The sequence below is a fragment of the Enterobacter sp. 22466 genome (assembly GCF_052044775.1).
Taxonomy (GTDB): Bacteria; Pseudomonadota; Gammaproteobacteria; order Enterobacterales; family Enterobacteriaceae; genus Enterobacter; species Enterobacter dissolvens.
Genome location: NZ_JBQENX010000013.1, coordinates 57,672 through 101,203, shown reverse-complemented (window position 1 = coordinate 101,203; position 43,532 = coordinate 57,672). Strand labels below are relative to the sequence as shown.

The following is a 43,532-nucleotide window of genomic DNA, read 5'->3' as shown; positions in this document are numbered from 1 at the left end:
GCCTGGCGGCTTTAGCGCGGTGGTCCCACCTGACCCCATGCCGAACTCAGAAGTGAAACGCCGTAGCGCCGATGGTAGTGTGGGGTCTCCCCATGTGAGAGTAGGGAACTGCCAGGCATTAATTAAGAAGAACCCCGTACCGTAAGGTGCGGGGTTTTTTGCATTTGTTTTCTCCCTCACTCTGCGGGAGAGGGCATCAGACCGCACACCATCCCACAATAAACTCAGCAATCCTATCCTCATCATTTAAATCCAGCACCGGAACCTCAACATCGAGAGCGACATCGCTGGCCACCGCAATCACATGCGCATCCAGCGTTAACTCACTAACATCGTGCCCGGCATCACTTCTGAACAGCAGGATCTTTGCAACTGCTTCATGCTTAAACCCCTCAACCAGCACCAGATCCAGCGTGGAATGATCCATCCGACTGACCAGATACGCGAGATCCAGCGGTGCTTCATCAGGCGTTTCCGTCATCAATGCCCAGCGCTGATCACTTGCCACCATGGTTTGCGCGGCACCTGCCTTACGCAGTTCATAGCTGTCTTTTCCCGGTTTATCGACATCCATATTGTGGTGGGTATGTTTGATCAGTCCGGGGCGAATGCCTCTGGCACAAAGTGCGGGTATCAGCTTTTTAAGCAGCGTCGTTTTCCCGGTACCACTCCAGGCTGCAATAGCTAAAACAGGCGTCATTTTTTCTCCTGCATGGTCTGTAAATCTTCCGTCGTATTCACGTTCACAAATGCAGATTTCCAGTCGCTAAAATCAACGGAATGGCCGCCTGACTGACGCATAAACACCATCACTCTTCGCTCTCCAGCCGTCAGATAATCCTGCAGCGCTGGAATTAATGATCGATGAATCAACGTAATAGCAGGATGGTCACGCTCACCGTCATGTACCCACACAACCGGCGCTACGCCACGAAACGTCATCAGACGCTCGACAAGACAAGAGGGAATAAACGGCGTATCGCACGGGCAGAAAACAAACCACTCTGCCAGAGACTGCTGCATAACCGAGAGCATGCCGGCCAATGGTCCGGAGTAATTCCCAAGAGTATCCTGATATACGGGGTATCCGCTGCGTTGATAAATATCGATATGGCGGTTGGCACTGATAGCCATTGCCGTAACCTGATCTGCAAGCGTATCAGCAACATGTTGCCATAATGGCTTACCGTTAAGGTGCAGAAGCCCCTTATCTTGTCCCCCCATGCGCGTTGCTCTGCCACCCGCCAGAACCACTCCGATGATTTCATGACCCGGATTCACAAATATCGCCTCTTTTATTGTGGGATTGACCCTGCTAACGTGTCACTCTAAATGAAAGGAGCACCACCATGAAATGTAAACGTCTGAATGAAGTCATTGAACTCCTCCAGCCAGCCTGGCAAAAAGAGCCAGAGCTGAATCTGATGCAATTTTTACAGAAACTGGCGAAAGAGTCAGGTTTTGAAGGTGAACTGACGGACCTTTCTGACGACATCCTGATCTATCACCTCAAAATGCGTGACTCTGCCAAAGATGCTGTTATTCCTGGTATTCAGAAAGATTATGAGGAAGATTTTAAAACCGCATTGCTGCGCGCCCGAGGCGTAATTAAAGAGTAAAAGCTTGTAAGCGGCGGCACCGAAATCGCCACAAGATGATATCCTGAATCATTCGTATAATTTCCGGATGATCGGATGAACGACCAGGCTTTCACTTTCCAGACATTACACCCGGATACCATTATGGATGCGCTGTTTGAGCAGGGTATTCGGGTGGATTCCGGGCTAACCCCATTAAATAGCTACGAAAACCGCGTCTATCAATTCCAGGACGAGGATCGTCAGCGCTTCGTTGTGAAGTTCTATCGTCCCAAGCGCTGGTCCGCTGAACAAATTCAGGAAGAGCATCAGTTTGCTCACGATCTGCTGAATGATGAAGTTCCTGTTGCCGCACCGATAAAATTCAATAACCAAACGCTGCTTATGCACGAAGGGTTTTACTACGCCGTATTTCCCAGTCTGGGGGGCCGCCAGTTTGAAGCGGACAATATCGACCAAATGGAGTGGGTTGCCCGCTATCTTGGGCGCATGCATCAGACGGGACGCAAAACGCCGTTTATTGCCCGCCCGACTATAGGTACTCAGGAATACCTTATTGAACCCCGTCAGGTCTTCGAAACCTCAGCGCTTATCCCCTCTGCGTTGAAGGACGCGTTTCTCAGCGCGACGGATAAACTTATTGGGGCGGTAAAAGCCTGCTGGCGCGATGATATTTCCGTTCTGCGTCTGCATGGTGATTGTCATGCCGGGAATATTCTCTGGCGCGATGGCCCACTGTTTGTTGACCTCGATGATGCGCGGATGGGGCCGGCCGTGCAGGATTTGTGGATGCTGCTCAACGGCGACAAAGCCGAGCAACGTATGCAGCTTGAAACGATTATTGAAGCCTATGAAGAGTTTAGCCCTTTTAATTCAGACGAAATTGCCCTGATAGAGCCTTTACGCGCGATGCGTTTTGTTTATTATCTCGCATGGTTAATCAGGCGTTGGGATGACCCCGCATTTCCTCGTAATTTCCCGTGGCTTACCGGAGAGGATTACTGGCGTAGCCAGATATCCACATTTACTGAGCAGGTTAAGGTTCTTCAGGAGCCCCCTCTGCAATTAACGCCGATGTATTAATTGGACACACCCAGGAGAGAGTTAATCATGAAAAAAATTTGGCTGGCGCTGGCAGGTATGATTCTGGCATTTAGCGCTTCTGCTGCGCAGTTTACCGACGGCAAACAGTACATCACACTGGAAAAGCCCGTTGCTGGCGAGCCACAGGTTCTGGAGTTCTTCTCGTTCTATTGCCCACATTGCTACCAGTTCGAGCAGGTGCTGCATGTTTCTGACAACGTGAAGAAAAAGCTGCCGGAAGGCACCAAAATGACCAAATACCACGTAGAATTCCTGGGTCCATTGGGTAAAGACCTGACTCAGGCGTGGGCTGTTGCCATTGCACTGGGTGTGGAAGATAAGATCACTTCTCCAATGTTTGAAGCCGTTCAGAAAACCCAGACCGTTCAGACCACGGCTGATATCCGTAAAGTGTTCGTTGACGCTGGTGTGAAAGGTGAAGACTATGACGCTGCGTGGAACAGCTTTGTCGTGAAATCTCTGGTGGCTCAACAGGAAAAAGCTGCTGCCGATCTGCAACTGCAGGGCGTTCCGGCGATGTATGTTAACGGCAAATATCAGCTGAACATGCAGGGCATGGACACCAGCAGCATGGATATCTTCGTACAGCAGTACGCAGACACCGTGAAATACCTGGTCGAGAAGAAGTAAACCCAATGATATAAAAACGCCGGTCATTGACCGGCGTTTTTGTTTGAAGCTTTGATGTTCTCTATCTGCTCATCTTTCTCTTTCCAGAGCGTATTAAGCCAAAGCTGGAAACGACGTTTGAAGTTCTTATCGTTAACGTAATCCCCATGCAGTTCGGTATCAATTGGCACCAGATCGACACGAACAACAATACGCGTCAGCTTGCCGCTGAGCATATCGAAGAAAGGCGTCTTATCGTTTTCCGGATAGCAGAGCGTCACGTTCAGTAATTTATCGAACTGCGCCCCCAGCACGTTAAGCGCCATTGCAATTCCCGCCGCCTTGGGCGGCAGCAGGTTCTGGTATGGAGAGCGAGTCTGGAGACGCTTCTCGTCTGTAAACCGTGAGCCTTCGACAAAGTTCACAATTGTCGTTGGATGAGCGCGAAATTTCTCGCACGAACGTCGCGTCGTTTCCACATCTTTACCACGACGCTCCGGGTGACGAATCAAATAGCTGCGCGAATAGCGTTTCATAAATGGCATATCCAGCGCCCAGCAGGCCAGGCCGATAAAAGGTACCCAGGCCAGCTGTTGCTTCAGGAAGTATTTATTCATCGGGATATGCTTACGGAACAACACGCATAACACCACGATGTCGGCCCAGCTGTGGTGATTGCAAATCAGCAGATACCAGTTCTTTTTATTGAGTCTTTCGAGACCCTCAACGTCCCACTTAAGATGGGGGTTCAGGTACAGCAGGATGGCCAACCCTTCGCACCAGCAGTACATCATGAAATTACAAAACGCCGACACGGCTCGCCAAACCGTAGGCAAAGGTAACAGCAATTTAATTATCCCGGCGATGATGATCGGTACAGAACAGGCGATCGTCACCAGAATAGTTAAAATGATGCTTAACAGTAATGTTATTGCAGCGAGCAATCTCGACATGATGAGCTTTTTCAAATAGTTAGCTGTAATTAAGCGACCGATTATTCGGTGCAGGGCGCTGATTTTATCAGAAATCAGACAAAATAATGGCGCTTTCATACTGTGACATGATGGCTTATCTCCCGCCGCAGAAGATTTCACTACAATTACGCCGCAAACGGGGTATATATCCACATATGCTATATTTTCATCATCAGGCAATGTAAATCAGGGTTTGCAGATAACATTATGATAATTAAGTGTAAATTATATAACTCTGTGAGATTGTAGCGTTTGTTATTCATATGAAGTGAAAGTATTCACAAAGTTATCCACAGATTTTTTTTGCGAGCGATCCTCACGATCGCAAAATCTTTTCCTGTATCAGGCGCTAATAACTGATGTTTTCATCCTTCTGTGGCATCCTTTACCCATAAATTGATTAAAGGCACGGACATTATGGTTCAGATCCCAGAAAACCCTCTTATTCTCGTCGACGGCTCTTCTTACCTGTATCGGGCGTATCATGCGTTTCCTCCTCTGACCAATAGCGCAGGGGAACCTACCGGCGCGATGTACGGTGTGCTTAACATGCTGCGCAGCCTGATCCTTCAGTATCAGCCAACCCACGCGGCAGTCGTATTTGATGCGAAAGGCAAAACCTTCCGCGATGAGCTGTTTGAGCATTACAAATCCCACCGTCCGCCAATGCCTGACGATCTGCGTGCGCAGATTGAGCCGCTGCATGCGATGGTGAAAGCGATGGGTCTGCCACTGCTGGCGGTTTCAGGTGTGGAAGCGGATGACGTCATTGGCACTCTGGCCCGTGAAGCCGAAAAAATGGGCCGTCCGGTTCTCATCAGCACCGGTGATAAAGATATGGCGCAGCTGGTGACGCCAGGGATCACCCTGATTAACACCATGACCAACACCATCCTCGGCCCTGAAGAGGTGGTCGCAAAATATGGCGTGCCGCCAGAGCTGATTATCGACTTCCTCGCATTGATGGGCGACTCATCAGATAACATCCCGGGCGTGCCGGGCGTTGGCGAAAAAACGGCACAGGCGCTCCTTCAGGGACTGGGTGGGCTGGATACGCTGTATGCGGAGTCTGACAAAATCGCCGGGCTCTCCTTCCGTGGCGCAAAAACTATGGCCGGGAAGCTGGAAGAGAATAAAGAGGTGGCTTATCTCTCCTATAAGCTGGCGACGATTAAAACCGATGTTGAGCTGGAACTGGGATGTGAACAGCTAGAAGTGCAACAGCCATCAGCAGACGATCTGCTGGGTTTGTTTAAAAAATATGAATTTAAGCGCTGGACCACCGACGTGGAAGCCGGTAAATGGCTGCAGGCAAAAGGCGCCAAACCTGCAGCGAAGCCAAAAGAGACGATTGTCATCGATGCCGACGATCAGGCAGAAGAGGAAGCCGCTGCGCTCTCTTTTGAGCACTACGAAACCGTTCTTGAAGAGTCACAGCTGGTTGCCTGGATCGAGAAACTGAAAAAAGCGCCGGTGTTTGCTTTCGACACGGAAACCGACAGTCTGGATAACATTAGCGCCAATATGGTGGGCCTGTCCTTTGCGACAGAGCCGGGTATCGCTGCTTATGTTCCCGTTGCACATGATTACCTGGACGCTCCGGAGCAACTCTCTCGCGAACGCGTGCTTGAGCTGCTTAAGCCGATTCTGGAAGACGACAAGGCGTTGAAGGTAGGGCAAAACCTCAAATACGACCGCGGTATTCTGCAAAACTATGGTATTGAGCTGCGCGGTATCGCGTTTGATACCATGCTGGAATCCTACATTCTGGACAGCGTAGCGGGTCGTCATGATATGGACTCCCTGTCTGACCGCTGGCTGAAGCACAAAACCATCACCTTCGAAGAGATTGCCGGAAAAGGCAAAAATCAGCTCACCTTTAACCAGATTGCGCTGGAAGAGGCAGGACGCTACGCGGCAGAAGATGCCGACGTCACGCTGCAGTTGCATCTGAAAATGTGGCCAAAACTGCAGAAGCACGAAGGGCCGCTGAATGTGTTTCAGAACATCGAGATGCCGCTGGTACCTGTCCTTTCACGCATCGAGCGTAACGGCGTAAAAATCGACCCGACGGTACTGCATAACCACTCGGGTGAACTTGCCCAGCGTCTGACCGAACTTGAGCAAAAGGCGCATGAGCTTGCCGGTGAGCCGTTTAACCTCTCATCGCCAAAACAGCTGCAAACCATCCTGTTTGAAAAGCAGGGGATCAAACCGCTGAAGAAAACGCCAGGCGGTGCACCATCCACCTCGGAAGAGGTGCTGGAGGAGCTGGCGCTGGATTATCCACTGCCAAAAGTCATTCTGGAGTACCGTGGTCTGGCAAAGCTGAAATCGACTTACACCGATAAGCTGCCGCTGATGATCAATCCGAAAACGGGTCGTGTGCATACCTCATACCATCAGGCGGTGGCGGCTACTGGTCGACTATCCTCGACCGATCCAAACCTGCAGAACATCCCGGTACGAAATGAAGAAGGGCGACGCATTCGTCAGGCGTTTATTGCGCCTGATGACTATCTGATTGTCTCTGCTGACTACTCGCAAATCGAGCTGCGCATTATGGCGCACCTCTCGCGTGATAAGGGTCTGCTGACAGCATTTGCCGAAGGGAAGGATATCCACCGGGCAACCGCCGCTGAAGTCTTCGGTCTGCCGCTGGACAGCGTGACAAACGAACAACGCCGCAGCGCGAAAGCAATCAACTTCGGCCTGATTTACGGCATGAGCGCCTTCGGTCTTTCACGCCAGCTCAATATTCCGCGTAAAGAGTCGCAGAAGTATATGGATCTCTACTTCGAGCGTTATCCGGGTGTACTGGAGTATATGGAACGCACCCGCGCTCAGGCGAAGGAGAAAGGCTACGTTGAAACCCTGGACGGTCGTCGTCTCTACCTACCTGACATCAAATCCAGCAATGCGGCGCGCCGTGCGGGCGCAGAACGTGCCGCAATCAACGCCCCGATGCAAGGAACCGCTGCTGACATTATCAAACGCGCAATGATTGCCGTGGATGCCTGGCTGGAAAAAGAGAAACCGCGTGTGAAAATGATCATGCAGGTACACGATGAACTGGTGTTCGAAGTGCACAAAGACGATCTCGATAGCGTGTCGAAGAAGATCCACGAACTGATGGAAAGCAGCATGAAACTTGATGTGCCGTTGCTGGTGGAAGTGGGGAGTGGTGAAAACTGGGATCAGGCTCACTAACGGTTCGGCGAATAACGCGCTTTTTATGTAAGTTAGCAACATAACGACGTGCGTTTTGTGACGATCATTAGAATTCCCTATGTAAAGAATGAAAAAAAACTACAAAAAGTGCTTTTTCTACAGCAAAAAAAGGGGTAGAGTTAGCGGCGTAGGGTACAGAGGTAAGATGTTCTATCTTTCAGACCTTTTACTTCACGTAATCGGATTTGGCTGAATATTTTAGCCGCCCCAGTCAGTAATGACTGGGGCGTTTTTTATTGCGGCAAAGAAAATGACAGACAAAAAAAAGCGCGGACATTTCCGCGCCGGGTATTACTCTTCTTCCGCTTCTGTCGCGGGTTCCAGCTCGTTGAACCAGCTATCGAGCTTCTGACGCAGCTTATCCACCCCCTGCTTTTTCAGCGAGGAGAACGGCTCAACCTGCACGTCACCATTGAAGGCCAGTACTGCTTCGCGAACCATATTCACCTGCGCTTTACGCGCGCCGCTCGCCAGCTTATCCGCTTTTGTCAGCAGCACCAGAACAGCAATATCACTTGCGACAGCCCAGTCGATCATCTGCTGATCAAGGTCTTTCAGCGGGTGACGGATATCCATCAGCACGACCAGACCTTTCAGGCACATGCGTTTTTCCAGGTATTCACCCAGCGCACGCTGCCACTTGATCTTCATCTCTTCCGGTACCTGCGCGTAACCGTACCCCGGTAAGTCGACCAGGCGTTTGCCTTCAGCCACTTCAAACAGGTTAATGAGCTGAGTTCGGCCAGGTGTTTTTGAGGTACGCGCCAGGCTCTTCTGATTGGTCAGCGTATTCAGCGCGCTGGATTTACCCGCATTCGAGCGGCCAGCAAAGGCCACTTCGATGCCGGTATCAGAAGGCAGGTGGCGAATATCGGGCGCACTGGTGACAAAATGCGTCTGTTGGTAGTTCCAGGTAGTCACGTGGTCGTCTCCAAAAATCGTAATCTGCGGGGGATTATACCTGAATGCGGGCAAAAGGCTTTTTTCATTGTACCTGGCCTGTAGGCTTAAGCCCTGGCCGATGTGAGAGATCGGCTATTAATACTATGGGAGATTTCAGAGAAATCGCAGGTGTAAAAAAATACAAACTGTTTTAAATCATAGGATTAATATTGAGTCATTATCTGAAAATCCGTTTTTGTACTCTTTCGTTGCTTGTTAGTTTAACTGAACAAGGTAAAGTGTGCGTCAAGGCGGGGGTGCCAACAGGATAAGGACTTAGGGATAAGGGTCAGGAGCGCCAGGAGGCGAAGACGCAGGATTGTCAGGATGACCAGCGCCTGGAGGCGTTTTAACAGGAAAGGGAACCGTACACGGACGGTATCAGCCAAAGGATAAACAGGGTTTGTTGTAGGCAAACACGGAATGTCTGACCCGTTAAGGGTTGTGAGTCAGGAAAAAAGGCGACAGATTGCTCTGTCGCCTTTTTTCTTTGCTTGCTTTCTGCTAGATTTCGCCGCAATTCTATACTGAAGAAAACGACTTAAAGATAAAACATCATGAAAAAACCGACCTCCGCAGCGGGCGCTAAACGCCCTGCCAAAGCACGCCGCAAAACGCGCGAAGAACTGAACCAGGAAGCGCGCGATCGCAAACGCGATAAAAAACATCGCGGTCATGCTGCGGGTAGCCGTGCAAACGGTGGCGGTGCATCTGGCGCTTCTGCGAAAAATAAGCCGCAGAAAGATCCGCGTATCGGCAGTAAAACTCCCATTCCACTGGGCGTGACAGACACCCCGGTCACTAAGCAGCACAAACCAAAGAGCGAGAAACCTATGCTTTCACCGCAGGCTGAGCTGGATTTGCTGGAGAACGATGAGCGCCTGGACGCGCTGCTGGAACGTCTTGAAGAGGGTGAAACCCTGACCGCCGACGAGCAGTCATGGGTGGATGCCAAACTGGATCGCATCGATGAACTGATGCAGAAGCTGGGCCTGTCATACGACGATGACGAAGAAGAAGACGAAAAGCAGGAAGATATGATGCGTCTTCTGAAGGGTGGAAACTAACATTTGCACCCGGCAGGAACGATAGTCCTGCTTATAACCCTTCCGGTTATATGTTATCTGGTGTGGTTATTCGTTAAACTACGGCGGTTGTCGCGGCGACAGAAGTGGCTGCGCACCCGAATGATGGTCCGCAATGGAGCCAGAACGGGCCGCCGTATACGAACGCGACACCAACGGAAGGAGTGAGCATGTCTGTACCATCTATCGACTGGGATTTGGCCCTGATCCAGAAGTATAACTATTCCGGGCCGCGTTATACGTCATACCCTACCGCGCTGGAATTCTCTGATGCCTTCGGCGAGGATGAGTTTCAGCAGGCTATCGCGCGCTATCCAGAGCGCCCGCTGTCGCTCTACGTCCATATTCCGTTCTGCCATAAACTCTGCTACTTCTGTGGCTGCAATAAAATCGTCACCCGTCAGCAGCATAAAGCCGATCAGTATCTGGATGCACTGGAGCAGGAAATTTTGCACCGCGCGCCGTTGTTTACTGGTCGTCACGTCAGCCAGCTTCACTGGGGCGGCGGTACGCCAACCTATCTGAATAAAGCACAGATCAGCCGCTTGATGGCGCTTTTACGCGGCCACTTCAATTTTAAGGAAGATGCAGAAATCTCGATCGAGGTCGATCCGCGAGAAATCGAGCTGGATGTGCTGGATCATTTACGTGCCGAAGGCTTCAATCGCCTGAGTATGGGCGTGCAGGACTTCAATAAAGAGGTCCAGCGTCTGGTGAACCGCGAGCAGGACGAAGAATTTATCTTTGCCTTACTCAACCATGCGCGTGAAATTGGTTTCACCTCAACCAATATCGACCTGATATACGGCCTGCCAAAGCAGACGCCGGACAGCTTTGCTTTCACGCTTAAACGCGTAGCCGAACTCAACCCGGACCGCCTGAGCGTATTTAATTATGCGCATCTGCCGACGCTCTTTGCCGCGCAGCGCAAAATCAAAGATGCCGATCTGCCTTCTGCTCAACAGAAGCTGGATATTCTGCAGGAAACCATTACCTCGCTGACCGAAACCGGCTATCAGTTTATTGGCATGGATCACTTTGCCCGTCCGGATGACGAGCTGGCCATTGCTCAGCGCGAAGGGGTACTGCATCGTAACTTCCAGGGTTACACCACCCAGGGCGATACCGATTTGCTGGGGATGGGCGTTTCCGCCATCAGCATGATTGGTGACTGCTACGCGCAGAACCAGAAAGAGTTGAAGCTGTACTATCAGCAGGTGGATGAAAAGGGCAACGCGCTGTGGCGCGGCATCGCGTTAACACGTGACGACTGCATTCGTCGTGATGTGATTAAGGCGCTTATCTGCAACTTCCGTCTCGATTTCAGCGACGTTGAGTCGCTGTGGGATCTGCACTTCAGCGATTATTTTGCAGAAGACCTGAAGCTCCTGGCGCCGCTGGCGAAAGACGGGCTGGTGGATGTGTCGGAGAGTGCGATTGAGGTCACGCCGAAAGGGCGTTTGTTGATTCGTAATATCTGCATGTGCTTTGACGCTTACCTTCGCCAGAAAGCGCGTCTGCAGCAGTTCTCGCGGGTGATTTAAGCCGCAAAAGCGCGAAACGTAGGCCGGGTAAGGCGAAGCCGCCACCCGGCTTTTACATTTTTACCCGCTAGCTAAACAGCCCAACCAGCGCCGCACACAACACAGCAGCAACTGCGGTTTGCGGCGTGTGGCTTTCAGCTGCTCCGCTAGAGAGCATATTGACTAATGTTTCCAGCATGATGTTCACCCCCAATTTCCGGGCACGATCATACAAAACTCATCGACACAGTAAAGCGCAAAATAACGGCAATTTGCGCTCAATTAATAATCTTTACACAGAAGTGAAAATCACTCCATTCCCAGCTCTTTAAGCTTGCGTGTCAGGGTATTACGTCCCCATCCCAGCAGGCGGGCTGCTTCCTGTTTATGGCCCTGCGTATGACGGAGCGCGGTGGTTAACAACGTGCGTTCCATCTCCGGCTGCGCCTCAGAAAGCAAATTTTGATGACCGGAACGCAGCGCGCGGTCGGCCCACTGTGCCAGCAGCGTCGCCCAGCTGTCCGGCAGCGCATGGCCTGTGCTGCTTTCGGGCGCGGTCGCTTCAAAAAGCTCAGCCGGTAAATCCTGAATCAATACCTCCTGTCCGGCGGCCATGACGGTGAGCCAACGACAGGTGTTTTCCAGCTGACGCACGTTCCCCGGCCAGGCCAGGCGGGTGAGGGCGGCATCGGTTTCCGGGTGAAGCTGTTTAGCTTCTACACCCAGTTCACGCGCGGCAACCTGCAGGAAGTGACGTGCCAGGCGAGGAATATCTTCACGGCGTTCACGTAACGGCGGCAGATGGACGCGAATAACGTTCAGGCGATGGAATAAATCCTCACGGAATTTACCCTCCTGCACGCGTTGCTCCAGGTTCTGGTGCGTCGCGGCAATAATGCGCACATCCACTTTCACTGGCGCATAACCGCCTACGCGATAAAACTGTCCGTCGGCCAGCACACGCAGAAGGCGGGTCTGAACATCCAGCGGCATATCGCCAATTTCATCCAGGAATAATGTCCCCCCATCTGCCTGTTCGAAGCGGCCCTGACGAATGGTATTCGCACCGGTAAATGCCCCTTTCTCGTGGCCGAACAGTTCGGATTCAATCAAATCCTTCGGGATCGCCGCCATATTGAGGGCGATAAACGGCGCTTTTGCCCGCGGGCTGTGGCGATGTAAGGCGTGCGCGACCAACTCTTTCCCGGTTCCCGATTCACCGTTAATCAGTACGCTGATGGACGAACGCGACAGACGGCCAATAATGCGAAACACATCCTGCATGGCCGGTGCTTCGCCAATGATGTCCGTGGTAGGGCCGAAATCGGGCGCATTACGGGGCTGTTGCTGCTCCTGGTAATGGCTAATGGCACGCTCAACCAGCGCGACCGCTTCGTCGATATCAAACGGTTTGGGCAGGTAATCGAATGCCCCTTGCTGATAGGCGCTCACGGCGGCATCCAGATCGGAGTGTGCCGTCATTATGATGACCGGAAGCATCGGGTGGCGTTGTTTGATCTGCTTTAAAAGCGCCAGCCCGTCCATACCCGGCATACGAATATCCGACAGCAGAACATCCGGCGTTTTGGTGGTGAGTGCGTCGAGCACTTCGCTGCCGCTCTCAAACGTCGTGCAGCTTAATCCCGCTCCTGTGAGCGCGCGTTCAAGCACCCAACGGATGGAGCTATCGTCATCGACTACCCAGACTATCCCTCGTTGCATAAACGTCACCTTTATTTTTTAATCGGCAGGAAAACCGAAAACTCGGTATGTCCCGGCCAACTGGTAAATTCAATTTTTCCAGAGTGTTGATCGATCAAACTGCGGGCAATGGATAACCCCAGCCCGGTACCGCCTTCGCGACCGCTGACCATCGGGTAGAACAGGGTGTCCTGCAGATGAGACGGGATCCCCGGCCCGTTATCCTCAACGTCGATGCGTGCCGCCAGCCGATAGCGCACGCCATGCAAGGTGAGCTGGAATGCGGTACGGGTACGCAAAATGATTTCGCCGCCTTCCGGTCCCAGAGCCTGCAGCGCATTACGCACAATATTCAACAGGACCTGCTCAATCTGGTCCGGATCGTGCGCCAGTTCCGGCAGGCTGGGGTCATAATCCCGCACCAGGGTGACGTTCTCCGGCAGCTCCATCGAAACGAGTTTCACCACCCGCTCAGCGACTTTATGAATGCTTTCTGAAACGTGCATGCCTGGCTGTTGCGGCCCGAGGAGGCGGTCAACCAGGTTGCGCAGACGGTCGGCCTGCTCAATGATGACGTTGGTATACTCCGCCAGCGCAGGGTCCGGCAGCGCTTTGGTTAACAGCTGCGCCGCCCCGCGTAATCCGCCCAGCGGATTTTTGATTTCATGCGCCAGGCCCCGCACCAGATCGCGGGCGGCAATTTGCTGCGCATGTTGAAGTTGCTCCTGGCTCAGTCGGCGCTGATTGTCCATCGGCGCCATTTCGAGCAGGATCAACCCTTCAGGAAGACGTTGCGCGGTGAGCGACAAAATATGCGAGCGCCCGTCGATGACCAGCGTCACTTCGTTATCGGTGAACCCCTGACCGGCCTGCAGACTTTCCTGCATCAGGCCAATGTTCAGCGAAAAATAGCTCAATAATTCTGGCAGCGGAGTGCCAAACAGTTTGCGTGCGCTTTGGGCGAGCAGTTGCTGCGCCGCCGGGTTGGCGTAATGAACAGCCAGCTCGTCATCGACCAGCAAAATGCTGTTAATTAAAGAATTGAGGATCTGCCCAGCATCGGGCAGCGTGCCAGTTGCCATTCAGCAGTCTCCTGGAGTTGGTTGCACTAATTTAGTGCAGTATAGCTTTTTCGTCGTAAAAAGCGCGTGAGATCAGGTTGTTGGTGGAGAAAAAAGCCCATCCGGAGATGGGCTGAAAGTTTCCACGGCAACAAAAAAAAGCTTTCGGGGCCGCGCCTGAAGAGTGGCGCGAAACCCGTTGTAACTTAAACGCTGTAGTACAGTTCGAATTCAACCGGATGCGGAGTCATGCGCACGCGGTCGTTCTCTTCAGTACGCAGGGCGATGTAGGCATCGATAGCGTCATCAGTGAATACGCCACCCGCAGTCAGGAACTCGCGGTCTGCGTCCAGCGCCTGCAGGGCTTCTTCCAGAGAGCCAGCAACCTGTGGGATCTCTTTCGCTTCTTCTGGTGGCAGGTCGTACAGGTTTTTGTCCATCGCTTCGCCTGGGTGGATCTTGTTCTTGATACCGTCCAGACCGGCCATCAGCAGTGCTGCGAAGCACAGGTATGGGTTAGCCGCTGGATCCGGGAAGCGCACTTCGATACGACGCGCTTTAGGAGAAGCCACCACCGGGATACGGATAGAAGCAGAACGGTTACGTGCAGAGTAAGCCAGCATAACAGGTGCTTCGTAGCCTGGGACCAGACGCTTGTAAGAGTTGGTGGTTGGGTTCGCCAGGGCGTTGATCGCTTTAGCGTGTTTGATTACGCCGCCAATGTAGTACAGCGCCTGCTCAGACAGACCTGCATATTTGTCACCAGAGAACAGGTTGGTACCGTTCTTGGACAGGGACATGTGGCAGTGCATACCGGAACCGTTGTCGCCAAACATTGGTTTTGGCATGAAGGTCGCGGTTTTACCGAAACGGTGCGCAACGTTGTGCACAACGTATTTGTAGATCTGAATTTCGTCCGCTTTTTTGGTCATGGTGTTGAAGCGGGTTGCCACTTCGTTCTGACCCGCAGTCGCCACTTCGTGGTGGTGAGCTTCTACCACCAGGCCCATCTCTTCCATCACCAGACACATGGTGGAACGGATGTCCTGTGCGGAATCGACCGGAGGAACCGGGAAGTAACCGCCTTTCACGCCAGGACGGTGACCTTTGTTACCACCTTCGTATTTGGTGGAGGAGTTCCATGCACCTTCGATGTCGTCGATAGCCACGTGGGAGCCAGAGATAGAGGCACCGAAACGAATGTCATCGAACAGGAAGAATTCTGGTTCTGGCCCGAACAGAACGGTGTCTGCGATGCCAGTAGAACGCAGGTACTCTTCAGCGCGTTTAGCGATGGAGCGTGGGTCGCGGTCGTAGCCCTGCAGCGTGCCTGGCTCGAGGATATCGCAACGGATGATCAGGGTTGGCTCTTCGAAGAATGGATCAATGACCGCCGTGGTCGCGTCTGGCATCAGAACCATGTCAGATTCGTTAATGCCTTTCCAGCCACCAATGGAGGAGCCGTCAAACATTTTGCCTTCTTCAAAGAATTCGGCGTTTACCTGATGAGCAGGAATTGTGACGTGTTGTTCTTTACCTTTGGTATCAGTGAAGCGCAGATCAACAAACTTCACTTCATGTTCGTTCAGCATCGTCAAAACGTGTTCAGCGGACATACTTAACTCTCCAGATTGGTCATTGTCGTCGTGGTAACGAGGTCTTCAACTTCTATCAAGGTGGCTATGAGGCCATCTTTTTGCCGTATTTTTATAAAGCGAAATCTGTGCCAACTTTTAAAACACCCCAAAAAGGCGTTATCATGCGCACCATAGTGCAAAAGTGCTGCACCACAATGGTTATGTTGCACCAGTATAGTGCTTCAGTGTGAACACTGAGCACCATATTGGTGCAATTTTCGTTAAAGTGCCCTTTTTACGCTCCGTGAAAGCGATCACAAAGCATCTCTGCAATACTTGTTTGCGGGGGATGTTTGTGATCCTGTTTTGTAGTGCGATTAATCCGTGTACAATAACGCGCTATTTCTAATGCCTGAGGCAAAGTTGTGATCGAAAATTTGCGTAACATCGCCATCATCGCGCACGTTGACCATGGTAAAACTACCCTGGTTGATAAGCTGCTGCAGCAATCCGGTACGTTTGATGCTCGTGCCGAAACTCAAGAGCGTGTGATGGACTCCAACGATTTGGAGAAAGAGCGTGGGATTACCATCCTCGCGAAAAACACCGCTATCAAATGGAATGACTACCGTATCAACATCGTTGATACCCCAGGGCACGCCGACTTCGGTGGTGAAGTTGAGCGCGTGATGTCCATGGTGGATTCCGTGCTGCTGGTGGTTGACGCCTTTGACGGCCCAATGCCGCAAACGCGTTTCGTGACCAAAAAAGCATTTGCCCATGGCCTGAAGCCTATTGTTGTTATCAACAAGGTTGACCGTCCTGGCGCACGTCCTGACTGGGTTGTTGATCAGGTGTTCGACCTGTTCGTTAACCTTGATGCGACCGACGAGCAGCTGGACTTCCCTATCATCTACGCTTCGGCGCTGAATGGTATTGCGGGTCTGGATCACGAAAATATGGCGGAAGACATGACCCCGCTGTATCAGGCGATTGTCGATCACGTACCGGCTCCGGATGTTGATCTCGATGGTCCACTGCAGATGCAGATCTCCCAGCTGGACTACAACAACTACGTTGGCGTTATCGGTATCGGCCGCATCAAGCGCGGTAAAGTGAAGCCGAACCAGCAGGTTACTATCATCGATAGCGAAGGCAAAACCCGTAACGGTAAAGTGGGCAAAGTGCTGACTCACCTGGGTCTGGAGCGTATCGACAGCGATCTGGCTGAAGCGGGCGACATCATCGCGATCACCGGTCTGGGCGAGCTGAACATCTCTGACACCATCTGCGACCCGCAGAACGTGGAAGCGCTGCCAGCCCTGTCTGTTGATGAACCGACGGTAACCATGTTCTTCAACGTCAACACCTCTCCGTTCTGTGGTAAAGAAGGTAAATTCGTTACCTCTCGTCAGATCCTTGACCGCCTGAACAAAGAGCTGGTGCATAACGTTGCACTGCGCGTTGAAGAAACCGAAGACGCTGATGCATTCCGCGTTTCCGGTCGTGGTGAGCTGCACCTGTCTGTTCTGATCGAAAACATGCGTCGTGAAGGTTTCGAAATGGCGGTTTCCCGTCCGAAAGTTATCTTCCGCGAGATCGACGGCCGTAAACAAGAGCCGTTCGAAAACGTAACGCTGGACGTTGAAGAGCAGCACCAGGGTTCTGTGATGCAGGCTCTGGGTGAGCGTAAAGGCGACCTGAAAAACATGAATCCAGATGGCAAAGGCCGCGTACGTCTCGACTACGTGATCCCAAGCCGTGGCCTGATCGGCTTCCGTTCTGAGTTCATGACCATGACTTCCGGTACCGGTCTGCTGTACTCCACCTTCAGCCACTACGACGACGTACGTCCGGGCGAAGTGGGCCAGCGTAACAACGGCGTGCTGATCTCCAACGGTCAGGGTAAAGCGGTTGCGTTTGCGCTGTTCGGTCTGCAGGATCGCGGTAAGCTGTTCCTGGGTCACGGTGCTGAAGTGTATGAAGGCCAGATCATCGGTATTCACAGTCGTTCTAACGACCTGACTGTAAACTGCCTGACCGGTAAGAAACTGACCAACATGCGTGCGTCCGGTACTGACGAAGCAACGGTTCTGGTTCCACCGATCAAGATGACGCTGGAGCAGGCTCTGGAATTCATCGATGACGACGAATTGGTAGAAGTGACTCCACTGTCTATCCGTATCCGTAAACGTCACCTGACCGAGAACGATCGTAAACGTGCAATGCGCGGTGCGAAAGAAGAGTAATACACTCCTCTCTGGTCAACAAAACCCCGTCCTTGTGGCGGGGTTTTTCTTTTTCTACCCTGTGCGTACTTCATAGCCAAAGCTTATCTTTCCCGCTACAGTTACTTTTCCACGGCGAGCAGGAGATAAACATGCTTTATATCTTTGACTTAGGAAATGTAATCGTCGATATCGATTTCAATCGGGTGCTGGGCGCATGGAGCGATTTTAGCCGTGTCCCGCTGGCGACGTTAAAACAGAGTTTCGCCATGGGCGAGACATTCCATCAGCATGAACGGGGTGAGATCAGCGATGAAGTGTTTGCTGAACGTCTGTGCCAGGAAATGGATCTGCCGTTAAGCTACGAACAGTTCTCCCATGGCTGGCAGGCTGTATTTGTCGCTATCCGCCCTGAGGTTATCGACATCATGCATAAACTTCGCGAGCAGGGTCACCGGGTCGTCGTGCTGTCGAATACCAACCGCCTGCACACCACGTTCTGGCCTGAAGAATACCCTGAAGTTAAGGCTGCGGCAGACAAAATCTATCTCTCTCAGGAGATGGGGATGCGTAAACCCGAAGCGCGAATTTATCAGGCTGTTCTGCAAGCGGAAGGATTCTCCGCGTCCGATGCGGTCTTTTTCGATGACAATGCCGATAATATAGAGGGAGCTAACCAGTTGGGTATTACGTCAATTCTGGTGACCGGAAAAGAGACGATACCGAACTACTTTGCGAAGCAGTTATGCTAAAAACCGTTCATCAAAAAGCCACGCATCATACTCGCCCGCTCAGGGCATGGCTAAAACTCCTCTGGCACCGTATTGATGAGGACAACATGACCACGCTGGCGGGTAACCTCGCCTACGTGTCGTTGCTCTCCCTGGTACCGCTGGTGGCGGTTATTTTTGCGCTTTTTTCCGCCTTTCCGATGTTTGCAGACGTCAGCCTGCAACTGCGTCATTTTGTCTTTGCGAATTTTATCCCTGCAACCGGGGATGTTATCCAGAACTACATTGAGCAGTTCGTTGCCAACTCCAGCAAGATGACGGCTGTGGGGGCGTGCGGCCTTATCGTCACCGCGCTGCTGCTGATGTACTCCATCGACAGTGCGCTTAATACTATCTGGCGGAGCAAAAAAATCCGCCCGAAGGTCTACTCCTTTGCTGTTTACTGGATGATTTTAACCCTCGGCCCGTTGCTGGCGGGGGCGAGCCTCGCGATCAGCTCCTATCTGCTTTCGCTGCGTTGGGCCAGCGATCTCAATGGTGCCATTGATAACGTTTTACGTATTTTCCCGCTGATTTTATCGTGGCTCTCTTTCTGGCTGCTCTACAGTGTGGTGCCGACCACGCGCGTGCCGAACCGTGATGCGGTTGTCGGGGCGCTGGTGGCTGCAGTGCTTTTCGAACTGGGTAAGAAGGGGTTTGCCCTTTACATCACCATGTTCCCCTCCTATCAGCTGATTTATGGCGTGCTGGCGGTGATCCCCATTTTGTTTGTCTGGGTTTACTGGACCTGGTGTATCGTCTTGCTTGGTGCGGAAATAACTGTCACTCTCGGCGTATACCGCGAACTTAAAAAAGCAGCAGAAGCTGAAAAACAACAAGAAGCAGACCAACCATGATTGCATTGATACAGCGCGTAACCCGTGCCAGCGTCACCGTGGAGGGAGAGGTGACGGGTGAAATTGGCCCAGGACTTTTGGTGTTGTTAGGTGTCGAAAAGGATGACGACGAACAAAAAGCCAACCGCTTATGTGAACGCGTGCTGGGCTACCGTATCTTTAGCGATGCGGAAGGCAAGATGAACCTTAACGTCCAGCAATCGGGCGGAAGCGTGCTGGTGGTTTCTCAGTTCACGCTGGCCGCCGATACCGAACGCGGCATGCGCCCGAGTTTCTCAAAAGGTGCGGCCCCGGATCGGGCAGAAGCGCTTTACGACTACTTTGTTGAGCGTTGTCGCCAACAGGAAATGAATACGCAAACCGGACGATTTGCTGCAGATATGCAGGTATCGCTGGTGAACGATGGCCCCGTCACATTCTGGCTCCAGGTATGAGCCAACTGGCGGCGTGGCCGCGGGTAACAAGAGAGAGTACAGCTATGTATCACCTTCGAGTACCGCAAACGGAAGAAGAGTTAGAAGCCTATTACCAGTTCCGCTGGGAAATGCTGCGCAAGCCATTACATCAGCCTAAAGGGTCTGAGCGCGACGCCTGGGACGCCATGGCACATCACCAGATGGTGATGGACGAAGAGGGTAACCTCGTTGCCGTCGGGCGTCTGTATATTAACGCCGATAACGAAGCCTCTATTCGTTTTATGGCGGTTCATCCCTCCGTGCAGGATAAAGGGTTAGGCACGCTGATGGCGATGACCCTGGAGTCTGTGGCTCGTCAGGAAGGTGTCAAACGCGTGACCTGTAGCGCCCGCGAAGATGCCGTTGAGTTCTTCGCTAAACTCGGTTTTGTTAACCAGGGCGAAATTACGACCCCGCAAACCACGCCGATTCGTCACTTTCTGATGATCAAACCCATCGCCACGCTGGATGATATTCTCCATCGCGCCGACTGGTGCGGGCAGTTACAGCAAGCCTGGTATCAGCACATCCCTCTGAGTGAAAAGATGGGGGTGCGAATTCAGCAGTACACCGGGCAAAAATTCATTACCACCATGCCGGAAACCGGCAACCAGAACCCGCACCACACGCTGTTTGCTGGCAGCCTGTTTTCGCTGGCCACACTCACCGGCTGGGGGCTTATCTGGCTGATGCTGCGTGAACGTCACCTTGGCGGCACGATCATCCTGGCAGATGCCCATATACGCTACAGCGCACCGATAAGCGGCAAGCCCAGTGCCGTAGCCGATCTCGGTTCCCTGGGCGGCGATCTTGACCGTCTGGCGCGCGGCCGCAAAGCCCGTGTACAGATGCAGGTTGAACTCTTTGGCGATGAAACCCCAGGCGCGGTGTTTGAAGGCACCTATATCGTTCTCCCTGCGAAGCCCTTTGGCGCGTATGAAGAGGGCGGGAACGAGGAGGAATAAGCTCCCCGTTGTTATCGCCGGGCGGTGTTTATCCGCCAGGCGATGTCCCGAAGAACGTCTCGCGCCGATGGACTAACGCCGCCAAGCTGGAAGAAGCCGTGGATCACGCCCAGCCAACGTTGCGTAGTGCACATAACCCCTTGTTCTGTCATATGTTGATAAAGCGTTTCACCCTCGTCGCATAGCGGATCGTACTCGGCGGTAATAATGTGTACCGGCGGCAGGCCGTTAAAATCATCCCGCCAGAGTGGACTGGCTTCAGGATGCAGGCGGTCTGTCTCTGCCAGGTACATCTCATAACCACTCAGCAGCGTATCGCGCGTGATAACGTAGTCCAGGCCATTGAGGGTATAGCTTTCGAAACTCGCCGTGGCATCAAGCATGGGGTAGATAAGAATGAGCTGCGCCGGGTTCCAGAGGCCTTTAGCCTTGAGCCGCAGCGCCGTTACCAGCGCCAGATGGCCTCCTGCACTGTCTCCACACAGCGTCATCCGGTTTTTATCTACACCTAATTTTTCTGAATTTTGCCAGACAAGATCCGCCGCTCTCTCTGCGTCGTCATGCGCGGCGGGGAACGTATGCTCCGGTGCGAGCCTGTACTGAACCGCAATCACCCGACAATGACCGTAGAACGCCTGCTGGCGAAGCTGATTGTCATGGGTTTCAAACCCACCGCTGACAAAACAACCGCCATGGTAGTAGAGGGCACAGGGTAACGTTTCAGGGCTATTGAGAGGTGAAAATACCCGAAAGGTAAGGCCATCAATGACAAGTGTTTCAACCTGCACGCGGGTTTCGGTCTCGCCGGAAAGTACGGTGCTGGCTACATATCCGGCTCTTCGGTCATCAATACTCTGCTTTCGCGCGGAAGGTCGGCCTGCAGCGATAAAATCCTGTACAAGCTTATCTATACCCTTTTCCAGTGCCATGATGATGTCCTTTTATCTGTATGTATATACAGCTTTATAGCCTGATTTACTGCAGATGAAAACAGCGAAATCTGAGGATGTGAACGTTATGGAAAGCGGCTCGCAAAATTGATTATTCCCGAAAAAATGCCCTTTAACCCTAAATTGATAAGGTGTATTTTGCCTGAAAATTAACCGCGGATGATATACTAAGGTGATATATGAGTGTTTTGGCGGAACTTGATATGGGCAGAATACTGATCGATTTATCTGATGATGTGATTCAACGGCTGGATAACCTCAAGCAACTGCGAAATCAACCGCGCGCTGAGCTGCTACGGGAAGCGATAGAACTGTATCTCGACCAGCAGAGTTCGTCTGTTATCCGCGATGCGCTTGGCCTGTGGGGCGACAAGAAAGAGGACGGTCTGGAGTATGAACGTAAGCTGCGTGAGGAATGGTGATCATGACTAATATGGCCGTGTTTGATACCAATATCCTCATTGATCTCTTCAACAACCGTGTCGAAGCTGCGGATGCGATTGATCATGCCGCGGCACATCGAGCCATCAGCTTAATTACCTGGATGGAAGTGATGGTGGGCGCACGCAGGCATGGACATGAAGCGAAAACGGCAGCCGTGATGGGCGCTTTTGAAATTATCGATGTGTCTCGGGATATTGCGGAAAGAAGCGTTTTACTGCGTGAAAAACATGGAATGAAACTGCCTGATGCTATCATTCTGGCCACAGCCCAGAGCAGAAAATGTCCGTTGATTTCTCGAAATACGAAAGATTTTGCGGGTATTGATGAGGTCGTTACGCCTTATCAACTGTAGGCCGGGCAAGCTCGCGCCGCCCGGCACTCTCACAGGAGATTACTCCCCTTCACCCGGGAACAGGAACGGGTTAATCGAGCTACGGGCAAAGCCCTCCTGCTCCATCTTCGCGTCAAGAATCAGCGAGGCGAGATCGTCGGCCACCGCTTCAACTTTCGGGTCTTTTTCCTGATACAGAATCTTCAGGTACGTGCCGCAGTCGCCGCAGCTTTCGGCTTTCACCGCCGCGTCTTCATTTTCCAGCGACCAGTAGTTGAGATCGCGGGTCTGCTCGCAGTTGCTGCACTTCACGCGCACCACGTGCCACTCGGTTTCACACAGGTTGCAATGCAGGTAGCGCAGGCCCTGAGTGGTGCCGATTTGTACCATGCTGGACACCGGCATTGAGCCACACACCGGGCAGAACTGACGTGCTTCACCGTATTCGGCGCGCGCTTTGCCGGGGATCAGGCTGGCCATTTGTGCCCAGTAGAGCGACAGCGCCGCCCAGATAAACGGCGCTTTATCACTGCTGACCTGCGAGAAATCAGAAGCAAACAGCGCACTTGCCATCTCTTCCAGTTCCAGATCGGAGGCTTTTTCGAGATTTTCAATCACCGCCAGCGCGGTGCCGCTCATCTCTGGCTTCAGTTCGGCAATCAGCGAATGCAGCAGTTTGTGCCAGTGCTTATCACGTGGCAGCACATGAATATCCAGCGGCGGTTTGCCCTGCTCACTGGCTTCTTTGATGCGCGCCGTCAGGTCCATTTGCAGCGGGTGGTCGTACAGCACCACTTCCTGCGCATGGGCAACCAGCGCGGCAAAACGCAGAAAATCGCCCAGCGGGTTGTTCTCTGCCAGCTCGCGCAGACGCTCTGCGCGGCGGTTGTAGAGGTTCTTGAGTCTGGGGAATAACAACGGCGGAATATATTCCGCCGTGCGTTTCTCGCTCGACCCCAGCTCATCTTGCGGGATTATGCGAATACTCATTCAGATGACTTTTCCTGTTTCTGGCGGACTTCACGGTACCAGCGCGGGTGATGTTTCTTCGCCCACGTGCTGGTGACCCAGCCTTCCACCATCGCGGTAATGGTGCCTTTCACCCAGAGGGCGGCGTAAATATGCACCATGATAACCACAATTAACGCCACTGCGGCAAATGAATGCAGCATCAGCGCGAATCGGATCACCGGGATTGAGAAAGCAGGCGCAAAATACGGACGCCAGATGATCACGCCGCTGACCAGCAACAGGACCAGGAAGATAATCGCCGCCCAGAATACGCACTTCTGGCCGAAGTTATAACGCCCGGTATCACCCACTTCCTCGTTGACGACGATCTTACGAATATTCTTCGCCCAAAAGATATCATCCCGATTGATTAGGTTATGGTGCCAGTAACGGAAAAACATGATGATGAACGACGCGAACATGATGACGCCAACAAACGGGTGCAGGATACGCGCCAGCTGCGGTGTCCCCAGGATTTGCATCAGCCAGTTAAAGGACGGGAAGAAGAAACCCAGCCCGCTTATCGCCGCCAGCATGAAGCAGAAGGCGGTGACCCAGTGGTTGATGCGTTCCGGCGCGGTGTAGCGCACGATGGTGTCACGTTTTTTCATTTGCGCACCTCGTCTTTCTCTTCATGCAGGTTATCGTCTTCCTCTTCCGCGCGGTTCGGACCGACACCGACGTAATGGAAGATGCTCGCCGCGAAGGTGGCAGCAAAGCCCACCGCCGCCAGCGGTTTCCAGATGCCTTTCCAGAATTTCACGGTGGCGCTGATTTCCGGGTTCTCCGGCAGGCCGTGATACAGATTCGGTTTGTCGGCATGGTGCAATACGTACATGACGTGCGTACCACCCACACCGGCCGGATCGTACAGGCCAGCGTTATCGTAACCACGGGTTTTCAGTTCGCCCACGCGTTCGGCCGCCAGCGTTTTCATATCCTCTTTGGAGCCAAAGTGGATAGCGCCGGTTGGACAGGTCTTCACGCAGGCTGGCTCCTGGCCAACGTTCACGCGGTCAACGCACAGCGTACATTTGTAGACGCGGTTGTCTTCCGGGTTCAGACGCGGTACGTCGAACGGGCAGCCCGCGATGCAGTAGCCGCAGCCAATGCACTGCTCGGACTGGAAGTCGACGATACCGTTGGCATACTGAATGATAGCCCCTTCTGACGGACACGCCTTCAGGCAGCCCGGATCCGCGCAGTGCATACAGCCGTCTTTGCGGATAAGCCATTCCAGTTTGTCGTTCTGCTCCACTTCCGAGAAACGCATCACCGTCCAGGACTTCGCGGTCAGGTCCGCCGGGTTGTCGTACACCCCGACGTTGTGACCCACTTCGTCACGGAGGTCGTTCCACTCGGAACAGGCCACCTGACAGGCTTTACAGCCGATACAGGTAGTCACGTCGATAAGCTTCGCCACTTCCTGCTGGTGGTCCCGCGCCTGAGGCGCGGGGGTGAAACCGTTAGTCGCGGAACGACGAATAATGTCCTGAGATTGATAAGCCATAAGTCGTCTCCGTTACACCTTTTCCACATTCACGAGGAAGGCCTTAAACTCCGGCGTCTGCGTGTTCGCATCACCGACGAATGGCGTCAGGGTGTTAGCGATAAACCCTTTCTTCGCCACGCCCTCATAACCCCAGTGAATCGGAATACCGATGGTATCCACCTGCTGACCGTGAACGTTCAGCGTGCGAATACGCTTGGTCACTACCGCCTTGGCCTTGATATAGCCACGGTTAGAGGAGACCTTCACGGTATCGCCATGGGCAATGCCGAGCTTGTTCGCCAGCTTCTCGCCAATCTCCACAAACTGTTCCGGCTGCGCGATGGCGTTAAGCAGCGCGTGCTTGGTCCAGTAGTGGAAGTGTTCGGTCAGACGGTAAGTGGTGCCCACGTACGGGAACTTGTCCTTTTTACCCAGCGCTTCAAAGTCGCCCTTGAAGATACGGGCAGCCGGGTTAGAGACCACGTTCGGGTGCAGCGGGTTAGTGCCCAGCGGCGTCTCAAACGGCTCATAGTGTTCCGGGAACGGCCCTTCCGCCATCTTGTCGATAGCAAACAGACGTCCCATCCCTTCAGGCTGCATGATAAACGGCCCAACGTCGCTGCCTGGTGCGGCAGTACTGTAGTCCGGAATATCCACGCCGCCCCATTTTGCGCCGTCCCATTTCAGCAGCTGACGCTTCGGATCCCACGGGTTGCCCTGCGGGTCTGCAGACGCACGGTTATAGAGAATGCGACGGTTCAGCGGCCATGCCCATGCCCAGCCCAGCGTATTGCCGAGGCCCGATGGGTCAGCGTTGTCGCGGTTGGCCATCTGGTTGCCTTTCGGCGTCCAGCTACCGGCGAAGATCCAGCAGCCACTTGAGGTGGTGCCGTCATCACGCAGGTGCGCGAAGGTGCTGAGCTGATCGCCTTTCTTCGCCAGCACGGTACCGGTGGCCGGGTCGATAACGTCCGCCAGCGCCTTACCGTTGCTCTCCATCGCCACTTCTTCAGGCGCTGGATTTTCTGGCGTCGAGTAGTTCCAGGTCATGTTCAGAACCGGTTCCGGGTTCGCACCGCCTTCTGCCGCGTACATCTTACGCAGGCGTAAGAAGATACCGGCCAGGATCTCGCCGTCGTTCATGGCGATGCCCGGGGCGTCCGCACCTTTCCAGTGCCACTGCAGCCAGCGTCCGGAGTTGACGATAGAACCGTTCTCTTCCGCGAAGCAGGTGGATGGCAGACGGAACACTTCGGTCTGAATCTTCGACGGATCGACGTCGTTCGATTCGCCATGGTTCTGCCAGAAGGTCGAGGTCTCGGTATTGAGCGGGTCAATCGTCACCAGGAACTTCAGTTTCGACAGCGACTCAACAACCTTGTTCTTGTTCGGGAACGAGGCCACCGGGTTGAAGCCCTGGCACAGATAGCCGTTCACTTTGCCCTGATGCATCATCTCGAAATATTGCAGAACGTCGTAACCTTTGTCCCACTTCGGCAGCCAGTCAAAGCCCCAGCTGTTTTCTGCCGTCGCTTTGTCGCCGAAGAAGGCTTTCATCATCGAGACGAAGAACTTCGGATAGTTGCCCCAGTAGTTCACCTGGCCTTCGAGTAGCGGTTTAGGCGTGCTGGCTGTCAGGTAGGTTTGCAGGTCCGGTTGTTTCTCGCTTGGCAGGTTCATATAACCCGGCAGGCTTTGAGACAGCAGACCAAGGTCGGTCAGACCCTGAATGTTGGAGTGACCGCGCAGGGCGTTCACGCCGCCGCCTGCCATCCCCATGTTGCCGAGCAACAGCTGCACCATCGCCATGGTACGAATGTTCTGCGCACCAATGGAGTGTTGCGTCCAGCCGAGGGCATACAGGAACGACGCGGTTTTGTCTTTGGCGCTGGTTTCGGCGATAAGCTCGCAGACCTTCAGGAAGTCAGCCTTTGGGGTACCACAGATGTTTTCAACAACGTCCGGCGTATAGCGGGAAACGTGCTCTTTCAGCAGGTTCCATACGCAGCGCGGGTGTTGCAGGGTGGTGTCGCGCTTCGCAAAGCCTTTCTCGTCCAGCTCGTAGTTCCAGCTGGTTTTGTCGTACTTGCGTTTTTCGGCGTCGTAACCGCTGAACAGGCCATCTTCGAAGTGGTAATCCTCACGCACGATCAGGCTGGCGTTGGTATAGGCTTCGGTGTATTCGCGGTTATATTTTTCGTTGGTCATCAGGTACAGCAATACGCCTGACAGGAAAGTGATGTCAGTACCTGAACGAATAGGGGTGTAGAAATCCGCCACTGACGCCGTACGCGTAAAGCGGGGATCGATCACAATCAGTTTCGCACCGTTGTGGATTTTGGCTTCCATCGCCCAGCGGAACCCGACAGGGTGCGCTTCAGCGGCGTTACCGCCCATCACCACAATGAGGTTGGCGTTCTTGATGTCGACCCAGTGGTTGGTCATCGCACCGCGACCAAATGTTGGAGCAAGACTTGCTACCGTTGGTCCGTGTCAGACACGCGCCTGGTTGTCGACCGCGAGCATACCGAGTGCGCGCGTAAATTTCTGGGTTAAATAACCGGTTTCGTTACTGGAAGCGGAGGCACACAGCATCCCGGTGGAGAGCCAGCGGTTGACCGTGACGCCGTCGGCGTTCTTCTCAACAAAGTTGGCATCGCGGTCTTCTTTAATCAGTTTAGCGATGCGGTCAAATGCCTCTTCCCAGCTAATTTGCTGCCATTTATCGGAGCCTGGCGCGCGATATTCCGGGAATTTCAGGCGGCTTTCGGAGTGGATAAAGTCCACCAGACCGGCCCCTTTCGGGCACAGCGCGCCGCGGTTGACCGGGTGGTCCGGGTCGCCCTCGATGTGGAAGATAGACGCTTTGGCGTTTTTAGCACCGTCGCCGAGGCTATACATTAACAGCCCGCAACCGACAGAGCAGTACGTACAGGTATTACGGGTTTCACGGGTGCGCAGCAGTTTATACTGCCGCGTTTCCGCCAGCGCTACGCCGGGCGCAAAGCCCAGTGCCGCTGCCGTGGTGCCTGCCATACCGCCAGCGCAGATCTTAAAGAACTGCCTTCTGCTGACCTGCATGGGTCACTCCTTGTTTCGACATTGCTTACATATGTAGTTTTGACTTCGCGGTTGAATAATGACCGCAAAGGAGAAAAATTTGCGTTAATCCCTCATTTCTCCGGGGGATATCACCAGAATACCACAATGTCGGTACGCCTGTTCCAATGGCGTTAAAACAAAGTGAACGTATTATCACCGTGCTGATTATAAAGTGTGATATCAATCACATTATAAACCCCGCATGTTACAGGGGTGTAGCATGGTGCCGGTTGCACCTCTCCAGAATGAGTAGGTACACTTCATGCGGTTGGGTGCTGAAAAGTTGATCCATACTATGCGTAAGGCCTGTGGTTTATGCTGCAATAGCAGGCTCACCTTCGTGGTTGTTCAGGAAAACCGTTGTGTCTAAACAAAACCGTGCTACCCACTCGTCACCACTGCCAACAGGCATTGTGGCGCTGTCGGTACATCGACCCCCTCACATTACCCACGCCACGCCTGATTTTCTGGCGGAAGAAGTCCCTGTCGCCCTGGTGTACAACGGCATCTCGCACGTTGTAATGATGGCGTCGCCTAAAGACCTTGAACTGTTCGCCATCGGGTTTTCGCTCTCGGAAGGCATCATTGCGCATCCGCAGGACATTTATGGCATGGATGTGGTTCAGGCCTGCAATGGTCTGGAAGTGCAGATCGAACTTTCCAGTCGTCGTTTTATGGGGCTGAAGGAGCGTCGTCGCGCGTTGGCCGGACGAACGGGGTGCGGCGTCTGTGGCGTTGAGCAACTGAACGATATCGGCAAACCTGTTGCGCCGCTACCTTTTACCCAGACCTTCAATCTGGCCAACCTCGACCATGCGCTTGCCCATCTCAACGACGTGCAGCCCATCGGTCAGTTGAGCGGTTGTACGCATGCGGCGGCATGGGTTCTGCCATCGGGCGACATCGCCGGGGGACATGAAGACGTGGGGCGTCATGTGGCGCTCGATAAACTGATGGGCCGTCGGGCGCGGGAAAGCGATCTCTGGCAGCAGGGCGCAGCGCTGGTTTCCAGCCGCGCGAGCTACGAAATGGTACAGAAGTCTGCGATGTGCGGAGTGGAGATCCTGTTTGCGGTGTCGGCTGCAACCACGCTGGCGGTGGAGGTGGCGGAGCGCTGCAACCTGACGCTGGTGGGGTTCTGCAAGCCGGGAAGGGCGACAATTTATACCCATCCGCAGCGATTAATAGTTGATCAGTAATTTTGAACGATAATAGCAAATCCTTCCGCTTTCAGTTGTGGGTTATGAGGTCTAGTATTTATCTCATCAAGGCACGGTGCCTTACCTAAACAACTTAACGAAAGGGTTTATCTCATGAAAAGCATCAAAACTTTTGTCGCTGTAATCGCTCTGGCTGCTTCATTCGGTTCTTTCGCTGCACAAACTGTTACCGCCTCTGCCTCTACGCTGGATGGTGCTGAAGCGAAAATTGCCGCTCAGGCTCAGGAAGCAGGCGCGTCATCCTACAAAATTACCCAGGCGTTCTCGGGTAACCGCGTACACATGACCGCAGAACTGACCAAATAAGCTGTGTTGCCACTGTCCCTTGCTCTTCGGAGCGGGGACAGGTGTAATTAAAAACTATCCCTCTTCTCGCGTGTAAAGGCTTTACCTCTGCGCCTCCTTTCTTTGTCATCCCCTGTTTTAGCATTCGTCGTAAAATAACTCTCTGAAATAACGTGTCTGGTCAGTCTTGCGATAACATTATTTTTTTAAATACTTTTAAGTCGCTTGAGCGTACTGCTGCCTTTTTATATTCACATTTCAAATAATTCATCTGAACTGTTAAGGCAATCCTCAGGTGTAAATCCTAAAGATGATTTAGACAATTGATAGGGATTATTAATGCTGGTATTTTTCGTACAAATATTGGTTTTCTCTTTCTTCGGTCAAATGTCGATATTTGGCTTTGTTTTGTCTATCACCTTAATAAGGAAATTGAATGAACGCGCTTATCAAAAAAGGAATGCTGGCCACAGTGTTAGCGATGTCGGTTAATACAGCTATGGCTGCACAAAGCATTGATATTAAAGTAACCGGTAAGATCCTTCCCTCTTCCTGTACCCCTTCCTTTCCAAGCGGCGGCGGTATTGCTGACTTCGGTACCATGAAAGTGGCCTCGCTCAACTCGACCAGCATGACTCCGCTGGCGGATTTGAAAGAAATTCCCGTTACCATTAATTGTGAAGAAGCCACACGTGTTGCGGTGAAATTTACCGATGCGCGTGACGACTCATCCCCAACAGAAAGTGTCAAAATGGGTAATGGTTTTTCGGGTTCACCATTTAATATGTTTGGTCTGGGAATGTATAACGATAAAAAAATTGGTGCCTATACACGAGCGTTATTCCGCAATCAGGGTGCAAACACTAACGGCAATGGTGACTCACTTTATCCATTGTTGAGTATAGATGGTGGGGAAACCTGGCTTGTTAAAGGCACCGACTACATGCAAATTAACAGCGACAATTCTGAAATATATGCCTTTACTTTAGATACAGCGAATGGCATACCTTCTCCAGAAAGCAAGATCAACTTTAAAGTTGCTGTGAGTGCCACTATTAACCCAACCAACGATTTAAATGTTACGGATGAATTGACACTGGACGGTTTAACCAACATTGAGCTGGTTTATCTTTAATTATCACACAGCTGATAATTCACTGCTCCTCAGATTAGGGGAGCAGTGCCCATCAATATTAACGGACTAATATTATGATTGTTTCTAAAAAAACGCTGCTCTGCGTTTGCCTTTTCTCGTCGTTGCAGACGTTTGCCGCCGGTATGGTGCCCGATACTTCCCTGCTGTTAATTAACGAAGACGAACGAGGCGCGAGCATGGATGTGAAAAATAGCGACGATAACGCCCAGCTTCTCTATACCCGCATTGTCGATTTACCGGACGATCCTACACCCGGTGTTATTGTCACTCAACCGGTGGTGCGTGTAAATGCCGGTAAAACGCAGCGTGTTCGCTTTGTCTTAAAAGACAGCGCGGAAAAATTAAAAACAGAACACCTAAAACGCGTCATTTTTTCCACTATTCCGCAACGCGAGCAAAATAAAGTCAAAATGGTGTTCAGCCAGAACCTGCCCGTCATTATTCGCCCGGCAGGTCTCGACGTGAATATGGAACCCTGGAAAGGGCTACGCTGGCAGATTAAAAATGGCAACCTGACGGTATTAAACGATACGCCTTATGTGGTGCGTATGGAACAAAAAGCAAAATTATTACCCTCCGAAACTCAGGTGAGATTTGAAAAAAGCTATATTCTTCCCGGCCAGACGATGATAGCGACGCCAGAAAATAAGCTCTCTGGACTGAATAACAAGGTGGAGATATACCCTGCTACCCGCTTTGGCTATAAAGCCAGTTCTTACGTTGCCGAATTACAATAATAATATCAGATGGAGTGGTCATGATAATGTCCTCCTGTAAAACAGGTGTGCTGGTCTTTTGCCTGAGCTCGGTGGCGTTCGGCATTCGCGCAGAAATTCTTCCCACTGCAGCACCCACTATGGAGCTGGCAAGAGCGTTATTCGACACCGATGCGTTAAAAGAGAATGGCCTTGACCCGGCAATTGCTGACTATTATGCCGTCGCCCCGCGATTTATGCCTGGCTATCATAATGTTACCGTGCTTATTAACGGCAAAAAGCGCGGCATTATGCCCGTGAAATTTAATGATCAAGGTCTTCCCTGTATTGATGGCGAATTCCTGGACGCGGCCGGGTTATATAAAAAGCTCAAGCGTGGGACCTGTCCCTTCATTCATCAGTACTGGAAAAACGCGACGGTGGTCACTTCACCGGACGTAGAGGAAATTTCACTGGTTGTTCCGCCAGAGGCCATTAACCCGGAAAGCGGTCGCCAGGTGGCTGATGTCCGTGGCGGACGCGCGGCTATGCTGAACTACGCCATGTTTGGCACCCATTACGACTTTGATGATGATAAATCCGATCGCTTCCAGTCTTCGTTTGAGTTTGGTTTTAACGCAGGCGACTGGATTGTGCGCAGTTCGCAGTTTATCAGCGACGGCAGCGGCATGGCGTTCGGGAGCGAATCGCTATACACCTACGCACAGCGTACCTTTACCGACTACGGCGTGATGGTGCAGGGGGGGCAAATTAACATCGCCAACAGCCGCTTCAGTATCCCCGGGATTTATGGCGTACAGATGATGCCGGATAACGCTCTCCTGCCGGGTTATAGCAGCGGTATTGAGGTTAGCGGTATTGCCCGCAACGCCCAGGCGCGTGTGGATATTCGCCAGGGCGGACAGCTGATCTTCTCCACGCTGGTGCCCGCCGGGCCGTTCACCTTAAGCGATGTACCTGTTGCAAATCTGAACACGGATTTAAACGTCACGGTGACGGAAACCGACGGCAGCGAAAGCCATTTTACGGTTGCCGCCAGCACCTTCCGTAGCAACCATGTTGGCCGCGCGCCGGGATTTTCACTGGCCGTCGGGCGTGCGGAGGATATGGAGACAAACTTTACGCAGCCCTGGATTGTCGCCGCGTCAAACGGTTGGTCCATCAACAACCGGATGAACTTTCTCGCCGGCATGGTGATGGCAGATAACCACTACTACGGTTTTTCAGCCAACATTGACACCGTGCCGATGCAGCATATGTATGCCTCGCTGGGTTTTCTCGGCTCGATTGATAACCTTTCACAAACCGATGGCAATAAAACCACGCTGGATCTCGGCTATTCATTACCGTGGGGGCTCGGCCTGTCGCTGGGTGGGAGCTACGGTACGCCGAAGTACCGCGAAATGCAGGAGCTGTACAGCGACGACGATGATTACTCGACCACCAAATACGACACCAGCGTTGGCATGAGCTGGTCGAACACGACGCTGGGCCGTTTCTCTCTGAGCTACTACAACAACCAGACCTGGAACAGCGAATACGATAGCCGTCGTATCATTTCGTCATGGTCCCGGTCGTTCCGCTATTTGAGCGTCAGCGTAAACTGGGAATCAGACATCAGCCACGGTGATAAGAGCACCAGCGACAGCGATATGTTTTATGTGAACGTCTCTGTGCCTCTGGGTCGCTCCGGCGTTTCCACCAACAGCTGGTACCGCGAAAACGAGGGCAAAGCTTCTTACGGCACCCGTGCAATGGGTTCACTTAACGACGACAACACCTACACGGTGGGCGTCTCTCAGGATCACGATGACAGCGTAACCAACTGGGACAGTTCGCTGAACAGTAACCTGCACTACACCACGCTGGCGGTGGGGATTGGCGGTGACAATGAAAGCAACAGTAACGCCTCGATCGCGCTGAGCGGAGGCATTGTCGCGCACGATGATGGCGTCACCTTCTCACCTTATCCGGTAACAGATACCTATGCGGTAGTGGCGCTGGACAAGCCCGTTGCCGGGGTGGCGATAGGTACCCCGCGCGGTAACGTCTGGACGGACAAATGGGGCAGAGCGGTTGTCCCCGCCCTGACACCGTTCAGTGAAAGCACGGTTGAAATAGATACGCAAAGCCTGCCGGGCAACCTGGACATCAGCAATGGCCATGCGTCGCTGAAGGCCGCTCATGGGGCATTTGCACACTGGAAGTTCTCAACGCTGAGCCAGCGGCGCGTGCTGCTGAACATTACGCGTGCGGACGGTACGCCGTTACCGAAAGGGGTTTCTGTGGTGAATGGCAAAGGGGAGTACATCACCTCTGCACCGGAAGACGGCATCATCTTCCTGAATGATATTTCCGCCAGCCAGACGCTGTATGCGAAGCAGGATACTGGCCGTTGCACGCTGAGTTTCACCTTGCCGGAAGCGGATCCCACTCAATTCTACGAGGAGATAAACGGAAAATGTCTCTGATTTTTCATCGCACGAGTCTGCTGCTGCTGGCCTGCGTCGCCCTCAGCCATGCTCCCTCCGTCCTGGCAGAAGAAGAGTGTCAGGTGGTTTCGTCAGTAAAAAATATCAACAATGGTCTGTTGCGTCGGGAGACAATGCGCGCGGTCAGTACCGATATTGCCGGAAAAACGTACCGGGGTTACGCCTCGTCAGAACGTGAGATCCAGGTGTCGGTGATCTGCCCGGCTGTGCGCAAGATCCGTCTGCAGGTGGATGGCCCGTCCCGGGGAAACAGAGCGTATCGCTTTAGCGACAACGGTGCGCTGAAAATTACGGCGAAAGAGGCGCGCATGGATAATGGTGTCGTGCAACTGGCGGCCGTGCCGCGCGGATCGGCGCAGGTGACCGCTGGCGCGGCGGAGGTCGCGCTACCGCCGGATATGTCACTTGTCGCGGTGAACGGCAGCGAGATGGCGGGCAAACAGCTGGCCGTTACCCTCTCTGTGGCCACCTATCTTAACGATAACGCGTTTAAGACGGGCAACACGGCGGAGCTCGAAGAGATGCTGACGGTGAATTACGTTACCCTCGCGGCGCAGTAAACGCCGCCTTGCCCGACGGACGCGTGCTGTCGGGCTTTTTTACGTCATTCCCACCAGACGTAGCAGCGCGGTGACGACCGCCGCCGCCACGATCACCACAATTAATGGCATTTTCCGCCAGGCCAGAAATACGGCAAACGCCACGCCCAGCACACGCGCCATCCCGGCGAAGTGTTCCCCTTCATAGAAGGTTGTCGCCAGCGCCACGGAAAACAGTAACACCGTTGCCGCATCCGAGAGCAGCGCCTGTGAGCGCTCTGACAGCGCCAGCCGGTTTCCGAGTTTGGCGCCGCCGAGACGCATCAGATAAGTTCCTGCCGACAGAATGGCGATGCCGAGAATAAAGAGCGTCATGTTTTCCATTATTTTTTCCTCGCGCCCAGCCCAAGTAATGACAACAGCACCGGTAAGCCCACCGGGGCGAACGGCACGGCGGCCAGCGACAAGGCAGCACCGCTACAGGCGCGGATAAGCGTGGTGCGGTTTTTAAACGCCGGAACCACTAAGGCCAGCAAAATGGCCGGGAACACCGCGTCCAGCCCGATGGTTTCCGGATCCGGCAACAATTTACCGACCATGGCGCCCAGCAGGGTACCCAGCGGCCAGATGATGGCCACCCCTAACCCGCACAGCCAGTAGGCTGTTTTTCGCTGCTCGGGGGTTTTTTGCGACAGCCCAAACACCACGCTTTCGTCATTCATGATGTGGCAGCCGAGGAAGCTCAGACCGCGTTTCCCCACCAGCTCACGCACCGTAACACCAAACGGAACATGGCGGGCGTTCACCAGCAGCCCGGCCGCGGCCGCGGCCAGTGGGTTACCGCCACTTGCCACGATGCCGATAAACATGAACTCCGAGGCGCCCGCCAGCACGGTAACAGAGAGCACAAACGGTACCCACAGCGGAAAACCGTAGGCCATCGCCAGCGAGCCGTAAGACATCCCCACCACGCCAACGGCGAGGCATACAAGGATAATTGCTTTGATGGTGTCGCCTTTCAGGCAAGAGAGAGAACGTTTCATACAATTTTAGCCATATCGAACGTGTATCCATTATAATGAACGGATCAGATTCGTATTACAAGATGAACGAATCGTTCGATTTATAGAACAAGAGGCCGTTTATGACGCAGCCAATCAGCGTGATCGCCAAAAGCCTGGTGCGAGAACGCCTGCGAACCGGGCTTTCACTGGCGGAAATTGCCCGCCGTGCCGGCATCGCCAAATCCACACTTTCTCAGCTGGAGTCCGGCAATGGCAACCCCAGTCTGGAGACACTGTGGTCGCTTTGCGTGGCGCTGGATATTCCTTTCGCCCGCTTACTGGAGCCGCAACAGCCGACCACGCAGGTGATCCGCCGCGGTGAAGGTACAAAAGTGGTCGCCGGACAGGCCAATTATGAAGCCATTTTACTGGCGGCATGCCCCCCGGGCGCACGACGCGACGTCTACCTTCTCATCACCCAGCCAGGTGCAGATCGTATTTCCCAGCCCCATTCCCCGGGTTCGATTGAGCATATTATCGTGACTCAGGGTCGGGCACTGGTCGGCCTGCTCGACGATGCAGAAGAGCTGGGGGCAGGGGATTACATCTGCTATCCCGCCGATCAGCCGCATATTTTCAAGGCCCTGGAGCCAGACACCTACGCGCTACTGGTCGCGGAACAAAATTAACGAAGAGACGCAAACGCATGTCGCTGAAAGCCATCGCCAAAGAACTCGGACTCTCTGTTACCACCGTCAGCCGCGCGCTTAACGGATATGACGACGTCTCCTGCGAGACGCGCGCCCGGGTGGAAGCAGAAGCCCAACGCCGTGGCTATCGGCCCAATACCTTTGCCCGTCGTCTGAAGATGGGCAAGATCGACGCGGTTGGGCTGGTTTTCCCTGTGCATCCTGTTCCGCTCAATAACAGCGTGTTTATGGACATGGTCGGCGAAATTAGCCACGAACTGGCGCGACATGAAATCGATCTGCTGCTGATTGCCGATGACGATCTGGCCGATAAACACAGCTATATGCGCATGGTGCAAAGCCGTCGCGTAGATGCGCTGATTGTGGCACACACGCTGGATCACGATCCGCGCCTGGAGCAGTTGCAGGCTGCCGGTTTCCCTTTCCTGGCTCTCGGACGCAGTCAGTTGCCGCAGCCGTACGCCTGGTTTGATTTTGATAACTACGCGGGCACCTACCATGCTACCCGCTGGTTAATCGGAAAAGGCCATCAGCGCATTGCGTTACTCGGCGAGAGCAATAATCAGGCATTCATTACTCAGCGCCGTCAGGGCTATCTCGATGCGCTCCGTGAAGCCGGGCTCTCCAGCGAGTGGCTGCGCGCCATGCCGCCTTCTCGCCGGGTCGGTTATGCCACGACGAAAGAGCTACTCTCTCTGCCGCATCCCCCCACGGCCATCATTACCGACTGCAACACCCACGGCGACGGCGCGGCAATGGCGCTGGCACAGCTTGGTCGTTTAACCGGCGAAAATGCGGTATCGCTGGTGGTCTACGATGGCTTGCCTCAGGACAGCATCGTGGATATCGACGTGGCGGCGGTGATCCAGTCCACCCGTCAGGGTGTCGGAAAACAGATTGCCGATATGGTACGCCAGCTGATAAACGGCGACGATCTTGCGCAACTGCAGGTGCTCTGGCAGCCGGAATTCTCCCCAGGCCAGACGGCCTGAAGTCACTATATTTCTAAAGCCGATCACAGATCCGAAACGTTTTGGTTTGTATCCGAAACGTTTCGGATCAACACTCAGATCATCCCGATGACAGGAGATGTCTGATGCAAGAAACGATTTTACGACTTGAAAGCAACACGACAGACGTGGTGATAAAAACCCACCCGTTTGCCGAAATTCTCTACTGGGGGCCTCATCTTCAGCACTTTTCGGCGCAAGATGTCATAAGTCTTGCGCGTCCTGTGGCAAATGGCAGGCTCGACGTCGATTCGCCGGTGACGCTGATGGCAGAACTGGGCCATGGTTTGTTTGGATCGCCGGGCATCGAGGGCCACCGCCATGGGCTGGATGGTTCGCCGGTATTCAAAACCACACGCGTTCAGCAGCAGGGACACACCCTGACGATAATGGCGGAAGATGAACTGGCTGGACTGCGCCTGACCAGCGAACTGTCGCTTGATAAGAGCGGTGTACTGGTGGTGCGTCATGGCCTGACCAACCTGCGTGAACAGGCGTGGCAGGTTGACCGTTTTGCCGTCACGCTGCCCGTGGCGGAACGCGCCCAGGAGGTGATGGCGTTTCATGGCCGCTGGATCCGTGAGTTCCAGCCGCACCGCGTCAGGCTGGAGCATGACAGCTTCGTGATTGAGAACCGCCGGGGTAGAACGTCTCACGAACACTTCCCGGCGCTGATTTCAGGCACGCCGTCGTTCAGTGAAATGCACGGCGACGTCTGGGGTGTGCATCTGGGCTGGAGCGGCAACCATCGCCTTCGCGCTGAAGCCAAAACCGATGGCCGTCGCTATCTGCAAGCGGAAGCGCTTTACCTGCCAGGGGAGATGGCGCTGGAAGAGGGACAAACGCTCTGGACGCCACGCCTTTATGCGAGCTACTCCGCGCACGGGCTGAACGGGATGAGCCAGCAGTTTCACCGCTATCTGCGCGACAACATCATCCGTTTCCCTGAAAACAAACCACGCCCGATCCATCTCAACACCTGGGAGGGGATCTACTTCAGCCACGACCCGGAATACATCATGCGAATGGCTGACGAGGCAGCCGCGCTGGGCGTGGAGCGCTTTATCATTGATGACGGCTGGTTCAAAGGGCGTAACGACGACCATGCCGCGCTGGGCGACTGGTATCTGGACGAGAAAAAATACCCGAACGGCCTGCGACCCGTGATCGACCACGTCAAACATCTTGGTATGGAGTTCGGTATCTGGATTGAACCGGAGATGATCAACCCGGATTCCGATCTCTACCGCGCGCACCCCGACTGGGTGCTGGCGTTGCCTGGTTACACGCAGGCCACAGGGCGCCATCAGCTGGTGCTCAACCTCAACATTCCGCAAGCGTTTGATTACCTGGTGGAGCGCATGAGCTGGCTGCTGGGCGAGCACGCAGTCGACTATGTGAAGTGGGATATGAACCGCGAGCTGGTGCAGCCTGGCCATAACGGCAGAGCCGCCGCCGACGCGCAGACCCGCCAGTTTTATCGACTTTTAGATGTGCTGGGCGAGCGTTTCCCGCATATTGAATTTGAATCCTGCTCCTCCGGTGGCGGACGAATCGATTACGAAGTACTGGCCCGCAGCCACCGCTTCTGGGCGTCCGACAACAACGACGCGCTGGAGCGCTGCACCATTCAGCGTGGCATGAGCTACTTCTTCCCGCCAGAGGTGATGGGCGCGCATATCGGTCATCATAAATGCCACGCGACGTTCCGCCAGCACAGCATTGCCTTCCGCGGTTTGACGGCGCTGTTTGGCCATATGGGGCTGGAGCTGGATCCGCTCACTGTGGATGAGAAAGAGCGCGAAGGTTATCGCCGTTACGCTGCGCTGCACAAGCAGTGGCGCGAGGTGATCCACCACGGCACCCAGTGGCGCGTGGATATGCCGGACGCCACCACGCTGGCGCAGGGTATCGTGAGCGAAGACAAATCGCAGGGGCTGTTTATCGTCAGCCAACTCGCGATGCCGGATTATACCCTGATGATGCCGCTGCGCATGCCGGGGCTGGAGGCCAGCGCGCAGTACCGTATCTCGCTGCTCGATCACCCGAATATTCAGATTACGGGCAAAGGCGGGCACACCATGCGCAAGCTGCCGGCATGGATGGAGACACCGCAAACGGTGAGCGGTGAGTGGCTGACGCAGGCGGGTATTGCGCTGCCGATTCTCGACCCGGAAACCGCCATTCTGATTGGTGTGGAACGCGTGTAAGGGTGACGGGCCGGGAAACTGGCCCTCCGTTGAGGATAAAAATAATGAACACAACAACCTGTACCCACAAAGACAACCCTAATTTCTGGATCTTCGGGCTGTTCTTCTTTCTCTACTTCTTCATCATGGCCACCTGCTTTCCGTTCCTGCCGATCTGGCTGTCGGATATCATTGGCCTGAACAAAACCCATACCGGTATTGTTTTCTCCTGTATCTCACTTTCCGCCATTGCCTTCCAGCCGGTACTGGGGGTGATTTCCGACAAGCTGGGGCTGAAAAAACATCTGCTGTGGATTATCTCTGCGCTGCTGTTTTTGTTTGCTCCTTTCTTCCTGTACGTTTTCGCGCCGCTGCTGAAAACCAACATCTGGCTGGGTGCGCTAAGCGGCGGGCTGTATATCGGCTTTGTTTTTTCGGCGGGGTCCGGAGCGATTGAGGCCTATATTGAACGCGTGAGCCGCAACAGCGCCTTTGAATACGGCAAGGCGCGCATGTTCGGCTGCCTCGGCTGGGGATTGTGCGCCTCAACGGGGGGCATCCTGTTTGGCATCGATCCGTCGTATGTTTTCTGGATGGGATCGGCGGCGGCGCTGTTGCTGATGCTGCTGCTGGTGGTCGCGAAGCCGAAGCCCAATCAGACGGCACAGGTGATGAATGCCCTGGGTGCCAACCAGCCGCAGATCACCGCGAAAACGGTCTTTAACCTGTTCCGTCAACGCAGAATGTGGATGTTTATTCTGTACGTGATTGGCGTGGCCTGCGTCTATGACGTTTTTGATCAGCAGTTCGCCACCTTCTTCAAAACCTTCTTCGCCACGCCGCAGGAGGGCACTCGCGCTTTTGGTTTCGCGACGACGGCGGGGGAGATCTGTAACGCCATTATCATGTTCTGCTCGCCGTGGATCATTAACCGCATTGGCGCGAAAAATACGTTGCTGATCGCCGGGTTGATTATGGCGACGCGCATCATCGGCTCGTCGTTTGCCACTACCGCCGTGGAGGTCATCGCCCTGAAAATGCTGCACGCGCTGGAAGTCCCGTTCCTGCTGGTGGGGGCATTCAAGTACATCACCGGCGTGTTTGATACGCGACTCTCGGCCACTATCTATCTGATTGGCTTTCAGTTTGCCAAACAGTCAGCGGCCATTTTCCTCTCCGCCTTTGCCGGAAATATGTATGACCGGATCGGCTTCCAGGAGACGTATCTGATGCTGGGCTGCTTCGTGCTGGCAATTACGGTGGTGTCGGCGTTTACGCTGAGCAGCAGGCAGGAGATAGCCGCTGCCGCGGGCGCGGCAGCGTTAACCAGTCAGTCCAGATAAAACACCGCTTCCAGCCCGGTACTCACCGGGCTGTTGTCCGGGTTCGACGGCATGACATCACGCATGTGCTTCCACCAGCGCTGGCAGACGTCGGTATTCGCGACCGCATTCCAGCGCTCCTCCGATTCAATCTCTACGGTGGCAAACAGCAGGTTACGTTCCCGGTCGAGATAAATGGCGTAGTGATGCGCGCCGTGGTCCTTTAGCACCACTTCCAGCTCCGGCCAGATGGGGTTGTGGCGACGCGCGTACTCCTCGTGCGCGTCCGGGTTAACCTGCATAACAAAAGCTTTGCGGATCATAATGCCTCCAGATATAACTCGCGTACCTCGTCGCGGCTGGCGGTGCGCGGGTTGCATGGCGCGCACGGGTCGGCGAGGGCTTTATCCAGCCAGCCTTCAATGTCCGCCTTCGTTACGCCGAGCTGGCTGAAGCCGGACGGAATGCCGACGCGGGCGCTCAGGTCGCGAATTGCCTGAATTGCTGACAGGCTGGCTGCTTCGTCGCTCATGCCGCGCGTGTCGACGCCCATCGCCTGCGCCACGCGAGCAAACCGTGCTACGGCGTTCGGGCGGTTAAAGTTTTCAATGATCGGCAGCAGGATGGCGTTGCACACGCCGTGCGGCAGGTTGTGCGTCGCGCCCGGCTGGTGCGCCAGGGCATGCACGAGCCCGAGGCCAGCACTGTTAAACGCCATGCCCGCCAGATACTGACCAAACGCCATCTGCTCGCGTGCTTCCAGGTTATGGCCGTCGTCGACCGCTTTGGGCAGCCAGAGGTTAATCAGGCGAATTGCTTCCAGCGCGTTGGCATCGGTCAGCGGGTGCGCGCCAACGGAGACATAGGCTTCAATGGCATGGGTTAACGCATCCATCCCCGTTGCGGCGGTCACGGAGGCAGGAATATTGAGCATCACGCTGGCATCATCCACGGCGATATCCGGAATGATGTTCGGGTCGATGATCACCTCTTTCACCTGACGCGCAGAATCGATAATCACCGCGTTACTGGTCATCTCCGCCGCTGTGCCTGCGGTGGTGTTGATCGCCACCAGCGGTACGCCCGGGTTTGTCACCTTGCCGACGCCGGAATAATCGGTGGATGGGCCGGGGTTGGCGGTGAGGATCTTAATGGCTTTGGCGGTATCAATAGGGCTACCGCCGCCGAAGGCGATGAGGTAATCACATTCCGCGTCCCGATAGGCTGCATAGCCTTTTTGCACCAGCGCTTCCGTCGGGTTCGGGAACACGTCGTCGAACAGGTGATACGACATCTGATGGGCATCCAGCGCGGTAAACAGGCTGTCCAGCAGGCCCAGCTTCACCAGCTGACCGTCGGTGACAATCAGCGCTTTGCCCCACCGTTTGTCTGCCACCCGCTTGACCATGTCGCCTATAGCGCCCGCGCCGTGCAGACTGATTTTTGGAAGTGCCAACATAAAGCTCATGATAATTCTCCTTAACTATCGCCCGTACCGTCCGGTCAGCGAGGGTTTATGCGTATATTTCCAGCGCTGACCGCAGCGGGTTCACGCCGAAGCGCTTGCCGAGCGCAATAAGCTCTTCGCGGGTAATGGTCTGCTTCATACCGCCCATGGAATAAACCTTTACCAGCACTTCCGCGGATTTCTCGGCGGTGTCGATCAGGCCGAAGGTTTCATCCAGCGTCGGACCGCTGCCGAAGACGCCGTGGAATGGCCACAGCACCAGCGAATGTTTTTGCATATCTTTGGCGGTTGCCTGGCCGATTTCGTCGGTACCCGGCACCATCCACGGCAGAATGCCGACCCCGTCCGGGAAGACCACCAGACACTCGGTGCTGCCTTCCCACAGCTTGCGGGTGATGAAGTCAGAGCTGTTTTCCAGCACGTAGGTCAGGGCGATCAGGTTGGTGGCGTGGCAGTGCATGATCACGCGGTCTTTGCCGTCGGTCGCCTTAATGCGCTCGCAATGCGAGAGGAAGTGCGCCGGCAGTTCAGACGTGGGTACCGCCTCATCGGTCAGGCCCCACAGGATGTGGTAGCCCGCGCCGTCGCTGTCCACTTTCACCACGCCAAGGTTGGCCTGCGGATCGAGCTGAACGTTGCGGAAGAACTTGCCGGAGCCGGTGACGATAAACGGCGTATTGGCGAGCAGCGGCATGGGCTGGCTCAGGGCAATATAGCGTGGCGTCTGGTGGAAATCGGCGGTGTAGGGTTCGATATCCGCGTCGTCCAGGCGCAGCGTGAGATTACCGCCGTTACGCTCGTCCCAGCCCTTCAGCCAGGCGTCAGAGGTGGCTTTGATCATGCCCTGGACGAACCAGGAGGTGGTGATGGTCTGCATAGTTTTCTTTTCCAGTTATCGCGGTGAGGTTGAATCCCTCACCCCAGCCCTCTCCCACAGGGAGAGGGGGTAAAAGTTCCCTCTCCCTGTGGGAGAGGGGTAGGGTGAGGGCAAAATTACCCGCGCTGACTCAATACGTCTTTCTCATACGCACGCACGTTTTCCAGCCACTGGCTGCCTGCAGGCGCGTCGTTGCGCTGGCAGTACATCTCCCACACGGCCTGCCATGGCAGGGATTTCTGCTCTTCCAGCAGCGCCAGGCGCGCGGTGTAGTCACCGTTTGCTTCCAGCTGTTTCAGCGCTGCGGTTGGCTCCAGCAGCGCGCGCAGCAAGGCTTTTTTCATATTGCGGGTGCCGATCACCCACGCTGCGATGCGGTTGATGGAGGCGTCAAAGAAGTCGAGGCCAATGTGCACGCGGTCGAAGAGGTCATGACGGATGATTTCGCTGGCAATCGCCTGGGTTTCGTCATCCAGCAGTACCACGTGGTCACTGTCCCAGCGCACCGGACGGCTGACGTGCAGCAGCAGGCGC

General features: G+C 54.1%; 43 protein-coding genes and 1 rRNA gene (1 of these 44 only partly in view). 25 read left to right on the top strand and 19 right to left on the bottom strand.

Annotation, left to right across the window (positions count from 1 at the left end):
- The first annotated feature begins 1 nt into the window (after position 1).
- Positions 2 to 117, top strand: a 5S ribosomal RNA gene (rrf, locus tag ACTJJI_RS24050).
- A 79-nt stretch (positions 118 to 196) separates the two neighbouring features.
- On the opposite strand, the gene mobB is transcribed toward rrf, so the two are convergent.
- Positions 197 to 700, bottom strand: a complete 504-nt coding sequence (gene mobB / locus ACTJJI_RS24045; RefSeq protein WP_047360327.1) for a molybdopterin-guanine dinucleotide biosynthesis protein MobB — start codon at positions 698 to 700, stop codon at positions 197 to 199.
- On the bottom strand, positions 697 to 1,281 hold the full coding sequence (gene mobA, locus ACTJJI_RS24040; protein ID WP_368529964.1) for a molybdenum cofactor guanylyltransferase MobA: 585 nt from the start codon (positions 1,279 to 1,281) through the stop codon (positions 697 to 699). The genes mobB and mobA overlap by 4 nt, the downstream gene beginning before the upstream one ends.
- 68 nt (positions 1,282 to 1,349) lie before the next feature.
- Between mobA and ACTJJI_RS24035 the strand changes: the two genes are divergently transcribed.
- From ACTJJI_RS24035 to dsbA, 3 genes are all read left to right on the top strand, one after another.
- Positions 1,350 to 1,619: a YihD family protein gene (locus ACTJJI_RS24035; protein WP_013099387.1), complete on the top strand. Its 270-nt coding sequence runs from the start codon at positions 1,350 to 1,352 to the stop codon at positions 1,617 to 1,619.
- A gap of 75 nt (positions 1,620 to 1,694) precedes the next feature.
- The gene (locus tag ACTJJI_RS24030; RefSeq protein WP_014833810.1) at positions 1,695 to 2,681 is read left to right on the top strand and encodes a serine/threonine protein kinase; all 987 of its coding nucleotides are present in this window, start codon (positions 1,695 to 1,697) and stop codon (positions 2,679 to 2,681) included.
- A gap of 27 nt (positions 2,682 to 2,708) precedes the next feature.
- Positions 2,709 to 3,332, top strand: coding sequence for a thiol:disulfide interchange protein DsbA (gene dsbA, locus ACTJJI_RS24025; RefSeq protein WP_014833809.1), 624 nt, complete (start codon positions 2,709 to 2,711; stop codon positions 3,330 to 3,332).
- A gap of 23 nt (positions 3,333 to 3,355) precedes the next feature.
- Here dsbA and ACTJJI_RS24020 read toward each other — a convergent pair whose 3' ends face one another.
- Positions 3,356 to 4,264, bottom strand: coding sequence for an acyltransferase (locus tag ACTJJI_RS24020; protein ID WP_063411867.1), 909 nt, complete (start codon positions 4,262 to 4,264; stop codon positions 3,356 to 3,358).
- Positions 4,265 to 4,702: 438 nt separating this feature from the next.
- On the opposite strand from ACTJJI_RS24020, the gene polA reads away from it, so the two are divergent.
- Both polA and ACTJJI_RS24010 read left to right on the top strand, forming a co-directional pair.
- On the top strand, positions 4,703 to 7,495 hold the full coding sequence (gene polA, locus ACTJJI_RS24015; protein ID WP_194516898.1) for a DNA polymerase I: 2,793 nt from the start codon (positions 4,703 to 4,705) through the stop codon (positions 7,493 to 7,495).
- A gap of 166 nt (positions 7,496 to 7,661) precedes the next feature.
- Positions 7,662 to 7,709, top strand: coding sequence for a spot 42 RNA, inhibition of DNA synthesis (locus tag ACTJJI_RS24010; RefSeq protein ID WP_071892919.1), 48 nt, complete (start codon positions 7,662 to 7,664; stop codon positions 7,707 to 7,709).
- A gap of 98 nt (positions 7,710 to 7,807) precedes the next feature.
- On the opposite strand, the gene yihA is transcribed toward ACTJJI_RS24010, so the two are convergent.
- Positions 7,808 to 8,437 (bottom strand): ribosome biogenesis GTP-binding protein YihA/YsxC, encoded by a 630-nt coding sequence (yihA, locus tag ACTJJI_RS24005; protein WP_014833806.1) that lies wholly within the window; start codon positions 8,435 to 8,437, stop codon positions 7,808 to 7,810.
- A gap of 578 nt (positions 8,438 to 9,015) precedes the next feature.
- Between yihA and yihI the strand changes: the two genes are divergently transcribed.
- A complete protein-coding gene (yihI, locus tag ACTJJI_RS24000; RefSeq protein WP_440655823.1) occupies positions 9,016 to 9,525 on the top strand; it encodes a Der GTPase-activating protein YihI in 510 nt (169 codons plus the stop codon).
- A 188-nt stretch (positions 9,526 to 9,713) separates the two neighbouring features.
- On the top strand, positions 9,714 to 11,087 hold the full coding sequence (gene hemN, locus ACTJJI_RS23995) for an oxygen-independent coproporphyrinogen III oxidase (protein ID WP_440655821.1): 1,374 nt from the start codon (positions 9,714 to 9,716) through the stop codon (positions 11,085 to 11,087).
- Between the two features lie 67 nt (positions 11,088 to 11,154).
- Here hemN and ACTJJI_RS23990 read toward each other — a convergent pair whose 3' ends face one another.
- From ACTJJI_RS23990 to glnA, 4 genes are all read right to left on the bottom strand, one after another.
- Positions 11,155 to 11,265, bottom strand: a complete 111-nt coding sequence (locus tag ACTJJI_RS23990) for a YshB family small membrane protein (RefSeq protein ID WP_032670298.1) — start codon at positions 11,263 to 11,265, stop codon at positions 11,155 to 11,157.
- 110 nt (positions 11,266 to 11,375) lie between these two features.
- The gene (gene glnG / locus ACTJJI_RS23985) at positions 11,376 to 12,788 is read right to left on the bottom strand and encodes a nitrogen regulation protein NR(I) (RefSeq protein ID WP_013099377.1); all 1,413 of its coding nucleotides are present in this window, start codon (positions 12,786 to 12,788) and stop codon (positions 11,376 to 11,378) included.
- An 11-nt stretch (positions 12,789 to 12,799) separates the two neighbouring features.
- Positions 12,800 to 13,849 (bottom strand): nitrogen regulation protein NR(II), encoded by a 1,050-nt coding sequence (glnL, locus tag ACTJJI_RS23980; protein WP_014833802.1) that lies wholly within the window; start codon positions 13,847 to 13,849, stop codon positions 12,800 to 12,802.
- Positions 13,850 to 14,034: 185 nt separating this feature from the next.
- On the bottom strand, positions 14,035 to 15,444 hold the full coding sequence (gene glnA, locus ACTJJI_RS23975) for a glutamate--ammonia ligase (RefSeq protein ID WP_008501856.1): 1,410 nt from the start codon (positions 15,442 to 15,444) through the stop codon (positions 14,035 to 14,037).
- Between the two features lie 386 nt (positions 15,445 to 15,830).
- On the opposite strand from glnA, the gene typA reads away from it, so the two are divergent.
- The 5 genes from typA (at position 15,831) to fabY (ending at position 20,680) form a co-directional block, all read left to right on the top strand.
- Entirely contained in the window at positions 15,831 to 17,654 is a 1,824-nt protein-coding gene (typA, locus tag ACTJJI_RS23970) for a ribosome-dependent GTPase TypA (RefSeq protein WP_014833801.1), read from the top strand.
- 131 nt (positions 17,655 to 17,785) lie between these two features.
- Positions 17,786 to 18,385 (top strand): glucose-1-phosphatase, encoded by a 600-nt coding sequence (gene yihX / locus ACTJJI_RS23965; RefSeq protein WP_014833800.1) that lies wholly within the window; start codon positions 17,786 to 17,788, stop codon positions 18,383 to 18,385.
- The gene (locus ACTJJI_RS23960) at positions 18,379 to 19,260 is read left to right on the top strand and encodes a virulence factor BrkB family protein (protein ID WP_014833799.1); all 882 of its coding nucleotides are present in this window, start codon (positions 18,379 to 18,381) and stop codon (positions 19,258 to 19,260) included. Before yihX ends, ACTJJI_RS23960 begins: the two co-directional genes overlap by 7 nt.
- Positions 19,257 to 19,694 carry a D-aminoacyl-tRNA deacylase gene (dtd, locus tag ACTJJI_RS23955; RefSeq protein ID WP_014833798.1) on the top strand — a complete coding sequence of 146 codons (438 nt, stop codon included), beginning with the start codon at positions 19,257 to 19,259 and terminating at the stop codon, positions 19,692 to 19,694. The genes ACTJJI_RS23960 and dtd overlap by 4 nt, the downstream gene beginning before the upstream one ends.
- 44 nt (positions 19,695 to 19,738) lie before the next feature.
- Positions 19,739 to 20,680: a fatty acid biosynthesis protein FabY gene (gene fabY, locus ACTJJI_RS23950; RefSeq protein ID WP_013099362.1), complete on the top strand. Its 942-nt coding sequence runs from the start codon at positions 19,739 to 19,741 to the stop codon at positions 20,678 to 20,680.
- Between the two features lie 11 nt (positions 20,681 to 20,691).
- On the opposite strand, the gene ACTJJI_RS23945 is transcribed toward fabY, so the two are convergent.
- The gene (locus ACTJJI_RS23945) at positions 20,692 to 21,609 is read right to left on the bottom strand and encodes an alpha/beta hydrolase (protein WP_440655816.1); all 918 of its coding nucleotides are present in this window, start codon (positions 21,607 to 21,609) and stop codon (positions 20,692 to 20,694) included.
- Positions 21,610 to 21,809: 200 nt separating this feature from the next.
- On the opposite strand from ACTJJI_RS23945, the gene ACTJJI_RS23940 reads away from it, so the two are divergent.
- Positions 21,810 to 22,052, top strand: coding sequence for a ribbon-helix-helix domain-containing protein (locus ACTJJI_RS23940; RefSeq protein WP_046889539.1), 243 nt, complete (start codon positions 21,810 to 21,812; stop codon positions 22,050 to 22,052).
- A 2-nt stretch (positions 22,053 to 22,054) separates the two neighbouring features.
- A complete protein-coding gene (locus ACTJJI_RS23935) occupies positions 22,055 to 22,426 on the top strand; it encodes a PIN domain-containing protein (RefSeq protein ID WP_080346008.1) in 372 nt (123 codons plus the stop codon).
- 39 nt (positions 22,427 to 22,465) lie between these two features.
- On the opposite strand, the gene fdhE is transcribed toward ACTJJI_RS23935, so the two are convergent.
- From fdhE to fdnG, 4 genes are read right to left on the bottom strand one after another with little or no spacing between them, the layout of a single operon-like run.
- Entirely contained in the window at positions 22,466 to 23,395 is a 930-nt protein-coding gene (gene fdhE, locus ACTJJI_RS23930) for a formate dehydrogenase accessory protein FdhE (RefSeq protein ID WP_046889538.1), read from the bottom strand.
- Positions 23,392 to 24,027 carry a formate dehydrogenase cytochrome b556 subunit gene (fdoI, locus tag ACTJJI_RS23925; RefSeq protein ID WP_014833794.1) on the bottom strand — a complete coding sequence of 212 codons (636 nt, stop codon included), beginning with the start codon at positions 24,025 to 24,027 and terminating at the stop codon, positions 23,392 to 23,394. The genes fdhE and fdoI overlap by 4 nt, the downstream gene beginning before the upstream one ends.
- Complete coding sequence (fdxH, locus tag ACTJJI_RS23920; protein ID WP_014833793.1) at positions 24,024 to 24,926, bottom strand: formate dehydrogenase subunit beta; 903 nt, start codon at positions 24,924 to 24,926, stop codon at positions 24,024 to 24,026. Before fdxH ends, fdoI begins: the two co-directional genes overlap by 4 nt.
- 12 nt (positions 24,927 to 24,938) lie before the next feature.
- The gene (gene fdnG, locus ACTJJI_RS23915) at positions 24,939 to 27,989 is read right to left on the bottom strand and encodes a formate dehydrogenase-N subunit alpha (protein WP_118284020.1); all 3,051 of its coding nucleotides are present in this window, start codon (positions 27,987 to 27,989) and stop codon (positions 24,939 to 24,941) included.
- A 383-nt stretch (positions 27,990 to 28,372) separates the two neighbouring features.
- Here fdnG and fdhD point away from each other — a divergent pair, with 383 nt between their 5' ends.
- From fdhD to ACTJJI_RS23885, 6 genes are all read left to right on the top strand, one after another.
- A complete protein-coding gene (gene fdhD / locus ACTJJI_RS23910; RefSeq protein ID WP_262783225.1) occupies positions 28,373 to 29,209 on the top strand; it encodes a formate dehydrogenase accessory sulfurtransferase FdhD in 837 nt (278 codons plus the stop codon).
- A gap of 114 nt (positions 29,210 to 29,323) precedes the next feature.
- Positions 29,324 to 29,536 (top strand): DUF1471 domain-containing protein, encoded by a 213-nt coding sequence (locus ACTJJI_RS23905; RefSeq protein ID WP_010436865.1) that lies wholly within the window; start codon positions 29,324 to 29,326, stop codon positions 29,534 to 29,536.
- A gap of 415 nt (positions 29,537 to 29,951) precedes the next feature.
- Entirely contained in the window at positions 29,952 to 30,650 is a 699-nt protein-coding gene (locus ACTJJI_RS23900) for a DUF1120 domain-containing protein (protein ID WP_440655811.1), read from the top strand.
- 74 nt (positions 30,651 to 30,724) lie between these two features.
- Entirely contained in the window at positions 30,725 to 31,408 is a 684-nt protein-coding gene (locus tag ACTJJI_RS23895; RefSeq protein WP_440655809.1) for a fimbria/pilus chaperone family protein, read from the top strand.
- Positions 31,409 to 31,428: 20 nt separating this feature from the next.
- On the top strand, positions 31,429 to 33,858 hold the full coding sequence (locus tag ACTJJI_RS23890; RefSeq protein WP_440655807.1) for a fimbrial biogenesis outer membrane usher protein: 2,430 nt from the start codon (positions 31,429 to 31,431) through the stop codon (positions 33,856 to 33,858).
- Entirely contained in the window at positions 33,849 to 34,439 is a 591-nt protein-coding gene (locus tag ACTJJI_RS23885) for a hypothetical protein (protein ID WP_083022011.1), read from the top strand. Before ACTJJI_RS23890 ends, ACTJJI_RS23885 begins: the two co-directional genes overlap by 10 nt.
- A gap of 39 nt (positions 34,440 to 34,478) precedes the next feature.
- Here ACTJJI_RS23885 and ACTJJI_RS23880 read toward each other — a convergent pair whose 3' ends face one another.
- Both ACTJJI_RS23880 and ACTJJI_RS23875 read right to left on the bottom strand, forming a co-directional pair.
- Positions 34,479 to 34,802 (bottom strand): AzlD domain-containing protein, encoded by a 324-nt coding sequence (locus tag ACTJJI_RS23880; protein ID WP_440655804.1) that lies wholly within the window; start codon positions 34,800 to 34,802, stop codon positions 34,479 to 34,481.
- A complete protein-coding gene (locus ACTJJI_RS23875; protein WP_014833785.1) occupies positions 34,802 to 35,461 on the bottom strand; it encodes an AzlC family ABC transporter permease in 660 nt (219 codons plus the stop codon). The genes ACTJJI_RS23880 and ACTJJI_RS23875 overlap by 1 nt, the downstream gene beginning before the upstream one ends.
- A 101-nt stretch (positions 35,462 to 35,562) precedes the next feature.
- Here ACTJJI_RS23875 and ACTJJI_RS23870 point away from each other — a divergent pair, with 101 nt between their 5' ends.
- From ACTJJI_RS23870 to ACTJJI_RS23855, 4 genes are all read left to right on the top strand, one after another.
- Positions 35,563 to 36,111, top strand: a complete 549-nt coding sequence (locus ACTJJI_RS23870; RefSeq protein WP_014833784.1) for a helix-turn-helix domain-containing protein — start codon at positions 35,563 to 35,565, stop codon at positions 36,109 to 36,111.
- A gap of 17 nt (positions 36,112 to 36,128) precedes the next feature.
- Complete coding sequence (locus tag ACTJJI_RS23865; RefSeq protein WP_014833783.1) at positions 36,129 to 37,124, top strand: LacI family DNA-binding transcriptional regulator; 996 nt, start codon at positions 36,129 to 36,131, stop codon at positions 37,122 to 37,124.
- Between the two features lie 104 nt (positions 37,125 to 37,228).
- A complete protein-coding gene (locus ACTJJI_RS23860; protein ID WP_125365281.1) occupies positions 37,229 to 39,352 on the top strand; it encodes an alpha-galactosidase in 2,124 nt (707 codons plus the stop codon).
- A 44-nt stretch (positions 39,353 to 39,396) separates the two neighbouring features.
- Positions 39,397 to 40,674: an MFS transporter gene (locus ACTJJI_RS23855; protein ID WP_014833781.1), complete on the top strand. Its 1,278-nt coding sequence runs from the start codon at positions 39,397 to 39,399 to the stop codon at positions 40,672 to 40,674.
- Here ACTJJI_RS23855 and rhaM read toward each other — a convergent pair.
- The 4 genes from rhaM to rhaA form a co-directional block, all read right to left on the bottom strand.
- Entirely contained in the window at positions 40,662 to 40,976 is a 315-nt protein-coding gene (rhaM, locus tag ACTJJI_RS23850) for an L-rhamnose mutarotase (RefSeq protein ID WP_248060751.1), read from the bottom strand. The two genes, ACTJJI_RS23855 and rhaM, sit on opposite strands and share 13 nt — an antisense overlap.
- Entirely contained in the window at positions 40,973 to 42,121 is a 1,149-nt protein-coding gene (gene fucO, locus ACTJJI_RS23845) for a lactaldehyde reductase (RefSeq protein ID WP_046889528.1), read from the bottom strand. The genes rhaM and fucO overlap by 4 nt, the downstream gene beginning before the upstream one ends.
- A 46-nt stretch (positions 42,122 to 42,167) precedes the next feature.
- Positions 42,168 to 42,998, bottom strand: coding sequence for a rhamnulose-1-phosphate aldolase (gene rhaD / locus ACTJJI_RS23840; RefSeq protein ID WP_014833778.1), 831 nt, complete (start codon positions 42,996 to 42,998; stop codon positions 42,168 to 42,170).
- 116 nt (positions 42,999 to 43,114) lie between these two features.
- Positions 43,115 to 43,532: the end of an L-rhamnose isomerase gene (gene rhaA, locus ACTJJI_RS23835; protein ID WP_014833777.1), read on the bottom strand. Its footprint extends 842 nt past the window's final position; only the last 418 of its 1,260 coding nucleotides appear in the window; its start codon lies beyond the right edge, outside the window; its stop codon occupies positions 43,115 to 43,117.

Coding starts and splice junctions, on each gene's coding strand:
- mobB (WP_047360327.1), bottom strand. CDS start 700: ATGACGCCTGTTTTAGCTATTGCAGCCTGGAGTGGTACCGGGAAAACG.
- ACTJJI_RS24035 (WP_013099387.1), top strand. CDS start 1,350: ATGAAATGTAAACGTCTGAATGAAGTCATTGAACTCCTCCAGCCAGCC.
- ACTJJI_RS24030 (WP_014833810.1), top strand. CDS start 1,695: ATGAACGACCAGGCTTTCACTTTCCAGACATTACACCCGGATACCATT.
- dsbA (WP_014833809.1), top strand. CDS start 2,709: ATGAAAAAAATTTGGCTGGCGCTGGCAGGTATGATTCTGGCATTTAGC.
- ACTJJI_RS24020 (WP_063411867.1), bottom strand. CDS start 4,264: ATGTCGAGATTGCTCGCTGCAATAACATTACTGTTAAGCATCATTTTA.
- polA (WP_194516898.1), top strand. CDS start 4,703: ATGGTTCAGATCCCAGAAAACCCTCTTATTCTCGTCGACGGCTCTTCT.
- yihI (WP_440655823.1), top strand. CDS start 9,016: ATGAAAAAACCGACCTCCGCAGCGGGCGCTAAACGCCCTGCCAAAGCA.
- hemN (WP_440655821.1), top strand. CDS start 9,714: ATGTCTGTACCATCTATCGACTGGGATTTGGCCCTGATCCAGAAGTAT.
- ACTJJI_RS23990 (WP_032670298.1), bottom strand. CDS start 11,265: ATGCTGGAAACATTAGTCAATATGCTCTCTAGCGGAGCAGCTGAAAGC.
- glnG (WP_013099377.1), bottom strand. CDS start 12,788: ATGCAACGAGGGATAGTCTGGGTAGTCGATGACGATAGCTCCATCCGT.
- glnL (WP_014833802.1), bottom strand. CDS start 13,849: ATGGCAACTGGCACGCTGCCCGATGCTGGGCAGATCCTCAATTCTTTA.
- glnA (WP_008501856.1), bottom strand. CDS start 15,444: ATGTCCGCTGAACACGTTTTGACGATGCTGAACGAACATGAAGTGAAG.
- yihX (WP_014833800.1), top strand. CDS start 17,786: ATGCTTTATATCTTTGACTTAGGAAATGTAATCGTCGATATCGATTTC.
- ACTJJI_RS23960 (WP_014833799.1), top strand. CDS start 18,379: ATGCTAAAAACCGTTCATCAAAAAGCCACGCATCATACTCGCCCGCTC.
- dtd (WP_014833798.1), top strand. CDS start 19,257: ATGATTGCATTGATACAGCGCGTAACCCGTGCCAGCGTCACCGTGGAG.
- fabY (WP_013099362.1), top strand. CDS start 19,739: ATGTATCACCTTCGAGTACCGCAAACGGAAGAAGAGTTAGAAGCCTAT.
- ACTJJI_RS23945 (WP_440655816.1), bottom strand. CDS start 21,609: ATGGCACTGGAAAAGGGTATAGATAAGCTTGTACAGGATTTTATCGCT.
- ACTJJI_RS23940 (WP_046889539.1), top strand. CDS start 21,810: ATGAGTGTTTTGGCGGAACTTGATATGGGCAGAATACTGATCGATTTA.
- ACTJJI_RS23935 (WP_080346008.1), top strand. CDS start 22,055: ATGACTAATATGGCCGTGTTTGATACCAATATCCTCATTGATCTCTTC.
- fdhE (WP_046889538.1), bottom strand. CDS start 23,395: ATGAGTATTCGCATAATCCCGCAAGATGAGCTGGGGTCGAGCGAGAAA.
- fdoI (WP_014833794.1), bottom strand. CDS start 24,027: ATGAAAAAACGTGACACCATCGTGCGCTACACCGCGCCGGAACGCATC.
- fdxH (WP_014833793.1), bottom strand. CDS start 24,926: ATGGCTTATCAATCTCAGGACATTATTCGTCGTTCCGCGACTAACGGT.
- ACTJJI_RS23905 (WP_010436865.1), top strand. CDS start 29,324: ATGAAAAGCATCAAAACTTTTGTCGCTGTAATCGCTCTGGCTGCTTCA.
- ACTJJI_RS23900 (WP_440655811.1), top strand. CDS start 29,952: ATGAACGCGCTTATCAAAAAAGGAATGCTGGCCACAGTGTTAGCGATG.
- ACTJJI_RS23895 (WP_440655809.1), top strand. CDS start 30,725: ATGATTGTTTCTAAAAAAACGCTGCTCTGCGTTTGCCTTTTCTCGTCG.
- ACTJJI_RS23890 (WP_440655807.1), top strand. CDS start 31,429: ATGATAATGTCCTCCTGTAAAACAGGTGTGCTGGTCTTTTGCCTGAGC.
- ACTJJI_RS23885 (WP_083022011.1), top strand. CDS start 33,849: ATGTCTCTGATTTTTCATCGCACGAGTCTGCTGCTGCTGGCCTGCGTC.
- ACTJJI_RS23880 (WP_440655804.1), bottom strand. CDS start 34,802: ATGGAAAACATGACGCTCTTTATTCTCGGCATCGCCATTCTGTCGGCA.
- ACTJJI_RS23875 (WP_014833785.1), bottom strand. CDS start 35,461: ATGAAACGTTCTCTCTCTTGCCTGAAAGGCGACACCATCAAAGCAATT.
- ACTJJI_RS23870 (WP_014833784.1), top strand. CDS start 35,563: ATGACGCAGCCAATCAGCGTGATCGCCAAAAGCCTGGTGCGAGAACGC.
- ACTJJI_RS23865 (WP_014833783.1), top strand. CDS start 36,129: ATGTCGCTGAAAGCCATCGCCAAAGAACTCGGACTCTCTGTTACCACC.
- ACTJJI_RS23860 (WP_125365281.1), top strand. CDS start 37,229: ATGCAAGAAACGATTTTACGACTTGAAAGCAACACGACAGACGTGGTG.
- ACTJJI_RS23855 (WP_014833781.1), top strand. CDS start 39,397: ATGAACACAACAACCTGTACCCACAAAGACAACCCTAATTTCTGGATC.
- rhaM (WP_248060751.1), bottom strand. CDS start 40,976: ATGATCCGCAAAGCTTTTGTTATGCAGGTTAACCCGGACGCGCACGAG.
- fucO (WP_046889528.1), bottom strand. CDS start 42,121: ATGAGCTTTATGTTGGCACTTCCAAAAATCAGTCTGCACGGCGCGGGC.
- rhaD (WP_014833778.1), bottom strand. CDS start 42,998: ATGCAGACCATCACCACCTCCTGGTTCGTCCAGGGCATGATCAAAGCC.